Source organism: Mycolicibacterium holsaticum DSM 44478 = JCM 12374, from assembly GCF_019645835.1.
GTDB lineage: Bacteria > Actinomycetota > Actinomycetes > Mycobacteriales > Mycobacteriaceae > Mycobacterium > Mycobacterium holsaticum.
In genome coordinates this window covers 511,366-569,036 of record NZ_CP080998.1, presented here as the reverse complement: position 1 = coordinate 569,036, position 57,671 = coordinate 511,366, and the positions used below count along the sequence as shown (strand labels likewise).

Annotated in this window: 50 protein-coding genes, 1 tRNA gene and 1 pseudogene (2 of these 52 only partly in view); 25 read left to right on the top strand and 27 right to left on the bottom strand. The window is 67.9% G+C overall.

What is annotated here, in order from left to right:
* Positions 1–557, top strand: partial view of a YhgE/Pip family protein gene (locus tag K3U96_RS02765; RefSeq protein ID WP_069404817.1) — the 3' end only. The gene continues 1,450 nt to the left of window position 1, outside the view; 557 of the gene's 2,007 nt are visible here — the last part of the coding sequence; its start codon lies beyond the left edge, outside the window; its stop codon occupies positions 555–557.
* A gap of 58 nt (positions 558–615) precedes the next feature.
* Here the strand turns inward: K3U96_RS02765 and K3U96_RS02760 are convergent, their stop codons facing one another.
* Both K3U96_RS02760 and K3U96_RS02755 read right to left on the bottom strand, forming a co-directional pair.
* The gene (locus K3U96_RS02760) at positions 616–1,899 is read right to left on the bottom strand and encodes an acyltransferase family protein (protein WP_220691998.1); all 1,284 of its coding nucleotides are present in this window, start codon (positions 1,897–1,899) and stop codon (positions 616–618) included.
* 238 nt (positions 1,900–2,137) lie between these two features.
* Positions 2,138–3,163: a TerC family protein gene (locus K3U96_RS02755; protein ID WP_069404815.1), complete on the bottom strand. Its 1,026-nt coding sequence runs from the start codon at positions 3,161–3,163 to the stop codon at positions 2,138–2,140.
* Positions 3,164–3,476: 313 nt separating this feature from the next.
* Here K3U96_RS02755 and K3U96_RS02750 point away from each other — a divergent pair, with 313 nt between their 5' ends.
* The 9 genes and pseudogenes from K3U96_RS02750 (at position 3,477) to K3U96_RS02715 (ending at position 16,475) form a co-directional block, all read left to right on the top strand.
* Positions 3,477–7,418: a Pls/PosA family non-ribosomal peptide synthetase gene (locus K3U96_RS02750; protein WP_220691997.1), complete on the top strand. Its 3,942-nt coding sequence runs from the start codon at positions 3,477–3,479 to the stop codon at positions 7,416–7,418.
* Positions 7,415–8,746, top strand: coding sequence for a M1 family metallopeptidase (locus K3U96_RS02745; protein ID WP_220691996.1), 1,332 nt, complete (start codon positions 7,415–7,417; stop codon positions 8,744–8,746). Before K3U96_RS02750 ends, K3U96_RS02745 begins: the two co-directional genes overlap by 4 nt.
* Positions 8,701–9,984, top strand: a complete 1,284-nt coding sequence (locus K3U96_RS02740; protein ID WP_220693370.1) for a hypothetical protein — start codon at positions 8,701–8,703, stop codon at positions 9,982–9,984. The genes K3U96_RS02745 and K3U96_RS02740 overlap by 46 nt, the downstream gene beginning before the upstream one ends.
* Before the next feature lie 71 nt (positions 9,985–10,055).
* Entirely contained in the window at positions 10,056–11,033 is a 978-nt protein-coding gene (galE, locus tag K3U96_RS02735; RefSeq protein ID WP_220691995.1) for a UDP-glucose 4-epimerase GalE, read from the top strand.
* Entirely contained in the window at positions 11,023–12,807 is a 1,785-nt protein-coding gene (locus K3U96_RS02730) for a hypothetical protein (RefSeq protein WP_220693369.1), read from the top strand. Before galE ends, K3U96_RS02730 begins: the two co-directional genes overlap by 11 nt.
* A 24-nt stretch (positions 12,808–12,831) precedes the next feature.
* Entirely contained in the window at positions 12,832–15,045 is a 2,214-nt protein-coding gene (locus tag K3U96_RS02725) for a TPR repeat domain-containing protein (protein WP_220691994.1), read from the top strand.
* A pseudogene (locus K3U96_RS27195) lies at positions 15,042–15,269 on the top strand (hypothetical protein); the annotation flags it as partial. The gene K3U96_RS02725 and the pseudogene K3U96_RS27195, both read left to right, overlap by 4 nt.
* 90 nt (positions 15,270–15,359) lie before the next feature.
* A complete protein-coding gene (locus K3U96_RS02720; RefSeq protein ID WP_220691993.1) occupies positions 15,360–16,001 on the top strand; it encodes a hypothetical protein in 642 nt (213 codons plus the stop codon).
* A gap of 93 nt (positions 16,002–16,094) precedes the next feature.
* Positions 16,095–16,475 (top strand): carboxymuconolactone decarboxylase family protein, encoded by a 381-nt coding sequence (locus K3U96_RS02715; protein WP_220691992.1) that lies wholly within the window; start codon positions 16,095–16,097, stop codon positions 16,473–16,475.
* Here K3U96_RS02715 and K3U96_RS02710 read toward each other — a convergent pair.
* Together K3U96_RS02710 and K3U96_RS02705 are read right to left on the bottom strand one after the other, a co-directional pair.
* Positions 16,463–16,538: transfer RNA gene (locus K3U96_RS02710), tRNA-Thr, on the bottom strand. The genes K3U96_RS02715 and K3U96_RS02710 overlap by 13 nt on opposite strands.
* An 83-nt stretch (positions 16,539–16,621) precedes the next feature.
* Positions 16,622–17,842 carry a DNA polymerase III subunit delta' gene (locus tag K3U96_RS02705; protein WP_220691991.1) on the bottom strand — a complete coding sequence of 407 codons (1,221 nt, stop codon included), beginning with the start codon at positions 17,840–17,842 and terminating at the stop codon, positions 16,622–16,624.
* An 82-nt stretch (positions 17,843–17,924) separates the two neighbouring features.
* On the opposite strand from K3U96_RS02705, the gene K3U96_RS02700 reads away from it, so the two are divergent.
* Positions 17,925–19,520: an adenylate/guanylate cyclase domain-containing protein gene (locus K3U96_RS02700; RefSeq protein ID WP_069404807.1), complete on the top strand. Its 1,596-nt coding sequence runs from the start codon at positions 17,925–17,927 to the stop codon at positions 19,518–19,520.
* Between the two features lie 81 nt (positions 19,521–19,601).
* Here the strand turns inward: K3U96_RS02700 and topA are convergent, their stop codons facing one another.
* The 3 genes from topA to K3U96_RS02685 form a co-directional block, all read right to left on the bottom strand.
* Entirely contained in the window at positions 19,602–22,415 is a 2,814-nt protein-coding gene (gene topA / locus K3U96_RS02695) for a type I DNA topoisomerase (protein ID WP_220691990.1), read from the bottom strand.
* A 135-nt stretch (positions 22,416–22,550) separates the two neighbouring features.
* Complete coding sequence (locus K3U96_RS02690) at positions 22,551–23,141, bottom strand: hypothetical protein (protein ID WP_220691989.1); 591 nt, start codon at positions 23,139–23,141, stop codon at positions 22,551–22,553.
* A gap of 128 nt (positions 23,142–23,269) precedes the next feature.
* Positions 23,270–23,473 (bottom strand): cold-shock protein, encoded by a 204-nt coding sequence (locus K3U96_RS02685; RefSeq protein WP_006243848.1) that lies wholly within the window; start codon positions 23,471–23,473, stop codon positions 23,270–23,272.
* 277 nt (positions 23,474–23,750) lie between these two features.
* Between K3U96_RS02685 and K3U96_RS02680 the strand changes: the two genes are divergently transcribed.
* The 3 genes from K3U96_RS02680 to K3U96_RS02670 all read left to right on the top strand — a co-directional run bounded on the left by K3U96_RS02680 (position 23,751) and on the right by K3U96_RS02670 (position 29,554).
* On the top strand, positions 23,751–26,078 hold the full coding sequence (locus tag K3U96_RS02680) for a DNA 3'-5' helicase SftH (RefSeq protein ID WP_220691988.1): 2,328 nt from the start codon (positions 23,751–23,753) through the stop codon (positions 26,076–26,078).
* Between the two features lie 59 nt (positions 26,079–26,137).
* Complete coding sequence (locus K3U96_RS02675; protein ID WP_220691987.1) at positions 26,138–27,145, top strand: PAS domain-containing protein; 1,008 nt, start codon at positions 26,138–26,140, stop codon at positions 27,143–27,145.
* 192 nt (positions 27,146–27,337) lie between these two features.
* The gene (locus tag K3U96_RS02670) at positions 27,338–29,554 is read left to right on the top strand and encodes an MMPL family transporter (protein WP_220691986.1); all 2,217 of its coding nucleotides are present in this window, start codon (positions 27,338–27,340) and stop codon (positions 29,552–29,554) included.
* 42 nt (positions 29,555–29,596) lie between these two features.
* Here K3U96_RS02670 and K3U96_RS02665 read toward each other — a convergent pair whose 3' ends face one another.
* The 3 genes from K3U96_RS02665 to K3U96_RS02655 form a co-directional block, all read right to left on the bottom strand.
* Positions 29,597–31,018: a cytochrome P450 gene (locus tag K3U96_RS02665; RefSeq protein WP_220691985.1), complete on the bottom strand. Its 1,422-nt coding sequence runs from the start codon at positions 31,016–31,018 to the stop codon at positions 29,597–29,599.
* A gap of 201 nt (positions 31,019–31,219) precedes the next feature.
* Positions 31,220–32,869: a phytoene desaturase family protein gene (locus tag K3U96_RS02660; RefSeq protein ID WP_268928465.1), complete on the bottom strand. Its 1,650-nt coding sequence runs from the start codon at positions 32,867–32,869 to the stop codon at positions 31,220–31,222.
* Between the two features lie 100 nt (positions 32,870–32,969).
* A complete protein-coding gene (locus tag K3U96_RS02655) occupies positions 32,970–33,179 on the bottom strand; it encodes a hypothetical protein (RefSeq protein ID WP_220691983.1) in 210 nt (69 codons plus the stop codon).
* A 470-nt stretch (positions 33,180–33,649) separates the two neighbouring features.
* Between K3U96_RS02655 and K3U96_RS02650 the strand changes: the two genes are divergently transcribed.
* Both K3U96_RS02650 and K3U96_RS02645 read left to right on the top strand, forming a co-directional pair.
* On the top strand, positions 33,650–35,701 hold the full coding sequence (locus K3U96_RS02650) for a carbamoyltransferase C-terminal domain-containing protein (protein WP_230982347.1): 2,052 nt from the start codon (positions 33,650–33,652) through the stop codon (positions 35,699–35,701).
* Positions 35,702–35,783: 82 nt separating this feature from the next.
* Complete coding sequence (locus K3U96_RS02645) at positions 35,784–37,097, top strand: aryl-sulfate sulfotransferase (protein WP_220691981.1); 1,314 nt, start codon at positions 35,784–35,786, stop codon at positions 37,095–37,097.
* 42 nt (positions 37,098–37,139) lie between these two features.
* On the opposite strand, the gene K3U96_RS26825 is transcribed toward K3U96_RS02645, so the two are convergent.
* From K3U96_RS26825 to ssd, 7 genes are read right to left on the bottom strand one after another with little or no spacing between them, the layout of a single operon-like run.
* The gene (locus K3U96_RS26825) at positions 37,140–37,583 is read right to left on the bottom strand and encodes an Rv3654c family TadE-like protein (protein ID WP_308206792.1); all 444 of its coding nucleotides are present in this window, start codon (positions 37,581–37,583) and stop codon (positions 37,140–37,142) included.
* Positions 37,483–37,782 carry a TadE family type IV pilus minor pilin gene (locus K3U96_RS26820; protein ID WP_230982345.1) on the bottom strand — a complete coding sequence of 100 codons (300 nt, stop codon included), beginning with the start codon at positions 37,780–37,782 and terminating at the stop codon, positions 37,483–37,485. Before K3U96_RS26820 ends, K3U96_RS26825 begins: the two co-directional genes overlap by 101 nt.
* 23 nt (positions 37,783–37,805) lie before the next feature.
* Positions 37,806–38,009, bottom strand: a complete 204-nt coding sequence (locus K3U96_RS02635) for a DUF4244 domain-containing protein (protein ID WP_069405253.1) — start codon at positions 38,007–38,009, stop codon at positions 37,806–37,808.
* Between the two features lie 24 nt (positions 38,010–38,033).
* A complete protein-coding gene (locus tag K3U96_RS02630; protein WP_069405254.1) occupies positions 38,034–38,600 on the bottom strand; it encodes a type II secretion system F family protein in 567 nt (188 codons plus the stop codon).
* Entirely contained in the window at positions 38,597–39,385 is a 789-nt protein-coding gene (locus K3U96_RS02625; protein ID WP_220691979.1) for a type II secretion system F family protein, read from the bottom strand. The genes K3U96_RS02630 and K3U96_RS02625 overlap by 4 nt, the downstream gene beginning before the upstream one ends.
* Positions 39,382–40,557, bottom strand: a complete 1,176-nt coding sequence (locus tag K3U96_RS02620; protein ID WP_220691978.1) for a TadA family conjugal transfer-associated ATPase — start codon at positions 40,555–40,557, stop codon at positions 39,382–39,384. Before K3U96_RS02620 ends, K3U96_RS02625 begins: the two co-directional genes overlap by 4 nt.
* Complete coding sequence (gene ssd / locus K3U96_RS02615) at positions 40,554–41,636, bottom strand: septum site-determining protein Ssd (RefSeq protein WP_069405257.1); 1,083 nt, start codon at positions 41,634–41,636, stop codon at positions 40,554–40,556. The genes K3U96_RS02620 and ssd overlap by 4 nt, the downstream gene beginning before the upstream one ends.
* A gap of 485 nt (positions 41,637–42,121) precedes the next feature.
* Here ssd and K3U96_RS02610 point away from each other — a divergent pair, with 485 nt between their 5' ends.
* The gene (locus tag K3U96_RS02610; RefSeq protein WP_110917310.1) at positions 42,122–42,910 is read left to right on the top strand and encodes an HAD-IB family hydrolase; all 789 of its coding nucleotides are present in this window, start codon (positions 42,122–42,124) and stop codon (positions 42,908–42,910) included.
* 390 nt (positions 42,911–43,300) lie between these two features.
* Here K3U96_RS02610 and K3U96_RS02605 read toward each other — a convergent pair whose 3' ends face one another.
* Positions 43,301–44,116, bottom strand: a complete 816-nt coding sequence (locus tag K3U96_RS02605; RefSeq protein WP_230982344.1) for a Fic family protein — start codon at positions 44,114–44,116, stop codon at positions 43,301–43,303.
* Positions 44,117–44,230: 114 nt separating this feature from the next.
* Here K3U96_RS02605 and acs point away from each other — a divergent pair, with 114 nt between their 5' ends.
* Entirely contained in the window at positions 44,231–46,183 is a 1,953-nt protein-coding gene (acs, locus tag K3U96_RS02600) for an acetate--CoA ligase (RefSeq protein WP_220691977.1), read from the top strand.
* Positions 46,184–46,188: 5 nt separating this feature from the next.
* On the opposite strand, the gene K3U96_RS02595 is transcribed toward acs, so the two are convergent.
* Positions 46,189–46,860 carry a S1 family peptidase gene (locus K3U96_RS02595; protein ID WP_069405261.1) on the bottom strand — a complete coding sequence of 224 codons (672 nt, stop codon included), beginning with the start codon at positions 46,858–46,860 and terminating at the stop codon, positions 46,189–46,191.
* A gap of 185 nt (positions 46,861–47,045) precedes the next feature.
* Here K3U96_RS02595 and K3U96_RS02590 point away from each other — a divergent pair, with 185 nt between their 5' ends.
* Positions 47,046–47,564: a phage holin family protein gene (locus tag K3U96_RS02590; protein ID WP_220693368.1), complete on the top strand. Its 519-nt coding sequence runs from the start codon at positions 47,046–47,048 to the stop codon at positions 47,562–47,564.
* Complete coding sequence (locus K3U96_RS02585) at positions 47,564–48,526, top strand: alpha/beta fold hydrolase (protein ID WP_220691976.1); 963 nt, start codon at positions 47,564–47,566, stop codon at positions 48,524–48,526. The genes K3U96_RS02590 and K3U96_RS02585 overlap by 1 nt, the downstream gene beginning before the upstream one ends.
* Here the strand turns inward: K3U96_RS02585 and marP are convergent, their stop codons facing one another.
* The 4 genes from marP to nth are packed head-to-tail and all read right to left on the bottom strand — an operon-like array spanning position 48,527 to position 51,930.
* On the bottom strand, positions 48,527–49,714 hold the full coding sequence (marP, locus tag K3U96_RS02580; RefSeq protein WP_220691975.1) for an acid resistance serine protease MarP: 1,188 nt from the start codon (positions 49,712–49,714) through the stop codon (positions 48,527–48,529). It abuts the gene before it with no gap.
* Entirely contained in the window at positions 49,711–50,481 is a 771-nt protein-coding gene (locus tag K3U96_RS02575) for an NUDIX hydrolase (protein WP_220691974.1), read from the bottom strand. Before K3U96_RS02575 ends, marP begins: the two co-directional genes overlap by 4 nt.
* The gene (locus K3U96_RS02570) at positions 50,478–51,128 is read right to left on the bottom strand and encodes a TlpA family protein disulfide reductase (RefSeq protein WP_220691973.1); all 651 of its coding nucleotides are present in this window, start codon (positions 51,126–51,128) and stop codon (positions 50,478–50,480) included. Before K3U96_RS02570 ends, K3U96_RS02575 begins: the two co-directional genes overlap by 4 nt.
* A gap of 19 nt (positions 51,129–51,147) precedes the next feature.
* Entirely contained in the window at positions 51,148–51,930 is a 783-nt protein-coding gene (gene nth, locus K3U96_RS02565; RefSeq protein WP_220691972.1) for an endonuclease III, read from the bottom strand.
* A 144-nt stretch (positions 51,931–52,074) separates the two neighbouring features.
* Here nth and K3U96_RS02560 point away from each other — a divergent pair, with 144 nt between their 5' ends.
* Together K3U96_RS02560 and crp are read left to right on the top strand one after the other, a co-directional pair.
* Positions 52,075–52,368, top strand: coding sequence for a hypothetical protein (locus tag K3U96_RS02560; RefSeq protein WP_084223140.1), 294 nt, complete (start codon positions 52,075–52,077; stop codon positions 52,366–52,368).
* A 103-nt stretch (positions 52,369–52,471) separates the two neighbouring features.
* Entirely contained in the window at positions 52,472–53,146 is a 675-nt protein-coding gene (crp, locus tag K3U96_RS02555) for a cAMP-activated global transcriptional regulator CRP (RefSeq protein WP_069405269.1), read from the top strand.
* Between the two features lie 70 nt (positions 53,147–53,216).
* Here the strand turns inward: crp and K3U96_RS02550 are convergent, their stop codons facing one another.
* Genes K3U96_RS02550 through sp36 form a run of 3 tightly spaced genes read right to left on the bottom strand, consistent with a single transcriptional unit; the run spans position 53,217 to position 54,647 of the window.
* A complete protein-coding gene (locus tag K3U96_RS02550; protein WP_230982343.1) occupies positions 53,217–53,996 on the bottom strand; it encodes an MBL fold metallo-hydrolase in 780 nt (259 codons plus the stop codon).
* Between the two features lie 7 nt (positions 53,997–54,003).
* Positions 54,004–54,489 carry a RidA family protein gene (locus K3U96_RS02545; protein ID WP_069405271.1) on the bottom strand — a complete coding sequence of 162 codons (486 nt, stop codon included), beginning with the start codon at positions 54,487–54,489 and terminating at the stop codon, positions 54,004–54,006.
* A complete protein-coding gene (gene sp36 / locus K3U96_RS02540) occupies positions 54,486–54,647 on the bottom strand; it encodes a Sp36 family protein (RefSeq protein WP_109747120.1) in 162 nt (53 codons plus the stop codon). Before sp36 ends, K3U96_RS02545 begins: the two co-directional genes overlap by 4 nt.
* A gap of 71 nt (positions 54,648–54,718) precedes the next feature.
* Between sp36 and bagA the strand changes: the two genes are divergently transcribed.
* The gene (bagA, locus tag K3U96_RS02535; RefSeq protein WP_205871018.1) at positions 54,719–55,741 is read left to right on the top strand and encodes an ATPase BagA; all 1,023 of its coding nucleotides are present in this window, start codon (positions 54,719–54,721) and stop codon (positions 55,739–55,741) included.
* A gap of 28 nt (positions 55,742–55,769) precedes the next feature.
* A complete protein-coding gene (gene bagB, locus K3U96_RS02530; protein WP_069405273.1) occupies positions 55,770–56,900 on the top strand; it encodes an ATPase BagB in 1,131 nt (376 codons plus the stop codon).
* A 6-nt stretch (positions 56,901–56,906) separates the two neighbouring features.
* On the opposite strand, the gene K3U96_RS02525 is transcribed toward bagB, so the two are convergent.
* Positions 56,907–57,263 carry a WhiB family transcriptional regulator gene (locus K3U96_RS02525; protein WP_069405274.1) on the bottom strand — a complete coding sequence of 119 codons (357 nt, stop codon included), beginning with the start codon at positions 57,261–57,263 and terminating at the stop codon, positions 56,907–56,909.
* A 306-nt stretch (positions 57,264–57,569) separates the two neighbouring features.
* Here K3U96_RS02525 and ponA2 point away from each other — a divergent pair, with 306 nt between their 5' ends.
* Positions 57,570–57,671 carry the 5' end (the start) of a transglycosylase/D,D-transpeptidase PonA2 gene (ponA2, locus tag K3U96_RS02520; protein WP_220691970.1) on the top strand. Its footprint extends 2,358 nt past the window's final position, so 102 of the gene's 2,460 nt are visible here — the first part of the coding sequence; the start codon lies at positions 57,570–57,572; its stop codon lies off the right edge, out of view.

Below are 57,671 nucleotides of genomic sequence, written 5' to 3'. Positions count from 1 at the left end.
GGGCGTTGATCATCTGGATGCTGTTGACACCCTTGCAATCTCGGCCGATCGTCAACGGGCTCGGCGCGTTGCGCGTCGCGGTGGCATCCTTTTGGCCGGGCCTGCTCATCGCGGTGTGCCAGGTGTTGGTGATGTACGCGGTGGTGCATGTCGGGGTGGGTTTGAAGGCGGTGTACCCGGTGGCCACCGTCGCGTTCCTGATTCTGGTTGCGGGGGCGTTCCTGGCGCTCATCCAGGCGTTCAACGCGCTGTTCGGTGTCGCGGTCGGCCGGGTGGTCACGCTGGCGTTCCTGATGTTCCAGCTGGTGTCGGCCGGCGGTATCTATCCGGTGGAGACCACCCCGAAGCCGTTTCAGGTCATCCATCACATCGATCCGATGACCTACGCCGTCAACGGGTTACGCCAGTTGACCGTGGGCGGTATCGACTTCCGGCTTTGGGTGGCGGTCGCGGTGCTGGTCGGCATCACCGCGGCCTCGCTGACCGCCACCGCGTGGTCGGCACGACGCAACCGGCAGTACACGATGGAGCGGCTGCACCCACCCATAGAAGTGTGAGCGGTCTAGTTTCGGCCGAGTGGCCGGTTGATGCACGGTTGAGGCCGAAACGCGTGTATCAACTGGCCGCTCGCGCGGTTTTGGCTCTGGCGTAGGTCATCGCCGGCTTTTCCACGAGGTAGTAGGTCACACTCGCGGCGAGAATCGTCACGGCGAGCAGAACCGCGATGTTGTAGAGCATGCCCGGCAACGTGTCGCCGGCCATCCAGCCGAGCCGGCCGAGTAACAGCAACACCGGGAAATGCCACAGATACGCCGACAGCGAGATCTCGCCGACGTAGCGGATCGGGCGGATGTCGAGGGCGCGCGCCAGCTTGGACCGCTGGCCTCGGGCCAACGGCACGACGACGACGAGGATCATCAGCGCAGCGACCACGCCGACCACCGCGGTGACGAACGACACCGCGACCGCGAACATCAAGGCGCCCACCACCAGCACGGGAAGTATCGCGGCGGCGCTGAGCGTCCGGATGCGCCGGCCCGCGCGCTCGGAGAGCACGCCGTGCTCGATCGCGACGAACACGACGGCCGCGAACATGCCCATCGCGAAGTTGTCGGCGTTGGTCAGGATGCTGCGGGTGAACACCGCGGCGATGTTGGGACCCCAGTTGAGCAGGATGAAGTCGGAGGTGCCCCCGTAGCGGTTCACCAGGGGGGTCAGCGCGCGACCGAGCAACCCGATGCCCAGCAGAACGGCGGGCGCGACCACGGCCACCAGGTACGGGTTGCGCCTGCTGTGGCGGCGCATCCGAAAGATCAGCCAGCCCAGCGCCGGAAGCGTCAGGTAGAACGCGTACTCCAGGGTCAGCGACCACGACGGTCCGATCCCGGTCTGGATGTAGGCCGGGAAATAGGTCTGCACCAACGCCAGGTTGGCCAGCAACTCCAGCGGATCGGTGATCATGCCGATGCCCGTGCGCGCGTCATCGGGCATCAAGGCCGCGTTGTCGATATAGGACAGGCGCAGGACAAAATTGACGATCAAGAAAATCACGAGGTATGCCGGCATGATTCGCGCGAGACGGTGTACCGCGTAATCGCGGACGTCCGGCATGCGGGTCGACGCGCCGGCGGTTACCAGGTTTCGCACGTACGGCAAAAACAACAGAAAACCGCTGAGGACGAAAAAATACACCAGCGAGAAGCCGAACAAATTGGTCTTCCAGGTGTCGGCGGTGTTCTTCGTGTAGTACCCGGTGACATGGGTGATGGCGATGCTCAGGCACAGCAGTCCGCGGATGCCGTCGAGGCCGATTATCCGTGCCCGCTTGTGCTTTCGGTCCTCGGTTGGGCTTGAGGGTGTCCGTGGCGCCGCGCTGTCTTTCGCCGCCTCGGTCGTCATCGCGATCGACGGCCGGTGCCGGAAGTGGCGTCACGCACGAAAGGTCCCACTTTCTTCGAAGGTCATCCAGACAGCTAACCGTCGCCATGGTAAGACCAACGCCGCGAAATTCGCGAACCGCTATTTCACCGACGAGCGCCGCCGAACAACGGTCTTCCGCAAACCGAATTCGCAGTTATATTTCGTGCCCAGAATCAAGGCACCCAACAGGGTTTTTAGCTGAACTATCTAGTTGCAGCTAACCCTTGCGCGGATGCGGCTCGGGCTCGTCGGGGGCAACGTCGGACGTGCCCCGCTCCTTCGCGCCGCGCACCCCGGTCTTGTACAGGCTGGCCACCGTGGTGACGATCAACGTCACCACGATCACCCCGAGGCTGACCAGGGTGGGGATCTCCGGTACCGGAACATGCTCGCCGCCGTTGATGAACGGCACCTCGTTCTCGTGCAGCGCATGCAGCACCAACTTCACGCCGATGAACGCGAGGATGAACGCCAGCCCCTGCGACAGGTAGATGAGCCGTTTGAGCAGGTCCCCGAGCAGGAAGTAGAGCTGCCGCAGGCCCATCAGCGCGAACACGTTCGCGGTGAACACCAGGTAGGGCTCCTGGGTCAGACCGTAGATGGCCGGAATCGAGTCCAGCGCGAAGATGAGGTCGGTGGTGCCCAACGCGACGATGACGAGGAACATCGGCGTCATCACCCGCGTGCCGTTCTCGCGCACCCACAGCCGCAGGCCATCCCAGGTGTCGGTGAATTTCATGTGCTTGCGGGCGAAGCGCACCACCCGGTTCTCGGCGTCGTCGTCGTGCTCGGTGTCGCGTACCAGCCCCACCGCGGTGTAGAGCAGGAACGCACCGAAAATGTAGAAGACCCAGGAGAATTGGTTGATCGCGACGGCGCCGAGCGCGATGAAGATGCCGCGGAAGACCAGCGCCAGGATGATCCCGACGAGCAGGGCCTGCTGCTGGTAGATCCTGGGCACCTTGAAGCTGGCCATGATGATCAAGAAGATGAACAGGTTGTCCACGGACAGGCTGTATTCGGTGAGCCAGCCGGCGAAGAACTCCAGCCCGTACTGGCTGCCGTGGAAGAACCAGGTCCACAGCCCGAACGCCACCGCGAGCCCGATGTAGATCGACAGGTACGTCCCGGTCTCACGCTTGGTCGGTTCGTGCGGGCGCCGGCCGATGACGATCACGTCGAACAGCAGAACGGCGATCGTCACGCTCAGCGTGATGGCCCACTCGAGCCCGCTTACGTTCACCAGAACCTCCGGTCGTCAAAGCGCCGGAGGTCTCTTCCACCGCCACGAACCGTCGTGTCGGCCCGCGGCACCGGTCGTCCGATGACGGCCAACGTGATGACGATACCGCGGCGAAGGAATACTCCCCTCCGGCGACGAGTCTGCCAGTCCGTCGCCCGACGCGAAATCCCAACCCGGGGATACCCGTCGAACCTGCGGTTACACCGCAGGCCGGTGCGCCGACGCGGCCCCAGCCACCGTCGTTGTCGCAATTGTGATCAGCCACCGCGTGCGGCGCGGGGGCACGGCCGGGTCGGCTTAGTACTTTGTAGGCGTGACTGGGGATTTTGTTTCCGAGGTGCCCCCTCAGTACGCGTTGTCGTCGTACGCACCCGAACCGCGCACCCTCATCGACATCTTCTACGAGACCGGGCACCGTTATCCCGATGCGCCTGCGCTCGACGACGGCACGGTGCAGCTGACGTATGCGGAGCTGATCGCCGACATCGAGGAAACCGTCGAGTGGCTGGCCGCCCGCGGGATCGGGCGCGGAGACCGCATCGGCATCCGGATGCCGTCGGGCAGCTACGCGCTGTACGTGGCGATCCTCGCGACGCTGGCCACCGGCGCCGCCTACGTGCCGGTCGACGCCGACGACCCGCTCGAGCGCGCCGAGTTGGTGTTCACCGCGGCCGACGTGGTGGCGATCATCACCGAACAGGGACTGGTGCGCGGACCCGGCTCATCCCGGGGTTGGCGCGCCGTGCGCCCGCTGGCCCGAGACGACGCATGGGTCATCTTCACGTCGGGATCCACCGGCACGCCCAAGGGCGTTGCGGTGACGCACCGCAGCGCGGCGGCCTTCGTCGACGCCGAGGCGCAGCTCTTTTTGCAGGACAACCCGATCGGCCCGGGCGACCGGGTGCTGGCCGGACTGTCGGTGGGCTTCGACGCATCGTGTGAGGAGATGTGGCTGGCCTGGCGGCACGGCGCCTGCCTGGTGCCCGCGCCCCGCTCGTTGGTGCGCAGCGGCATGGACCTGGGGCCGTGGCTGGTGTCGCGCGACATCACTGTGGTCTCCACGGTGCCGACGCTGGCGGCGCTGTGGCCCGCCGAGGCGCTGGAAGCCGTGCGACTGCTGATCTTCGGCGGTGAAGCCTGCCCGCCGGAGTTGGCCGAGCGGCTCGCCGCGGGTCCCGACTCGGCTGGCCGCGAGGTCTGGAACACCTACGGCCCCACGGAAGCCACCGTCGTCGCATGCGCGGCCCGGCTGGACGGGCGCGGCCCGGTGAGCATCGGGTTGCCGCTGGCCGGATGGGACCTCGCGGTGGTCGACGCGAACGGTGCGCCGGTGCCCTACGGCGAGGTGGGCGAACTGGTGATCGGCGGGGTCGGCCTGGCCCGCTACCTGGACCCCGACAAGGACGCCGACAGGTATGCGCCGATGCCCAGGCTGACGTGGTCGCGGGCCTACCGCAGCGGTGATCTGGTGCGGTGGGAATCCGACGGGCTCTACTTCGTGGGCCGGGCCGACGACCAGGTCAAGGTCGGCGGTCGGCGCATCGAACTCGGCGAGGTCGACGCCGCGCTCGTCAACCTGCCCGGTGTCAGCGGCGCTGCGGCCGCGGTGCGGCAAACGTCAGCGGGCACACCGGTTCTGGTCGGCTACGTCGTCAGCGCCGATCCGTCGTTCGACCTGGCCGAGGCCCGCACGGCGCTGGCCCAGACGCTGCCCGCCGCACTGGTCCCTCGCCTGGTGCACATCGACGAATTGCCCACCCGCACCTCGGGCAAGGTGGACCGCGACGCGCTGCCGTGGCCGACGCCCGGCGACACCGGCGAGGAACCCACGGACCTGACCGGCACGGCGGCCTGGGTCGCCGGGCTGTGGCAGGAGGTACTGGCCGCGCCGGTCACCGGCCCCGAAGCCGACTTCTTCGCGCTCGGCGGCGGTTCGCTGGCCGCCGCGCAGCTGGTGTCGGCGCTGCGCCAACGCTATCCGCAGGTGACGGTCGGCGACCTGTACGACCGTCCCCGGCTGGGCTCACTCGCCGGGTTCCTCGACGAGCTCGAGGCGCCGCCGGTGAACGAACCGCGGGCGGTCAAACCGATGCCGCGCCTGACCCAGGCCGCCCAGCTGGCGCTCTCGTTGCCGCTGGCGACGCTGACCGGGCTGCAGTGGGTGGTGTGGTTGGCCATCGCGAACAACATCGCGTACAACGTGGCGGCCACGGCGGTGCCGTGGGTCCGGCCCGTCGACTGGTGGTGGGTAGCAGCGGGTTTCGTGCTGTTCGTCACCCCGCTGGGGCGGATGGGCATCGCGGCGCTGGGCGCCCGGATGCTACTGGCGGGGCTGCAACCCGGCACGTACCGCCGGGGCGGCCCCGTGCACCTGCGGGTGTGGCTGGCCGAGCGGCTGGCCCAGGCCAGCGGCGCCGAAAACCTCGCCGGCGCACCGTGGTTGGTGTATTACGCGCGCGCACTGGGCAACCGGGTCGGCAACGGGGTCGATCTGCATTCCACCCCACCGGTGACCGGGATGCTCAAACTCGGCCACCGCAGTTCGGTCGAACCCGAGGTGGACCTGTCCGGGCACTGGATCGACGGGGATAGCTTCCACGTCGGTCCGATCACGATCGGCAACGACGCCAGCATCGGTGCGCGCACCACGCTGCTGCCCGGGTCCGTCGTCGGCAAAAACGCCGATGTGGCGCCCGGTTCCGGGGTGCTCGGCAAGGTCAAGAACGGCCAGTACTGGAAGGGTTCGCCTGCGGCGAAGTCCGGCAAGGCCCGCCATCCGTGGCCCGACCACCGGCCGCCGCGCGCGCCCGCCTGGGTCGCGGTCTACGGCGTGACCTCAGTGCTGTTGGGCGGGCTGCCGCTGCTGGCGCTCGGCACCGCGCTGGCGGTGATCGGTTGGGCCATCCGCGATACCGCGTCGGTGACCGCGGCGATCGCACCCACGCTGCGGTGGGCTCCGGTGGCGACGCTGGTCGCGTTGCTCAGCTATGCGCTGCTGACCCTGATCGGTGTGCGGGTGCTGTCGGTGGGGTTGCGCGACGGCTATCACCCCGTACGCAGCCGCGTCGGCTGGCAGATCTGGGCCATCGAGCGGCTCATGGACGCCGCGCGCACCTACCTTTTCCCGATCTACGCCAGCCTGCTGACACCGTGGTGGCTACGTGCGCTCGGCGCGAAAGTCGGTCGGGGCACCGAGATTTCCACGGTGCTGTTGACGCCGACGTTCACGGTGATCGAGGACGGCGCGTTCCTGGCCGACGACACCATGGTGGCCTCCTACGAACTGGGCGGCGGCTGGCTGCACGTGGCCAAGGCGACGATCGGCAAGCGCGCGTTTCTCGGCAACTCCGGGATCGCCCAACCGGGACGCAAGGTGCCCGACGACGGCCTGGTCGCGGTGTTGTCCGCAGCACCGCACAAGGCCAAGGCCGGCTCGTCGTGGCTGGGCAGCCCGCCGGTTCGGCTGCGCCGCAAGCCCACCGCCGCCGACACGCAGCGCACGTTCGATCCGCCGCTGCGGCTGAAGACGTTGCGCGCGATGGTCGAAGCCTGCCGGATCGTGCCGGTGGTCGTGACGTTCGCGATCGGTGTCGGGGTGCTGTTCGGGCTGCAGTGGCTGGCGACCGAATTCGGTTGGCTGTGGGCGGCGCTGGGCAGCGGCGTGCTGTTGCTGGCGGCCGGCGCGCTGGCGGGCGCGGTCGCCGTCGTCGCGAAATGGGCTGTGGTCGGACGGATCCGCACCGGCGAGCATCCGCTGTGGTCGTCGTTCGTGTGGCGCAACGAAGTCTCCGACACCTTCGTGGAGACCGTCGCCGCGCCGTGGTTTGCCCGCTCGGCCAGCGGGACGCCGGTGATGAACTGGTGGCTGCGGGCGCTGGGCGCGACGATCGGGCGCGGCGTGTGGTGTGAAACGTACTGGTTACCGGAGGCCGACCTGGTGACAATCGACCGCGGTGCGACCGTAAACCGGGGCTGCGTGGTGCAGACCCACCTGTTCCAGGACCGGATCATGGCGATGGACACCGTTGTGCTCGAGGAAGGTTCGACGCTGGGACCGCACTGCGTCGCGCTGCCCGCATCGCGCATCGGGGCGGGCGCCACCGTCGGACCGGCCTCGCTGGTCATGCGCGGCGACCAGGTGCCAGCCGCGACACGGTGGCTGGGCAATCCGATCGCACCGTGGAATGGGTTGGGTAAGAAGCGCGCCAACAAATCGAGGGGTAAGTCCAAGAAACCAGAAGACGCTGCAGCGTGACGGGCGGCGAGAACTCGACGCGGATCATCGATCCCTATCTGCCCGACAACGGTAATTCCGGCTACCGGGTCTCGCGCTACGAACTCGACCTGGAATACAAGGTCGCGACAAACCGGCTGTCGGGGACCGCCACCATCACCGCGGTGACGCTGGCGGCGCTGCGCACGTTGACCCTCGACCTCTCCGATGCGCTGTCGGTGACGAAAGTGGCCGTCAACGGCGCGCGTGCGGGCAGGTTCAAGACCTCGGCGAACAAGCTGCACATCACGCTGGCGGAGGGCCTGCCCGCCGGTGCGGCGATGACGATCGTCGTACGCTACGGCGGCAGCCCGCGACCGATCCGAACCCATTGGGGCGACGTGGGATTCGAGGAGCTCACCGACGGTGCGCTGGTGGCGGGTCAGCCCAACGGGGCCCCATCGTGGTTTCCGTGCGACGACCAGCCCAGCGCCAAGGCCAGCATCCACATCCGAATCCGCACGGAACGTTCCTACTACGCGATCGCCAACGGCAGGCTGATCTCCCGGCGCGCGCACGCCGGGATGACCACGTGGACCTACGAACAGCCGGAGCCGACGTCGACGTATCTGGCGACGTTGCAGATCGGCAGGTACGACCGGCATCGGGTGGCCAGAAACGGCGTGTCGATCCACGCGGTGCTGCCCGACCGGCTGAGCGAGAACTTCGCATCCGACTTCGCCCGGCAACCGCAGATGATGACGCTGTTCGTCGAACTGTTCGGCCCCTATCCACTCGCCGACGGGTACACGGTCGTGATCACCGATGACGACCTCGAGATACCGCTTGAGGCACAAGGTATTTCGATCTTCGGCGCCAATCATTGCGCGGGCCGCGGCCGGGGGGAACGGCTGATCGCCCACGAGCTGGCCCATCAGTGGTTCGGCAACTCGGTCACCGTCAGGCGCTGGCAAGACATCTGGCTGCACGAGGGTTTCGCCTGCTACGCCGAGTGGCTGTGGTCGGAGAACTCCGGCGGCCGCAGCGCCGAGGAGTGGGCGCGGCACTACCATCAGCGGCTTGCCGACGCGCCCCAGGACCTGCTGCTGGCCGATCCAGGAGTCCAGGACCTGTTCGACGACCGCGTGTACAAACGCGGCGCGCTCACCCTGCACGTGTTGCGGGGCCGCATCGGTGACGACAATTTCTTTGCACTGCTTCGGGATTGGACTCAGCGCTACCGGCACAGCACGGTGGTCACCGACGACTTCACCGGGCTGGCCTCGCACTACGCCGACCAGTCGCTGCGCGCGCTGTTCGAGGCCTGGCTGTACGCGCGGGCACTGCCCGCGCTGGAACCGCCGCCGTGACCGACGCCGGCACGCCCTCCGGCCCGGTCACGCGGGGCAGCGTGGCGCGGGTGGGTGCGGCCACCGCGGCGTCGGCGCTATGTGGGTACGCGGTGCTGTACCTGGCCGCCCGCGATCTGGAGCCGACGGGGTTCGCGGTGTTCGGCGTCTTCTGGGGGGCGTTCGGTTTGGTCACCGGCGCGGCGTTCGGTCTGCTGCAGGAGGCCACCAGGGAGGTGCGCTCGGCCGGTTACGTCGAGGTCGCCGAAGGCCCGCGCACCCATCCGGCGAAGGTGGCCGCCATGGTCGGCGTGGTCGCCGCCGGGCTGATCATCGCCACCTCGCCGCTGTGGTCGGCGCAGGTGTTCGTGGCGTCGCGCTGGCTCAGCGCCGCGCTGCTGGCCGTCGGGCTGGCCGGGTTCTGCCTGCACGCCACGTTGCTGGGCATGATGGCCGGGCTGAACCGGTGGACGCCCTACGGGGCGCTGATGGTGACCGACGCCGGGCTGCGGGTGATCGTGGCCGCGGTGACGTTCGTCGTCGGGTGGGGCTTGGTCGGCTACCTGTGGGCCACCGTGGCCGGTGCGGTGGCGTGGCTGATCATGCTGATCGTTTCACCGTCGACCCGCGAGGCCGCCGGGCTGCTGACACCGGGCGGCACCGCGACGTTTCTGCGCGGTGCGGCACATTCGATCGCCGCGGCCGGGGCCAGCGCGGTGCTGGTGATGGGCTTCCCCGTGCTGCTCAAGGCCACCACCGGCGAGCTGGGCGCGGCCGGCGGTGTGGTGATCCTGGCGGTGACGCTGACTCGGGCCCCGCTCCTGGTCCCGCTGACCGCGATGCAGGGCAACCTGATCGCGCACTTCGTCGACCAGCGCACCGAACGGTTGCGGGCGCTGGCGGCCCCGGCGGCGGTGGTGACCGGTGTCGGGTTGGCCGGGGTGCTGGCCGCCGGCGTGTTCGGGCCGTGGTTGTTGCGCACCGCGTTCGGCCCCGAATACCTGGCCGGCGGCGCGCTGCTGGCCTGGCTGACCGGGGCGGCGGTGGCGATCGCGTTGTTGACGTTGACCGGCGCGGCGGCGGTCGCGGCGGCCCTGCACCGGGCCTATTCGCTGGGCTGGGTGTCGGCGACGGTCGCATCAACGCTGTTGCTGCTGCTTCCGCTACCCCTGGAGACCCGCACGGTGATCGCGCTGCTGTGCGGTCCGCTGGTGGGCATCGCCGTGCACATGGCCGCGCTGGCCAAGAGCCCCCGGTGACGACGCGGGCCGGCGGCGGGCGCACCTATGCTGCCGAAGGTGCCACTTCAAACGACGGCGAGGGAGAGCAGATGACTTGGCTGGTGACCGGCGGGGCCGGGTACATCGGCTCGCACGTAGTGCGTGCGCTGCGCGACGCCGACCTGCCGGTGGTGGTGCTCGACGATCTGTCGACCGGGCTGGAAGCGTTCGTCCCGCCGGGCGTGCCGTTGGTGCGCGGCACCTTGCTCGACACCGAACTCATCACCCAGACGCTGCGCGAGCACCGGGTCACCGGCGTCATCCATATCGCGGGGTTCAAATACGCGGGCGTTTCGGTACGCGAACCGTTGCACACCTACGAGCAGAACGTCACGGCGATGGTCAACCTGCTCAAGGCGATGACGTCGGTGGGCACCGACAAGTTGGTGTTCTCGTCCAGCGCCGCGACCTACGGCACCCCTGACGTCGACACGGTCACCGAGCAGACGCCGACCACGCCTGAATCCCCGTACGGGGTAAGCAAACTGGTCGGCGAATGGATCTTGCGTGACGTCGCACACGCCACCGAGCTGCGGCACACCAGCCTGCGTTACTTCAACGTGGTGGGATCCGGTGCGCCGGAGTTGTTCGACGTCAGCCCGCACAACCTGTTCCCCGTCGTGTTCGACATGCTCTACCGCGGGGAGACACCGCGGATCAACGGGAACGACTACCCCACCCCGGACGGCACCTGCGTGCGTGACTATGTCCACGTATCGGATCTGGCGGCAGCGCATGTCGCCGCGGCCCAGCGGTTGGACGCCGGTGCACCGGTCGAGGCCGTGTACAACCTCGGCAGCGGAAACGGCACCTCGGTGCGCGAGATCATGACCGCGATCCGGGAGGTGACCGGCGTGGACTTCGAACCGACCGTCGGGCCGCGCCGGCCCGGTGATCCGGCCCGCATCGTCGCGTCCAAGGACCTGGCCGGCCGCGACCTCGACTGGCAGATGCGGCACTCGCTGGAGGAGATGGTGCGGTCGGCGTGGGTCGCCCGTCGGCAGGCGGGAGAGGCCTATCCCGGATAGGTTTCTGCTTCCCAACCGGGTGGCCGGCGCCGCGGTGGCACTGATCGCGGTGCAGCTGGTCATCCGGGCGGTGCTGGCGTTCAGCGGATATTTCTATTGGGACGACCTGATTCTGATCGGCCGGGCCGGTACGTACGACCTGCTGTCCGCGCACTACCTGTTCGACGACCACGACGGCCACGTCATGCCCGCGGCGTTCCTGCTGGCCGGTGGCATCACCAGGGTGGCCCCGTTGAGCTGGATCGGACCGGCGATCAGCCTGGTGGTGCTGCAGTTGCTGGCGTCGCTGGCACTGCTGCGCACCCTGCGCGTCATCCTCGGCTGGCGGCCGGTGTTGTTGGCGCCGTTGACGTTCGCGCTGTTCACTCCGCTGGCTGTACCCGGGTTCGCGTGGTGGGCTGCGGCGCTGAACTCGCTGCCGATGCTGGCGGCGCTGGCCTGGGTGTGCGGGGACGCGATACTGCTGGTGCGCACCGGCAATCGGCGCTATGCGGTGACGGGCACGCTGGTGTACATCGGCGGTCTGCTGTTCTTCGAGAAAGCGGCCGTCATCCCGTTCGTCGCGTTCACGATCGTCGCGCTGTTGGCCCACGTCACCGCCGCGGGATCGGTTGCGGTGGTGTGGCGGCGCGGGATTCGACTGTGGGTGCCGTGTCTGGTGGTGACGGCCGCGTGGATCGTCGTGTACCTCATCGTGGTGGACCAGAAGCGCTGGAGCGGCGACGTGGCGATGACATGGGATCTGCTGAGCCGCTCGGTGACACACGGTATCGTCCCGGGACTGGTTGGCGGACCGTGGGTTTGGCAACGCTGGGCGCCGGCGTCACCGTGGGGCACGCCGCCGGTGACGGTGATGGTGTTGGGCTGGCTGACGCTGGCCGCGGTGGTGGCGGTCAGTTTCATCCGCAAACAGCGCATCGGCGTGGTGTGGCTGGTGGCCGTCGGCTACGCCGCGGCGTGTCAGATACCCATCTATCTGATGCGGTCGTCGCGGTTCACCGCGCTGGAGTTGGCGCAGACGCTGCGGTATCTGCCCGACCTCGTGGTGGTGCTGACGTTGCTGGCCGCCGTCGGCCTGTGCGCACCGAACCGGCCGGGCAGCAGATGGCTCGACGCCTCGCGCACCCGCACAGTGGTGGTGTGCTCGCTGGCCGCGGCGTTCGTGGCCAGCAGCCTGTACTCCACCTCGACGTTTGTCACGAGTTGGCGCGACAACCCGGCGCAGCCGTATCTGCGCAACGCGGTGGCGGGGTTGGCCGAGGCCGCACGGACGTCGAGCGCGCCGATGCTCGACCAGGAGGTCGACCCGATGGTGCTGCAGCGGGTCGTCGGACCGGAGAACCGCGCCAGCCACATGTTCGCGCTACTGCGGAACCGGCCCGAGTTCGCGTCGGCCACCACCGAGCTGCGCATGCTGGACAGCACGGGCCGACTGGTGGACGGGACGGTCACGTGGGTGCGCACCATCACCGAGGGACCGGCGCCCAACTGCGGGTACCTGGTGCAACCGGACGCGCCCGTTCGGATGCCGCTGGACGGTCCGCTGCTGCCCGCGGACTGGACGGCGGAGATCAACTACCTGGCCAACAGCGACGGGTCGATGACGATGGCGCTTTCGGAGGGTGACGAGGTCAAGGTGCCGGTGAAACCGGGCTTGAACAGGGTGTACGTCCGGCTTGCCGGCGCGGGCGACGCGATCGACGTGCAGGCGAACACCGCCGCGTTGTCGGTGTGCATCGCCGCGGGGCCGGTCGGATTCGTGGCACCGAGGTAGCCGGCAGGCTGGGATACTTGTCCGGTGAGTGTGATCGACGCATTCCTGTCGACGTGGTCCGATGCGCGCTCGACCTACGGTGAGGGCACTCCGCAGACCGGCAACGGGTACGACAACAGCAGCGCACTTCGCGGACTGCACACCCACCTCGAGTCGGCCGCCCCGGGCTCGCGGTGGACCGGGGCCGCGGCCACCCGGTACGACGCGGCCAACACCGAGCATCAGCGGGTGATCGCGACGCTCGCCGACCTCGACCGCCGGTTGGCCACCGAGGTCGACAACTCGGCGCGGTCGGTGGATATCGGCCGTCGCAACCTCGACGCACTGCGCACGTGGGTCCTTGACGCCGCCGACAGCGCGCCGCCGGGCAAGGCCGGTGAGCAGATGCGCGTGGTGATCGCGCAGAAAGGTCTGGCGCAACTACAGCAGATCGTGCAGCAGAGCAGCGCCGAGTCCAACGCCATCGCAGGGCGTATCCGCTTGCTGGAAGACGAGTTCCGCGTACTCGGCAACCAGAAGTTCGGGGATAAGCAATCCGCAGGCGGCGATGTCCTCGACGACAAGGCCGCCGAGGACACCAAGAAGCGTGCCGAGCAGGACGTGCGCGAAGCGCTCGAAGAGGGTGGCCAGGACGCCGCAGCGCGCGTTGACCAGGCACTTGATTCCGTTACCCCCGAGCAGCTTTCGGGCGCCGCGCCACTGTCGGCCGAGCAGAGCGCATACCTGAGCCAGATGCAGCATCAGATGAAGGACATGAGCGTGGCTGACCTCAAAGCCGCCGAGGACCGATTGGGCGAGCGCGGGAACATCGTGGGCGACTCGTGGCAGCTGATGGCCAACGACGACATCGATTTCCCCGAGGCCGAGACCGGTGAGGTGGCGCCCGACGACCAGAAGTTCGAGAACCTTCCCCGCAGTGTGCAGGACGCGATCAAGTCGCCCGGACTCCTCTACGACCAGCAGATGAAGGACGTCGCGGCGATCGTCAAGGACGGTGATCCGCGGTTCCAGACCGGTACCGAGCTGGATCGCGAGATGATGCGCAAGGCCGACCGGATGATGGACGCACCGCTTTGGGAAAAAAGCACCGGTCAGCCCGGCGACGGGTCGCGTCCGCAGTATGACGTTGTGCTGCAGGATATTTTCGAATCAGCAGGGCGTGATCACCAGATCGTGCACGACCACATCACCGGAACCCACGGCGATGACGGCCGGGACTTCATGATGGACGTGTCCAGCCACGAGTGGAACGACGACGGAAGGGCCGCCGGCTCACTGTTCGAGTGGACCGCGAACTCGACGGGTCCGCAGGGGCAGATCGCCGCCGAGACCGCCAACGTCTACGCCGAGTTCCTGGGAAGCGAGAGCGACAAGCTGCTGGCGATCGACGGCAACCGCCAGATCGGCGACATGAACCCAGAACTGGTCAAGGCGTTCTCCAACGGTCTGATGCCGTACCAGGAAGAGTTAGTGACAGACCAGCCGACTGTCGACACGCCGTTTCGTCGGATCGACGAACTTCACGGTTCGATGGACAACGCCAAAGGGCTTTTCGCCGTTATCGATTCGCAGCCGGATGCGGCGCGAGAGTGGAACAGGGCGGCCTACCAGAATGCAGTCGATATGCAACAGTCGTTCGCCCAGTATGCGAAGGAGCATCCCGATATGCCGAAGGGAGATGTTCGCATCGACGATCTGGAGTCTTCGGCCCGCCTGCTGGGCGTTATCGACGGTGGCATGAGCCAGGAAACGTTGTCGAACATCCGCAACGGCGAGATGAACGCCCAACAGGCGGCGGAGAACGCGAAGTCCGCATACGAGTTCAAGAAGGACATCATCCGGAGTGTGGTCTCATACGCTCCAGGTGGTGATCTGGCCACCAACGCAATCGCCGATACGTTCGTCGGCCCTCCGCCGGAGGCGAGCAGCATCAAGTTCGACAAGGACGGCGCAATCACAGATGTGGGTCTCACCTCGAGCGAGCAGTCGATCGCGTATCAGTACACGCAGGCTCAGTACACCGTTGCGTCGCAGTTCGTCGATGCCGGCAATCCGCATATCGAAGAGCGCTTCTTCGATAGCAACGGCAGGTTGCTTCCCCCGAGCCAGATCAGCGCTGAGGATTGGAGTATCTATGACTCGCAGTTGACGGCATCGATGGCTGAATACGAGCACATCAACTCCCTGATGCAGAAGTTCAACACCACCCTCGGACGCGTGGGCGGGTACCAAGAGTGAGACCGGTAACTGCAGAGCTGCGGTCGCGGATCCGGGCAGTAATCGGCATCTCATTGTTGGTTGTGGGGCTGGTTCTCGGCTGTGACTCGCGCAGCGAACCCGAGTTGCCTTCGAGCACGGACATCTCCGCTGTTGCCGAACGGGTCACCGGCCCCGACGGCCAAGCCTTCCTACGTGAGATCACCAACCAGGCATGGCGCGACGACGGTCAGCGCGCGGGTGAGCTCTTCGCATGGATCCCCCGGGACGCGACGTCCGACGATCGGGACACGGCGACCCGCGCCGGCCATACGGCACAAGCAATCGCGTCGTTCTTGGCCGATGACAGCGAGACGGTCACGAACACACCAGCTAATCCCGCCCTCTGGCAGGCATTTTCGGAAAGTTTGGTGCCCTACCTCGGCGCGATGGTTGGTGACGAGCGTGACGTTGTGGGCTTTGCCCCGTTGGACGGCCTGAATTCGGGGATGCCGCGCAGCGCAGCCATGTTCGGCACCGTCACCAAGAAGTCCGAAGGCGACCCGCTCTTCATCGACGCCGCTTCGAAGCGGGCGCACGGATACGAGACCTCGTTCGCGAAAGCAGCGATGGCCAACCCGTTGCTAGCAGACCGCGGTGAAGCACTGGAAACCCTCTTGCGGGCTGCCCGGTTGCGGGCCCTCATCGCCGCAGGCGCGCACCTGGCCGATCCGGAGTCACCGAGGAGAAATCTCCCGCTCTCCGCACAAACCGACGTCATGTATCAGGTTGCCTCGCTGACCGCCCAACCCGATGACCCACACATCGACCCGAAGTTCTTCCGCGACGGGCGTCTTCTTTCTCCGAGCGAAATCGACGATGACAATTGGAGCATCTACGACGCCCAACTGACCGTGTACCTGACACCGTGGCCGCGGATCCGCGACGCGGTCGACCAGTTCGGTGGCACCTACGCGAGCATCGCTATTGGCCAGTGAGGCTGGCCACCGGCTGTTCGATCACGTAGATCGAGGTGACGGACGAAACGTCACGAGGAGTACGGTGCCGCGATGCCGTGCCACGCTGTCCCCATGACAGATGTGCGCGACCAAGGTCTTCAGGTATTTCGTGAGTTGCTTCCCGGCGTGCTGCCCGACGGGGACGTCGAGCTGCCCGACGGGCTCGGCGGCGAGATGCTCGGCCTGGCCATGGACAACGTGTTCGGCCGGCTGTGGACCCGCGAAGGGCTGAGCCGTCGCGACCGCAGCCTGATTACGCTCGGCATCCTCATCGCGCAGCGCGCCGACGACGAATTGCGGATTCACGTCCAGATCGCCCGCAACAACGGCCTCAGCGACGACGAGATTGCCGAGGTCATCTACCACTGCACCGGCTACACCGGATTCCCGGCGGCCAACTCGGCGATGCGGGTCGCCCAGGAGGTGTTGCACGGAGACGATGGAGCCACCTAGGAGAATCGAACTCCTGACCTGCTCATTACGAGTGAGCCGCTCTGCCGACTGAGCTAAGGTGGCGTGCTCGCGATGAGCGCCTGCGCGAAGAGCAGACCGCACTGCGGGCGGCACGAGTCTACGGCAGGCCCTGCCGCGGACCCAACTCAGTCGCGTAGCGCCTGCCCCACAGTGGCGACCATCGCGTCGACGGCGAACTTCGGCTTGACGTTGACGGCCAACGCCTCACGGCACTCCAGCACCGCTTCGATGCAGCGCAGCAGCCTCTCCGGTGACGCGTGTGCGGCCATCGCGCCGACCCGCTCGGCCATGTCGGGGTGGTTGGCCTGGACATCGCCGGCCTCCGCGGCCACCAGCAGCGCGTCGCGAAAGTATGTGGCCAGATCGATCAGCGCGCGATCCAGCGCGTCGCGCGACGCCCGGGTCTGTCGTGACTTCTGGCGCTTCTCAAGGTCTTTGATCGCCCCCGCGGTACCGCGCAGCGCCCCTGCGGTGCCTTTGCCCGAGCCACCGGCGCCCAGCGCCGTGCGCAATTCCTCGGTCTCGGACTCGTTGCGGTCGACCGTCAACGCCAGGGCCTCGGCCTCGGCCGCGGCCACCAACTCCTCGGCGGCCGCATAGGCCCGCGTCGGCGTCGCGGCGTCGCGGGCCAAGCCCAGCGCCCGCTGCCTGCGCTGGCGGGCTTCCTCGTCGGTGGCCAGCCGGCGCGCCCTGCCGACATGGCCCCCGCTGACCGACGCCGCCCAACGAGCGTCCGCCTGGGGCAGCCCGTCGGATTCGATCAACACGCTGGCGATGGCCTCCACCGGCGGCGTCACCAGCGCCACATGCCTGCACCGCGAACGCAGCGTGATCGCGATGTCCTCGGGGTCCACCGACGGCGCGCACAGCAGGAACACCGTCGACGGCGGGGGCTCCTCGACCACCTTGAGCAGTGCGTTCGCCGCGCCTTCCGTGAGCCGGTCGGCGTCTTCGATCAGCACGATCTGCCACCGCCCGGTCGAGGGCCGCCGCGAGGCGATCTGCACGATGGCCCGCATCTCGTCGACCCCGATGGACAGCCCCTCGGGGATGATCCGCCGCACATCAGCATGGGTGCCGGCCATCGTCGTCGCGCACGCGCGGCAGTCCCCGCAGCCGGGCACACCGTCGGAGGTGCACTGCAGCGCCGCGGCGAAGCACAGCGCAGCCACCGAACGGCCGGATCCGGGCGGCCCGGTGATCAGCCACGCATGCGTCATCGTGTGTGGCGCGGATGCCCCTGAGCCCGCGCTGTGAGGTGAATCACCGCGCGCGGCCTGCGCGGCACCCACGAGCCCGGCTTCCACGGCGTCCTGGCCAACCAGACGCGAAAACACACCCGTCATCGCCGATAACAGTAGTGCTGCGAACCGACACGTGCGTCTCACAGCACCCATCGGCGTCCCCGATGCCCGATACGGTTGACGCGTGGCCACAGAAGCGATCCAGATCGGGCGAATCAGCGCATTCGTCCGGTGGGTGGCGCGCACCCCGTGGCCGGTGTTCACGCTGGGCATGTTGCAGGCCGACATCATCGGGGCGCTGCTGGTCGTGAGCTTTCTGCGGTTCGGCCTGCCGCCCGAGGACCGCATCCAGCTGCAGGACCTGCCGGTGTTCAACCTGGCGATGTTCCTGGGCTTCCTGTTCGTCTCGTTCACCGCGGCGTCCTACCTGAGCCTGCGGCTGCTCATCCCGGTCATGCGCTGGCAGCGCCGCGACACCCTGCTCGGCGACCGCGATCCCGCCGAAACCGAGTTGGCCCGCACCAGGGCGCTGAAGATGCCGTACTACCGATCGCTGATCAACGTGATGAACTGGTTCCTCGGTTCGATCGTGTTCATCGTCGCCAGCTGGCCGGTGGCCGCCAGGTCGGCGCCGGTCATCGCGGTCGCCAGCGGTCTGGGCGCCACCGCGACGGCGATCATCGGCTACCTGCAGTCCGAGCGGATCCTGCGGCCGGTGGCGGTGGCCGCGTTGCGCGGCGGGGTTCCGGAGAACTTCCGCGCGCCGGGCGTGATCCGGCGCCAGGTGATGACCTGGGCGCTGTCCACCGCGGTCCCGATCCTGGCGATCGTGCTGGCGTTGGTGGCCAGCAAGTTCGAGGTCCTCACCGCACCCGCCAGCCGGCTCAACACGCCGATCCTGATCCTGGCCATCACCGCGCTGGTCGTCGGGCTGGCCGGCACCGTGCTGGTGGCGATGTCGATCGCCGACCCGCTGCGGCAATTGCGTTGGGCGCTGGGCGAAGTGCAGCGCGGCAACTACAACGCGCACATGCAGATCTACGACGCCAGCGAGCTGGGCCTGCTGCAAGCCGGGTTCAACGACATGGTGCGCGACCTGGCCGAGCGGCAGCGGCTGCGCGATCTGTTCGGCCGCTACGTCGGCGAGGACGTTGCCCGCCGCGCGCTGGAGCGCGGCACCGAACTGGGCGGCCAGGAGCGCGACGTCGCGGTGCTGTTCGTCGACCTCGTCGGCTCGACGCAGCTGGCCGCGACCATCCCCGCCGCCGACGTCGTCAACCTGCTCAACGACTTCTTCCGCGTCGTCGTCGACACGGTGAACCGCCACGGCGGATTCGTCAACAAGTTCCAGGGCGACGCCGCGCTGGCGATCTTCGGTGCGCCGATCGAGCATCCGGACGCGTGCGGGGCGGCGCTGGCGGCGTCGCGGGAGTTGCACGACGAGCTGATCGAGGTGCTGGGCCAGACCGAGTTCGGGATCGGGGTGTCCGCGGGACGCGCCATCGCCGGACACATCGGCGCCAAGGCCCGCTTCGAGTACACCGTGATCGGCGACCCGGTCAACGAGGCCGCCCGGCTGACCGAGCTGGCCAAGCTGGAGGAAGGCCACGTGCTGGCGTCGGCGGTCGCGGTCAGCGGTGCACTCGACGCGGAGGCGCTGTGCTGGGACGTCGGCGAGGTGGTGGAACTACGCGGCCGCGCCGCTCCGACGCAGTTGGCCCGCCCGCTGAACCGGGCGTCGACGGGCCCCGTCGACGCCGACACCGACGTGCGCACCTAGCCGAGTCGCCGGCGATCGACGTTTTGGCGATTTTCACTCGCACTTTCCCGCCCAAATGTCCCTTTGCGCGCAGAAAGTGGGCTAGGCCTTCTTGGCGGCCTTCTTCGCGGGTGTCTTCTTGGCCGCCTTCTTCGCCGGGGCCTTCTTCGTCCGCTTGACCGGGCCACGGGCGCGACGGTCGGCCAGCAGTTCGGCTGCCCGTTCGTCGGTGATCGACAGCACGTCGTCGCCCTTGCGCAGGCTCGCGTTGGTCTCCCCGTCGGTGACGTAAGGCCCGAAGCGGCCGTCCTTGATCACCATCGGTTTCCCGCTCGCCGGGTCGTTGCCCAACTCGCGCAGCGGCGGCGCCGAAGCCCGTTGCCCGCCACGACGTTTCGGCTCGGCGTAGATCTTGAGAGCCTCTTCGAGCGTGATGTCGAACATCTGCTCTTCGGTCTCCAGCGAGCGAGAGTCCGTGCCACGCTTCAGATACGGTCCGTAGCGGCCGTTCTGCGCGGTGATCTCCTCACCGGTGTTCGGGTCCACGCCCACGACGCGCGGCAGTGACAACAACCGCAGCGCGTCCTGCAGCGTCACCGTCTCGAGGTCCATCGACCGCAGCAGCGAACCGGTCCGCGGCTTGGGGCCGGTGGGCTTCTTGCTCTTCTTGGCCGGTGTGCCCGCCGAACCGTCGTCTCCGCCCTCGGCTTCCGGCGGCGCGGGCAGCACCTCGGTGACGTACGGGCCGTACCGGCCGTCCTTGGCGACGATCTCGTGCCCGGTCACTGGGTCGACGCCCAGCGATCGACCCTCTTGCGGTGTGCTGAAAAGCTTTTCGGCAAGCTCCAGAGTCAGCTCGTCAGGGGTCAGTTCGTCCTTGAGGTTGGCCCGCTGCGGGGTCGGCTCACCGTCTTCGCCGGTGATCATCCGCTCCAGGTAGGCACCGTTCTTACCCACCCGCACATAGATCGGCCGACCCTGGTCGTCGTCGAACAGCCTGATGGAGTTGACTTCTCGAGCGTCGATCTCCTCCAGGTTCACCCCGACGAGCTTCTTGAGCCCGCCCGAGCGCGCGATCGAGTCCTCGACGCCGTGGTCGCCGCCGAAGTAGAAGTTGTTGAGCCAGTTGGTCCGTTGCTCGTTACCGGCGGCGATCTCGTCGAGTTCGTCTTCCATCGCGGCCGTGAAGCCGTAGTCGACCAAGCGACTGAAGTGCTGCTCGAGCAGCCCGATGACGGCGAACGCCACCCATGAGGGCACCAGCGCGCTGCCCTTCTTGTGCACGTAGCCACGGTCCTGGATGGTCTTGATGATCGAGCTGTACGTGGAGGGCCTGCCGATGCCGAGCTCCTCGAGCGCCTTGATCAGCGACGCCTCGGTGTAGCGGGCCGGCGGGCTGGTGTTGTGGCCGTCGGCCGTCAGCTCCTTGGCGTCCACGCGCTGGCCCTGCTCGAGCTGGGGCAGCCGGCTCTCGGCGTCGTCGGCCTCGCCACCGGCCTGGTCGTCGATGCTCTCGACGTAGGCCTTCAGGAAGCCCGGGAACGTGATGGTGCGGCCGCTGGCGTTGAACACGACCTGCTGGCCGTCACCGGAGGCACCGGAAATGCGCAGGCTCAGCGTGGTGCCGCGCGCGTCGGCCATCTGCGAGGCCACCGTGCGCTGCCAGATCAGCTCGTAGAGCCGGAACTCGTCGGTGTCGAGCTGGCTGTGCAGCTGGCCGGGCGTGGAGAACACGTCACCGGCGGGCCGGATGGCCTCGTGGGCTTCCTGGGCGTTTTTCACCTTGCGGGTGTACTGCCGCGGCGACGGGTGCAGGTACTCCTCGCCGTAGAGCTGGCGGGCCTGGTTGCGGGCCGCGGTGACGGCCGACTGCGACAGCGTGGTCGAGTCGGTGCGCATGTAGGTGATGTAGCCGTTCTCGTACAGCCGCTGGGCGATGCTCATCGTGCGCTCGGAGGAGAACCGCAGCTTGCGCCCGGCCTCCTGCTGCAGCGTCGACGTCATGAACGGCGCGTACGGCCGCCGGGTGTAAGGCTTCTGCTCGACGGAGGACACCGTCAGCTGCGCGCCGCGCAGGCCGGTCGCCAACGCGGTCGCCGCGGCCTGGTCGAGCACCAGCACCTCGTCGGGCTTGCGCAGCTGGCCCAGCGAGTCGAAGTCGCGCCCGGCGGCCACCCGGCGCCCGTCGACGGAGTTCAGCTTCGCGGTGAAGGTGGGCGGGCTGGCCTGCGGATTGGACACGCTGGCATCCAACTCGGCGGTGACGTCCCAGTAGCCGGCGCTGCGGAACGCCATCCGCTCACGTTCCCGCTGCACGATGATGCGCGTGGCCACCGACTGCACCCGGCCGGCCGAGAGCTTCGGCGCGACCTTTTTCCACAGCACGGGGCTGACCTCGTAGCCGTACAGCCGGTCCAGGATGCGCCGGGTCTCCTGCGCGTCGACCAGGTCGTTATCCAGGTCGCGGGGGTCTTCGGCTGCGGCGCGGATGGCCGGCTCGGTGATCTCGTGAAAGACCATCCGCTTGACCGGCACGCGGGGTTTGAGCGTCTCGAGCAGGTGCCAGGCAATCGCCTCGCCCTCGCGGTCGCCGTCCGTGGCAAGGTAAAGCTCGTCGACCCCTTTGAGCAGGTCTTTCAGCTCGTTGACCGTGCTCTTCTTCTCGGGGCTGATGATGTAGAGCGGTTCGAAGTTCTGCTCGACGTTCACCCCGAGGCGCGCCCACGGCTCGGATTTGTACTTCGCCGGCACGTCGGCGGCGTTTCTCGGCAGGTCGCGGATATGGCCGCGGGAGGACTCCACGATGTAGTCCGACCCCAGATAACCAGCGATTTTGCGTGCCTTGGTAGGCGACTCGACTATGACGAGCCGCCGGACGCTTCCATTGCCGCCGCTGCCGCGGTCCCCGTCAACCACCTGTGTCTACGCTCCACTTCTCTGTTGCCCACCAGCGGCGCAATCCATGCATCGACGGATACCCGCCGTGAAAGGCAACTGACAATTTGGCACCCCGCGCGTGCCGACGCAAACTGGCCTCCCTGTCCATCCCCGTCAAACGCGTGGCCACTGGTGGAACGCCTCCACATTGCCCGGTGGTTCCCCCACGTTCTCTACCAGGCGCAATAGCCGCCTGCGTCCGCTGATCCGCAGCGCTGGACGGGTCCCTCGGGTGCCGATCAGGGTCGGGGCGATGCCGACCCGCATCATCGCCGACGCCAGCGGCGCGTGCGTGTCCGGCGCGTGCGGATCCAGCCCGAGCAGGTACCGGTCGGCTTCCGGGGTGCCCGCGGCCAACGTCCAGGCCCGCAGCTCGCGGGGTCCGGGCAGCCAGTGCGGGGGCACGGTCTTGACCGCGCCGCGGGTCCAGGCCAAGGCCATCGGCACCAGCCGCGGGTCCAGCGCGGTACGGACCAGGGGGGTGTGCTCGTCGGTGCGGGTGATCTCGGGCTGCAGGCCCGCCTCGACCACCATCTCGGCGAGCCCCTCCGCCCGCCACATCGCGCCGACGACCACAGAAAGGCGCGCAGCCTGGTCTTTCCCCGTCCCGACCAGCATCACCTGGCCGGGCGCGGCGAGCAGCCCCGTCAGGTCGGCGACCGCAGGCGGCACCGACTCTGCCGAGAAGAAAGACAGCTGGCTCACATGCCGACAGTAAGCCAGTTTCGGGCCGCAGCCGTGTCGGCCGGGCCGCAGCGGCACGCAAAAGAGAACACCCCGCGTCGTCCGGTTCCGGATTCGCGCGGGGTGTTGCCTGGTTTGTGTGGGTCTTTCTAGACGGCCCGGACACCCGTGGCCTGCGGCCCCTTGGGGCTTTGGCCGACCTCGAACTCGACCTTCTGGTTCTCCTCCAGGGTGCGGAAGCCGCTGCCCTGAATTTCCGTGTAGTGGACGAAAACGTCAGCGGAGCCGTCCTCCGGCGCAATGAAGCCGAAGCCCTTCTCTGCGTTGAACCACTTCACAGTTCCCTGTGGCATTTCCTGTTGTTCCTTCTCTTCTTCTCCGGGTGCGGTCCACCGTGGTTCGGTACACCGGGCCCGTTCCGACCGCCATACCTTCGTGGAGTGCTCGGAACTCGACCCGACCTACAACCCTCGCAGGAACCGCGATCGCAACGTCGATCCTGCGAGTGCAAATACACGAACACAGAAGCTGCGACCGCCGATAGTCAACCACGTTCGGCGCTGCTGCGACAGTTCTCGGCACAAGCAAGTGGGCACAATTCACCTAGAAGAGTCTCAGGAGGGGCAAATAATGGCCGATTTCGGCCGGGAGCTACTCGCCGGCGTGGTCGAGGACGTGGCCGCCGACGGGCAGAACCCGTTGCGTCACGTCGCGGATCTACCCGCCCGCCGGGGCCGGCCGCAGACGTGGCCGCCGTGGGCCGACCCAGATGTGGTGCGGGCGTTCCATGATCGCGGTATCGAGGTGCCGTGGTCGCACCAGCGCCTGGCCGCCGACCTCGCCCATGACGGACGTCACGTCGTGCTGAGCACCGGAACGGCGTCGGGTAAGTCGTTGGCCTACCAGCTGCCGATACTGACGGCTCTGCGCGCTGATTCACGGGCGCGTGCGCTGTACCTGTCGCCGACCAAGGCGCTGGGCCACGACCAATTGCGCGCCGCCGTCGCGCTCACCGAAGCGGTGCCGGTGCGCGACGTCGCGCCGACTTCCTACGACGGCGACAGCCCCTCCGACGTCCGGCGCTTCGCGCGGGAGCGTTCGCGATGGATCTTCTCCAACCCCGACATGATCCACCTGTCGCTGCTGCGCAACCACGCCCGCTGGGCGGTGTTCCTGCGTAACCTGCGCTACCTCGTCGTCGACGAATGCCATTACTACCGGGGAATTTTCGGATCCAACGTGGCGCTGGTGCTGCGCCGGCTGCTGCGGCTGTGTGCGCGTTACTCTGCCACGAGCTCGATGCCCACCGTGATCTTCGCCAGCGCGACGACCTCCGAGCCCGCGGCGACCGCCTCGGAGCTGATCGGGCAGACGGTGGCCGAGGTGGTCGAGGACGGCTCACCCCAGGGCGCGCGCACCGTCGCGTTGTGGGAGCCACCGCTGCTCTCCGATCTCGTCGGCGAAAACGGCGCGCCCGTACGGCGTTCGGCCGGTGCGGAGGCCGCGCAGGTGATGGCCAACCTGGTCGCCGAGGGCGCGCGCATGCTGACGTTCGTGCGGTCGCGCCGCGGCGCCGAGCTCACCGCGCTCGGTGCGCGGGCCCGGCTGGAGGAACTGGCGCCCGATCTGGCCGACCGGGTGGCGTCGTATCGGGCCGGCTATCTGGCCGAGGACCGAAGGGCCCTGGAGCGTGCGCTGGCCGACGGTGAGCTGCGCGGGCTGGCCACGACGAACGCCTTGGAGCTGGGCGTTGACATCGCCGGCCTGGACGCCGTGGTGCTGGCCGGGTTCCCCGGCACCGTGACGTCGTTCTGGCAGCAGGCCGGCCGTTCAGGACGCCGCGGGCAGGGCGCGCTGATCGTGCTGATCGCCCGCGACGACCCGCTGGACACCTACCTGGTGCACCACCCGGCCGCGCTGTTGGACAAACCCATCGAGCGCGTCGTCATCGACCCCACCAACCCGTACGTGCTTGGCCCGCAACTGCTTTGCGCGGCGACCGAACTTCCCCTCACCGACGCGGAGGTGCGGATGTGGAACGCGGAGGCGGTGGCCGAGTCGCTGGTCGACGACGGGTTGTTGCGCCGACGCGCCAACGGCTACTTCCCCACTCCCGGCGTCGATCCGCATCCGGCGGTGGATATCCGGGGTTCTTCGGGCGGCCAGATCGCCATTCTGGAGGCGGGCACGGGCCGGATGCTCGGCTCCACGGGCGTGGGTCAGGCGTACGCGTCGGTCCATCCCGGCGCCGTGTATCTGCACCAGGGTGAGAGCTACGTCGTCGACACGCTCGACCTCGAGAGCGGGGTGGCGTTCGTGCACGCCGAGGATCCCGGGTATACGACGTTCGCCCGTGAGCTGACCGATATCGTTGTCACCGGTGAGGGTGAGCGAAAGACCTACGGAGAAGTCACGGTCGGGCTGGTGCCGGTCGCGGTGACCAACACCGTGATCGGCTATCTGCGCCGCCGGTTGACCGGCGAGGTGATCGACTTCGTCGAACTGGACATGCCGACCCGCACCCTGGACACCACCGCGGTGATGTGCACCATCACACCCGAGGCCCTGCAGCACAACGGATTAGACCCGCTGCGGGTGCCGGGAGCCCTGCACGCCGCCGAACACGCGGCCATCGGCCTGCTGCCGTTGATCGCCAGCTGTGACCGCGGCGATATCGGTGGCGTGTCGACCGCCGTGGGCCCCGTCCAAGGCCTACCAACGATTTTCGTCTACGACGGTTACCCGGGCGGTGCCGGTTTCGCCGGTCGCGGTTTCCGACACATCGACACCTGGTGGGGGGCGACAGCGGCCGCCATCGAAGCCTGCGAGTGCCCGTCGGGTTGCCCGTCGTGTGTTCAATCACCGAAGTGCGGCAACGGAAATGACCCGTTGGACAAGGACGGCGCGGTGCCCGTGTTGCGGTTGGTCCTGGCCGCACTCGCCGGAGCACCACGATGAGCCCGCGCACAGGTCGGTCGGGCGGTTCGGGCCCACGCGGCCCCGGTAAACTGCCCTCCATGACCCACGACTGGCTGCTCGTGGAGATTCTAGGCAGCGAGCCTGCGGTGGTCGCGCAGGGTCGTCGCACCCACAACCTGATTCCCATCGGCACGTTCTTGCGACGAAACCCGCATCTCATGGCGATCCAGACGGCCATCGGCGAGACCGTGCGCGCCGGCGGCGGCCTGAGCAGCATCACCCCGAAGAACGACCGGGTGATCAGCACCGAGGTCGTGAAGATGACCGACGGGCGCGTCCACGGCGTGCAGGTGTGGGTGGGCCCGCCCGATATGGAGCCGCCCGAACGACCGGTCGTCGGCCCGTTGGTGTGGGATCTGGCCGGCGGCGTGGCCACCGGCTCGACCGAGTCGCTGGTCAACAGCGGGTGGAATCCCGAGATGGAACCGACGCAGAACCGCACGTTCGCCGACGACTTACCCAAGCGCGACCTGAACCCGAGCGAAGCCGAACTGCTGTCGATGGTGATCAGGCGCGAGCCCGGCGCGACGTTCTGTAGCACCTGGGACGTGACAGATTATCGCGGTGAGCTGATCACCGTCGGGTTCGTGGTGCGTGCGGTGCTCGAAACCGACGACGATGACACCGACCGATTGCTGTTCCGCGCGATGAACTGGCGTGGCGAGCGCGACGAGACGGCCCCGCCGCAGGACTATCTGGCCCAACGAATCCTCAACGGCCTCGCCCAGCCCGGTGTTCACCGCGCGCTGGTCGACCTGACGGACTGGACGCTGCTCAAGTGGCTCGACGATCCGGCACCGTTCTTCGACTGGCGGACCAGCATGGCCGGCGAACACCGGGTGCACCCCGCCGATCATCTGCGAATGCAACAGATGGCCAAGCAATTCGCCTCCGGTACCGCATCGGGTGTGCTGCGGATGGCGGCGGCCGACGGTGGGTGGACGCCGGTGCACGTCACCGTCAACCGCATCGAACTCGACGAGGGCGTCTACGCGGGCCTGACGATGCTGCGCCAGCCCAGCGCCGACGAGCTCACCGCAGACTGATTTCCCGCCGCGTTTCGTTCACGCCGCGCGGGCAGAACACGTTTGACCGGGCCAACACTCGGTAGTACCTCGCGGAAAGCGGGCAAATTGCAGTAGCGCACTACTGCGCCCGTGGCGCCGCAGCGGAGTGACGATTCCTGTCGCGACGCGTCGCGGCGTTCGCTGTGTCGCCTGGGAAACGAGATGGTGGTCATGCTGGAACGGATTGCGCGATTCGCTGTGGCCCGGCCGAAGACGGTTCTCGCCGCGACTCTGGTGCTCATGTGTGCGGCATTTGTCTATGGATCGGACATCGGCGAGCGCCTCTCAGGCGGCGGCTTCTACAACCCCGAGTCCGAATCGCAGCGCGCTGCGGCCTTGGCCGAGCAGCGTTTCCACGCGGGCAAACCCAACCTGGTTGTACTCGCGACCACTACCGACGGCAGGTCGGTCGACGACGCCGGCGCGGTGGCCGCCGGCCAAGCCTTCACTCGCGAGCTCGCCCTCACGCCAGGCATCACCACCGTCAGCTCGTACTGGGGGCCAGGGGAACCCGACTTGCTTGTCAGCGCCGACAAAGCCCGGGCGCTGATCTTGGCGCACATCGCAGGCGACGAGCGAGAGTTCCCGGCGGCGGCCAGACGCCTCATCGCGACCTACCGCGGCAGTGAGCGCGGTCCGCTGAAACTCGAATTAGGCGGTGAAGCAGCCGGTTACGTCGACGCGACCGATCAGCTCAGCCACGACCTGAAAACCAGCGAAGCGATCGCGCTGCCGGTGATTCTGGTGCTGATGACGCTGGTTTTCGGCAGTCTCGTAGCCGCCGGCGTGCCGATCATCATCGGCGTGCTGTCCATCGTGGGCTCACTCGGCCTTCTCGCGATACTGTCCGATGTCACGCCGGTGTCCAACTACGCCCTCAATGTGACGACGATCGTCGGGCTGGCTCTCGCGATCGATTACAGCCTGTTCGTGCTGACCAGGTTCCGGGAAGAGAGGACCCGGGCGCAGACCCTCGATGACGCGATCATCGCGTCCGTGCGGACCGCCGGGCGCACCGTCGTGTTCTCCGCGACGACGGTGGCGCTGTCGGTGCTGGCGTTGCTCGTCTTCCCGTTGATGTTCTTGCGCTCGATCGCCTACGCGTGTCTCGGCGTGATACTGCTCGCGACGGTGTGCGCGGTCCTTGTAATGCCCGCAATATTGCGCATCCTCGGCCCCCGCATCGACTCGCTCAACGTCGGCCGGGCGCTCCGGAGGTTCACTGGGCGTCGCCGACCGGCCGAAGTCCGGGCCGAGGAGGACGGGTTCTGGTTCCGCACTTCGCGGCTGGTGATGCGGAGGCCGGTGGCGATGGGCGGCGCGGTGTTGATCCTGGCGATCGTGCTCGCGGCGCCGTTCAGTGCTATCCGGCTGTCTTTCCCCGACGACCGGGCGCTGCCGGCGACGCTGGAGAGCAGACATGTCGGCGGGGTGCTGCGGGCCGAGTTTCCGGCGCAGCTCACCGCCTCGATGGACGTGGTCATCGACGGTGCGGTCGGTGCGGATCAACTCGACACCTACGCGGCAGAACTGTCACGGCTTCCTCACGTTGTCGCTGTCACGCTGGCGACCACGGACTACGTCGACGGGCACCGCGTCGGGGTGTTACCCGTGGCAAGCATGACCGGCGCCTACCTCTCGGTTCTTCCAGATGTCGATCCTGGCAGCGACGCGGCGCACCGCCTGCTCGACGAGGTACGTGCCACGGCGGCCCCCGCCACCGTGTATGTCGGCGGATTGACCGCAGAGAACTTCGATACCAAAGATGCTCTGTTCGAGAAGATTCCGTTGGCTGCGGCCTTGATAGCAGTCGCGATGTTCATTCTGCTCTTCACGTTCACCCGAAGTGTGGTACTTCCGGTGAAGGCCGTGGTACTCAACGTTGTCAGCCTTTCGGCGACTCTGGGGGCGATGGTGTTCGTGTTCCAAGAAGGTCACCTCCAGTGGCTTGTAGGTGATTTCACCGTCACCGGAACACTTCCCACCACGACGCCGATTCTCGTCATCTGCCTGGTGTTCGGGTTGTCCATGGACTACGAGGTCTTCCTGCTGTCCCGAATAACCGAGGAGTATCGCGCGCACGACGACACCAACCTTGCGGTGATGTCCGGGCTGCAACGCGTTGGGCCCATCGTCACCGCGGCGGCATTGATCATGTCGATCGTGTTCATCGCGATGGCCACCTCCGAGGTGTCGTTCATCAAGTCGCTGGGCGTGGGGTTGACGTTGGCGATCTTGTTCGACGCCACGCTCATCCGTGCGGTGCTCATGCCCGCGGCGATGACGTTGATGGGCCGGGCCAATTGGTGGGCACCCCGCTGGGCGAGGCGTTCGGCGCGTCCGCCATTGACAGAGCACGGTCGTGAGCGCCAACTGACCTCGCCGTGAACAAGCGGCCGTGAACGAGCGGCCGGTCGCGGGGAATGCCCATCAGCGGCGGTTGGCGACCAGGCGCACCCCGTTCTTGGGCCGGCGCGTTATTGTCGCCTCGAGCTCGACGGCCTCACCACATGCCTGTGCGCAAGGTGCATCGAAGGTGAAGCGTTGACCCATGATCGCCGCGATCAGGACCATTTCCATCAACGCAAAACTCTGCCCGATGCAGATGCGTCGACCACCGCCGAACGGCAGGTACGCCGAGCGGGGGCGGTCCTTGGCGCCCCGCAGGAACCGCTGCGGGTCGAAGGCCTCCGGATCCGGCCACCAGCGCGCGTCATGGTGAATGTGGTGGATCGGGATGAGGACGGTGGTGCCGCGCGTAATGCGGTGCCCCCCGACGATGTCGTCTTCGACGGCCCGGCGCGCGATGACCCATATCGCGGAGAAGTAGCGCTGCGACTCCTGCACGCATGCCGTGGTCCACGGCAACCTACCCAGGTCGTCGACGCCCGGCCGGTGCCTACCCAGCACATCGTCGATTTCGGCGAGCATCCGGTCTCGCGCCGAGGTGTGTAGGGCCATCAGATACCAGAACCAGGACATGGCATTTGCCGTCGTTTCGTGACCGGCGATCATGAACGTCAGGACGTCGTCGCGGATCCGCGAGCGTGGCCACGTCCCGCCGTCGGCGCGCAGCAGCACGTCGAGCAAATCGGCGGAGTCGCTCGGGTGCATCAGTCGTTCATCGATCACCGCGTTGACCGCACGGTCGAGGGTGAGCGTGATGTCCTGCATATCGCGCAACGGCGGCGGCAGGTGTACGCCGGAGAAGGCCAACCAGTGCAGGGTTTTGTAGATCGGCCGGGGCATGAGGCCGCACAGCCCGAGTCGCTGCAGCCGCTCCGCTTTCCGATGCCCGCGGGTCGCCAGGTCGTCCATGACGTGGACCAACGAGCCGAAGTCGTGGCTGAACAGGGAGTTGGCCACCAGCCGCAGGGTCGCCTCGACCATGGTCTGGTGCATGTCGAACTCGACACCGGTGGGCAGCGCGTCGGTGACGCTGGTGACCGGGTCGATCATCAGGTCGACGATGCCGTTGAGGTGGCGCCGGGTGAACGTCGGGTTCAGCACCGCGCGGTGGGCGGCCCAGGCATCGCCCTCGTCGGTGAACAGGTTGATGCCGGCGCCGGCCCGCAGTGGCTCGTATTCGTTTGACTTGACGTATCTGAGGCGGGCTTCGTGCAACACGTGATCGACATAGTCAGGGTGGCCGAGCACGGCAAACCGCCGTCCGGCACAGCGAAATCGGGTGAAGTCGCTGCCTCGTGTCCGGCCCAGAAAGCCGTCGCCGGCGTGAAATCCGACGGTGAGGGCTTCCCGTGTCATCGTCCACGTGCTCAGCCGTTTGGCCGGTGCCGGCCGGGGGCACAAACCGGTCACACGGATATGATCGATGCACTTTGCGCTACCCATCGTGATACCTCCGTCGACGTCATGGCGGAACGATGGCGGCCACGTCGAGCGTCGAGTTCCGTGATGAAATCGTCGCTTCCGTTGGCTTAGGTGAGGCCAGTAACGCGCTACTGCTATTTCGCGCGGGTTCGGCGCAGTACTACTGAGTCGCTGCCGTTCCCGTCCACGCTCGTCCCATTGCATGGCCGCCGCGTCATGTCGTCATGCCACATCGCCACGCTCTTTTGAGCGGGTCGCCGGTGCTCCCGGAAGGGCGCGAAGGCGAGGAGTAGTCGTCACTGTCGGTGAGGGCCGGACGATCCGGCGCAGGCTTCGCAGCGTGTCGGGTTGCTTGTGACGGTGAGTGCGCCAGGTCGAGGGGATGGTACGGCCAAGGTCGGCGACAACTTGCTCGGCGCATTCCATGGCGCTGTCCGCGGCCAATTCCGTACCGACGCCGCGGCCGCCGGCCCCGTCGCCTGCGAGGTATAGACCGGTGATCGGTGTGACAACGGTGGGGCGCATAGCACCGACCTGCTCGGGCGTCTGAGCGGTGGAGATGGCCGGGCCGTACTCTTTGCCTATCCAGTGCGCCATCCAGCTCGTGGTGGTGCAATCGATGAACAACACGTGCTCGTCGAGCCCAGGCGCGATCTTGCGCATCGTATTGAGCATCGCTTCTTTCCATTCCGTTGGCGAACTGGACAATTCGACATCAGTCGTCGGAGCCAGCGTGCACATGGTGAGCAACTGGTGTCCGGGCGGGGCCAGTGACGGGTCGAAGTTCGTTGGGACGGGGCAGTAGAACGGAATCACGTCGGGAACTCGCCCATGAACCAACTGATCAAAGACTTCGCGAATTGTGTCGCCACGGGACGTGAACACGTTGGCATTGTCACCGAATGCGCCCAACACGCAACCCGCATCGACCAATGGCTTGTTCAGTGCGATCTTGAGTTGCACCGCGATCTGCGAGCCGCGGATCTCACGTGCACGCTGCACGTAAGCATCGGGCAACTGGGCTGGATCGCACAGCCGTAGGACGGTTGTCCGCATGCTTGACGTCGAGATGACGGTGTCCGCATGGATCTTCGTTCCGTTGTAGGTTTCGACACCTCGAACCGCGCCGTCAGCAATCAGGATGCGTCTTACGCCGGCGCCGGTACGGATTTCGGCGCCCCGGGCTTCGGCGAGCCGACAGTAGGCAGTCGGGATTGCTTTGGCTCCCCCCGCAGGGTAACTGAGCCAGTTGTCACGGAACATCCGCTGAAAACAATAGATCCCTTCACCTGCCGACGTTTCCCACGGCGGCAGGACGAAGTAGAGACCGAGTATGCAACACAGGGCTTCACGCACGCGTGGGCTGGCGGTGTACTGAGCGACGAATTCGTCCACCGTGCGGTGGTTCCAGGAGGCGACCTCGTCGTCGTCCATGGTCATGACCGCGGTCAGCAACTTGGCGGCCTGACTCAGCTGGGCGAGATTCAAATGCATGTAATGGGCCAGCCGCAGGGCCATCGCGGGCATTCGGCATATCTCGTTCGGAAGTGGGATCTTTTCCAGCCCAACATTTCCCGATCGGTCAGGACAGCAGAACTCGGCGATGTTCTTGGTGCGCCGGAACTCGATCGCGCGCGGACTACCAGTTCGGCGTAGCACCTCCCCCAACGGTCCGCGTGGTCCGCGGGAGAACATGTGGGTGCCGAAATCGATTTGGAATCCCTGCTTCTGGTATCCCGCACACGATCCGCCAAGGTACCTGTTTTTCTCCAGCAGGGTCACCGGGATACCGGCATGAGCAAGCAGCAGCGTCAATGCCGAACCTCCGATGCCCGCGCCGATAACGACTACTCGAGACCGCTGCTCACACACGGTCGTTGGCCGACTGTCTGCTCGCCACAACGGCGGCCGTCAGGTCGAGGTCGGCGTGGATTTCGCGGTCGCGGTCGATCATCTCCGGTTCCTCACGACATCAACGACAACGGTGTCGCCGTAGGCGCTCGTCGGGTGAAAGACACAGCACGTTGCCGGTGGCCAGCATCCGGGCGACCCTCGGTGCCACGGTGCGCTCACGGTCGAATTCGGCCCGGCGTTGCTCGACCCACCTACTGAAGTGCATGTTCATCGAGGCCTGCGCATCGAGTTCAGGCGGCGCCGCCGGCGCGACTTGATCAATGGTCATGGCAGCTTCCTCACCGCGATTTTCGGGGAACCTCCGCAACCGGAATCCTCACGCGCATCCGGTGCGGCGAATGCAGTAGCGCGCCACTGCAATCTCGCGGGCCCCGACGCGGTGGTACTGAGCGGGTCGAGGCGGGCGGCAGTTCAGTAGTGGAGCCGACAGCGGCGACCAGTTGCAGTACCCGGCTACTGACGCAGGAGCGTACGGCCGCTTCTAACCTGCCTTTCAACGGCGAACCCAACCGCGTGCTGCTGACTAGTGGAAGAGGTCGAACGATGCTGGGACTTCCGCAAACCCAGACCAGGTATCAAGACCCGGCGTCACCTCGCAGTCAACTGTCCGTTCACCGTGCGGACGGCCCGCGCGCCGATTCGGCGCGACCGAGCGTGCGAATTGGTCCCCGCCACCCGAAACTGGGTGCGGCAAGTTTTCACGTCGTCCACAGAATCGCGATCTGGGTCATGGGGTGGATGGGATTTCACGGGCTGGACTCGGCCTTCGCCGGCCAGCGCATCGCGTCGATCCGGGAGAAGTTGGACCGGGGCGCGACCGTCTATCTCGCGGGCCTTGCCGCGCCAGGAACCCACAACACCGGCGTCGCGCTCATCGAGGTGACGATGGCGAATGGTCCGCGCATCATCGTCAACAATGAAGAGGAACGCTTTTCGGGAACCAAGCACACCACCGAATATCCACGTCGATCACTCGATGCGATGGTCGCCACGCTACGCAGCATGGGCCTCGATGTCGGCGACATCGACGCGTTCGTCACATCCTGGGATTACCCGGCGCTGTTGGCTACGCTGACGCGTGCAGTCGTCGAGGAAGCGCCGGCCGGTTTCAGGCTGCTCCGTCTTCCCGATTTCGCCGGTCTGCACCGGAGACGCTTTTGCCAGATGTGGCGCACGCCAGAGATTCTCGGCAAGCAGTTGGGATCGAGGTATCCGGTCCCGCTGATCTGCATGCCGCACCATGACAACCACGCCTGGTTTTCGTTTGCGGCCTCGCCGTTCGCCGACGATGAGGAACCGGTGGCGATCGCGGTACTCGACGGCACCGGGGACCGGGGATCGGTGTCCCTGTACGTCGCCGAGCGCGGCGCGATGCGTCGGTTGTATTGCAACGACAGCGTGTTCGACTCACTCGGGGCCTTTTACAGCACGATCTCCTCGACCCAGGGCGGCTGGACCGTCCTGTCCAGCGAGGGCCGCTACATGGGCGCCGCGGCGTGGGGTGATATGGATCGCGCGACCAACCCATACTATCCGCGCCTGAGGGAGGTGCTGCAGTTCGGCGCCGGCGGCGAGGTCAGGCTCAACCGCTCCATGGCCAACTGGTATTGCCGACCGTTTGACCGGCCCTACGGCCCCCGGCTCATCGAGATTCTCGGCGATCCGCTCACCGCAGAACAACTCTGGAACCCCGACGCCATGTTGCGCGTCGAAGATATCGACCAGCGGCCTGACACCGAAGACCGCCTCGACAAGGCGGCGGCGACGCAACTGGTGTTCGAGGATGCCTTGATCCATATCGTCGATCACCTGCTGCGGGTCACCGGCGCCAACCGCCTGGTGCTGACAGGCGGCGTGGCGCTCAACGCCCTGGGCAACATGCGGCTGCTCGAACACTTCGACGAGGCGTGGTTCACCAAGGCGCAACGGCACAACGCGTGCTTACATCTGTGGGTGCCGCCGACTCCCGGCGACGCCGGTGTCACCATCGGCGCTGCCTGGCAGATGGCGCATAAAGCCGGTGCGCCGCGCGGCGCCGCGTTGACGCATGCGTTTTACTGCGGCACCTCGCCCGCAACAGATGACGTCGCGGCGGCACTCGAGGATGTCGCCTCGTGCCGGGTTGGCGACATCTCGACGCCGGACGGCCGTGACGCGGTGGCCGATCTGATGGCTTTCATGGTGGCGCAGAACGCCGTCATCGCGCTGTATCAGGGGCCTGCCGAGACCGGGCCACGCGCCTTGGGCCATCGTTCGATCTTCGCCAACCCCTGCGATCCGCAGGCGCGTGAGCACCTGAACGAACGCGTCAAATACCGCGAGGCGATCCGCCCGCTGGCGCCGATGGCGACGCTGCACGCCGCGCGTGAATATTTCGAGCTGCATCCGGGCGCATCCGACGCCGACTACCGCGCCTATGACTACATGGTTCTCACGGCGCGCGCGAAGCCGCGCGCACGCTACAAGGTTCCTGCGGTGATTCACGCCGACGGCACCGGCCGAATCCAGATCGTGCGCCAAAAGGACGATCCCCTCACCTACGCCTATCTGAAGGCGCTCGGCCGTCGCATCGGGGTGGAGATGTCTGTCAATACGTCTTTCAACATCGCCGGCCCCATCGTGCAGACCCCGGCGCAGGCGATCGACACGCTACGCCGCGCCAAGGGTCTGGACGCGGTGCTGCTGGTGGCCGACGACGGCGTCACCTACGCGGCATGGCAAGACCAGCCCGAGCGCAGCCGATTCACCGGGTTGCTGTCGGCGTGGGAAAGCCAGCGCGCACGGGTTTGAACGCCGGCACGTCCGCCAGGGTTTTGCTCACGCCGATCGGGACCGTTTCGCGGTTGCGCGCGGTCGGCAACGCTGACCCGATATGGCATTCGTTCGGCTAGCGGGAGTCACCTACCTCGATCCCGAACTCGTCTTTGGCTCCTATGTCCTGTTCACCGGGGCCGATTCGGTCACCCGACTGATCGACCTCACCGGCAGCGTCGTCCACGATTGGCCGTATGCCGGAGTTCCCCCGCGGATCCTCGACCCTGTGCTCAACCGCGGGCGCGTCGGCGATGTCGGAGTGCAGCTGTCCGACAGCGGCGACGCCCGCGGCGGCATCTACGCCAACGGCACGGTGGGCCAACTCGACTGGGATGGCGAGGTCGTGTGGGAGTGGGGCAGGCAGGCTCCCGGCGGCGCGGCCCGACAGAACCACGACTGGGAGTTGCTGCCCAACGGCAACCGGCTGATCCTCGTGACAGCGCCGAGGGCGGTGCCCGGCCTGGGCGACGACGTCGTCGGCGATCAAGGTTTGTACGAAGTCGCCCCGGACGGTGAGATCGTGTGGAGCTGGCTTGCCGGTGACCACCTCGACGAGTTCGGCTTCTCCGCAGACGGCTGGGCCGCGCTGCGCGCGACGGTGGCCCGTGATCCCGAGGACCCGTGGGGCTACCTGGAGATGAACAGCGCCAAATCCCTTGGCCCCAACCGCTGGAGTAGCGCGCAGGCCGACAGCGTCTTTCATCCCGACAACATCCTGGTCAGCTTCCGCAAGGCCAACGTCGTCGCGCTCATCGACAAGTCGACGGGAGCCCTCGCCTGGAAACTGGGGCCTTACTTCGACGATCCGGCGGGCGCGCAGCACCAGCGCATCAACGCGCACAAGGTGCCGCGTCCGCTCGATCAGATTTGCGGCCAGCACAACCCGCACCTGATCGCGCCCGGCCTGCCCGGCGCGGGCAACATCCTGGTGTTCGACAACCAGGGCGGCGCGGGCTACCCGCCCGCCGGCATCGGAATCTACGCCGGGTCCCGGGTTCTCGAAATCGATCCCGCCACCGAGGAGATCGTCTGGCAGTACACGGCCGAGGACTCCGGGCTGCCTTCGTGGACCTTCTTCAGTTCGTTCGTCAGCAGCGCCCAGCGGCTTCCCAACGGCAACACGCTGATCACCGAAGGTATGCAGGGGCGGATTTTTCAGGTGACCGCCGGCGGCGACGTCGTGTGGGAGTACCACAGCCCGTATGCGGGATACGGCGTGGCCGGCGAACCCGAGGTCAAACAACCGAGGGTGCCCGGAGTCGACCGGCTCACCTTGACGTCGCTGGTGTACCGGGCACAGGCCGTTCCGTTCGACTGGACCCCGCCCGGCACGGCGCGCACGCCGCTGCGGGTCGTCGACCTGCGCCGCTGACCGGCCGTCGGAGGACTTCCTGTCGGCACTTCAGTCGCCCTGTCAACCGGTGGCGTCGACCGGGCCGGCCCGCGCGACCGCACGCGCCGGGCCGACCGCCAGCCGCCCAACCGCGACCTGAACCTGCACGGCGACCACGACGTCGAGGTTCTCGACCGCGCAGCGCGCAACGCTCGCGTCCATCGCGTCCGCGATCTGGGATGCCTGCGCACACGCCACCGCCGTGCCATCGGCAAGGGACACCGCGGCCGCCAGCGCGGCCAGATCGGCAGCCGCCTGCGCGCGGTGACGGCCGATCACCGCCGCACCGACATATACCGCGCCGACGGTGACCGCCAACACCACCGCCATCGCCGCGACGCCGGCCACGGTCGCCGAACCCTCCTCACCGCACGCCGGGCTCCACGGCGGCCACCGCCCGCGCGGCGACCGTGAGGCCCGGCAGCAGCGCCGAGCGCGCGCTGACCGTCGCGACCACCAGCGCACCGTCGCGCCGCACCCCCACCACCGCACCCTCGGGTGCGACGCCGCGCGCGACGGCCGCACCGTCATCACCGCGCGCCGCGAGCCGGGCGGCCTCGCGCGCCGCGTCGACGCATCGGATGTGCATCGACACCGCGGCGAGCCCGGCCACGCACAGGACCAGGACGACGACGAGACCCGCGAGCGCGAACGCCGCCTCCACCGTCGCACCGCCGAACTCGTCACCTAGGCATTGGTGTTCAGCGCGCGGTTGATGATGTTGGTCAGCGCGCTGACGATCGAGTCGCCGGTGACCACCGTGTACAAGATGGCGCCGAACGCCGCGGCGGCCACCGTACCGATCGCGTACTCGACGGTCGACATTCCGTCCTCGTCGACCAACAGCAGTGCAAACCGTGCTTGGGCTGCCCGAATCTTGTCCGCCAGCATGGTGTTTCCTTTCCCTATCTCGAATCACAGGACTCCCGAACGCAACACGTCACCGGCCAGCCCGACGACCACCGGGACAATGCCCAGGCACAGAAATGCCGGCAGGTAACACACCCCCAGCGGTCCGGCGATCAACACCGACGCCCGCTCGGCCGCCGCGCGAGCCGCGGCCGCGGCGTCATCGCGGGTTCGGGCGGCCAGATCCGTGCTGCCTTCGGCCAGCGCGGCACCCGATGACGCCGAACGCCGCGCCAGCCGCAGCAGCGCATCGGTGTGCTGGTCCGGGTGCCCGATGGGATCCGACCAGGCCACCGCCGGATCTGCGCCCAGCGCCAACAGGTCCGCGGCCCGGGTCAGCAGCCGGGCCAGGTGCGGCGGGGCGAGCGGCGCCGACGCCGCAGCCGCCGTCGACACCGCCATCCCCGAACGTAGGCAGGCGGCGAACACCTCGAACGTGGACGCCGCGGCCAGCGGATCAGTTCGGCCGCGCTCCCGTTGGACCCGAGCGGATTTCGGCGCAGCCGGCAGCCGGCGTGAAGCGCCCGGGCCAATCAGCACAGCCGCCGCCAGCAGCAACGCCACCGCGGTCATTTGAGGACCCCGTCGGTGATCCGGTCCGACCACGCCACACCGGTACACGCGAGCGCGACCCCGACCGCCAACACCCACTGACCCGCCCCGCCGGAGCACAGAAAGCCCATCGGCTCGGCACCGATCGACTGGCCGAGGCCGATGCCGAGCACCGGCAGGCCCGCCAGCACTGCCGCCGTCGTGCGCGCACCCGCCATGGCCGCGGTGACCTGGGCCGAAAAGCGTTCCCGCTCAACGATGTCTCGCTGCGCGGCCTGCATCAGCGTCGCGATCGCGAGGCCATGCGTCTGCGCCAGCTGCCAACACAGCGCGAGGCGTTCCCAGTGCGCGGACAGCGCCGACTGCCCAGCGACGCTGCGCAAACCTGCGGCGACGTCGGCGCCCATCCCGGCTCGGGCAGCGACCGTGCGCAGCGACGCCGCAACGTCACCGTCGACCTCTTTGGCGGCGGTGCCGAAAGCGGCGGCCGGATGCGCACCGACGCGCAGCTCACCGACGAGGACGTCCAATGCGCTTTGCAGCGCAACGGCTTCTGTTGCGCCGCGCCGGTTCCGGAACCGGCGGCGCCGACGGACTTCCACGGTGGCGGCGACGGCGGCGGCGGCCACCACGATGCCGGGCGGCGCGATGACCGCCAACCCCAACGCGATCACCGCCGGGCACGACAGCGCCACGGCACGCAGCCACGCCGGGGAGATGGGCGCGTGGGGGCGCAGCCGGATGCGACGGGTCGGTGCGGGTGCGACCAACAGCGCGAGCGCGAGCGCAAGTGCCGCGCCGCTCATGCCCGTCGCCGCTCGTCGATCAGGCTCCGCAGATGCGCTGCGCCGGGGCCGGATCCGGTGTCGGCGTGCCAGGCCGCCACGGCGTGCACCTTGTCGTCGGGCCCGCGTTGGAGCACCGCGATCTCGGTCAGCCTTCGGCGCCCCGCGCGGTCGCGGCTGACGTGCACGAGGACCTGAACCGCGGCGGCAAGTTGGCTGTGCAGCGCGGCGCGGTCGAGCCCGCCGACGGCGGCCAGGGCCTCCAGCCGCGCCGGAACCTCCGCGGGACTGTTGGCGTGGACGGTGCCGGCGCCGCCGTCGTGACCGGTGTTGAGCGCCGCGAGCAGGTCGACCACTTCGGCGCCGCGGACCTCGCCGACCACGATGCGGTCGGGTCGCATCCGTAACGCCTGCTTCACCAACTGACGCACCGTCACCTCGCCGACACCTTCGACATTCGGGCAGCGGGCCACCAGCTTGACCAGATGCGGATGGGCGGGGGCGAGTTCGGCGGCGTCCTCCACACAGACGATCCGTTCATCGGCAGGCACCGAACCCAGCACCCCCGCCAACAACGTCGTCTTTCCGGCGCCGGTGCCACCCGAGATCAACATCGCCAGGCGCGCGTGGATGATGTCGTCGAGCAGCGCCGCGGCTGCGGGTTCGATGGCACCCGCCTTCGCGAGCGCCGCGAGGTTCTGGGTGGCAGGCCGTAGTACGCGCAGCGAAAGGTGGGTGCCGCCGACCGCGACCGGCGGCAACACCGCGTGCAATCGCACGGTGAACTCCCCGGTGCCCAAACCGCTGAGCTGACCGTCCACCCACGGTTGGGCCTCGTCGAGTCGTCGGCCCGCCGCCAACGCCAGCCGTTGGGCCAGCCGGCGCACCGCCGGCTCGTCGGTGAATCTAACTGTGCTGCGGCGCAACCCGGCGCCGTCGTCCACCCACACGGCGTCGGGCGCGGTCACCAAGACATCGGTGGTGCCCTCGGCGCACAGCAGCGGCTCCAACACACCGGCACCGGTGAGTTCGGTCTGCACGGCCCGCAACCCGCGCAGCACCTCGCTGTCGCCGAGCAGGCCACCTGATTCGGCGCGGATCGCGTCGGCGACGACGTTCGGGCGCAACGGCACCGACGACACGGCCTCGGCGGCCAGCCGCTCACGGACCCGGTCGATCAGCGACGCGCTCATGCCGCCTCCACCACCGGATGCCCGCGCAACACGGTGAGCACCCGCCTGGCCGCCACGGCCAGCGGGGACTGCCGTCGCAGCCGCAGGCCATCCCGTTCCAGGACACGCGCCACCGCCGGCTGCGGACGCATCGCGGCCAACACCGGCAACGCGACGATCTCGGCGACCTGACGCGGCCGCAGACCACCCGGCGCCGGTCCGCGTACCACCAGGCCCGCGTTGGGGTTGACCGTGGTGACCCACCGCGCCAGCGCGGCCGACGCAGCACATGAGCGCACGTCGGCGGGAACCACGACGACGACCAGATCGGCGCAGGCGAGCGCGGTTTCGGCGGCCGTCGTCGACCGTCTCGGCACATCGCAGACCACCGTCACCCCGCCGCGGCTGCCCGCGTCGATCACCGAACCCAACGGGGCCGGGTCGATGTCGCCGCCGGCGCGGGCGCACGACAGCACCGTCACGCCGTGGCGGTGTGGCAGCGCGGCGCGCAGCGCGGTGTAGGTGAGCCTGCCGCCCTGCAGCATCAGGTCCGGCCAGCGCAGCCCGGGGTCGGCTTCGCTGCCCAACACCAAGTCGATGCCGCCGCCCCACGGGTCCGTGTCGATGAGCATGGCTGCTGAGGCTTGAGTGACCTGTGATGCTGTGCGGGCGAGTGCGGCAGCGAACACCGAAGCACCCGCGCCGCCCCGCCCGGCAAGCACCGCGACCACCGCTCCGCGCGCCGCATCCTCGCGGACCGCGTCGGCGGCATCGGCCAACTCGGCCATCAACTCGGCGTCCTGCCCGGGCAGCGCGACGACCCGTTGCGCGCCGATCGCGATCGCGGCTTCCCATTCGGCGGCGACCGGTTCACGCCGGCCCACCAGCACGACGCGGGCGCGCCGGGGCAGCGCCCGCTGGGCGCAGCGGTGCGCACCAGCGACGTCGAGCAGCACGGCCGCCGCGCCTGTCCACACCTTGCGGCTCGACGGCTCGGATGCATGCACCACCTGCAGGCCGACGGCCGCGCAGACCCGGTCGACGTCAGCGCGTAGTGCGGGGTCGTCGATCAGCGCGAGGATGCCGTGGGCGGTGGCCATGAACCCACCTTGCGGGCAAACCCGGCACCGCGCGATGAGCACACTTGGATCTGTGGATGATTCGGCGGATGTGGATAACCGAGGATCCGACGCTCCGCGAAAACCGCGTTCCGCAACGTTGTGAGGCCACCGAACTTATCCGCTATGCGAATAGCCCCGGAAAAGAGACGACCCCCGCCAGGGGGGGAGGAGGCGGAGGTCGTCGTGTATCAGCCCCGGGGGGTCGGGCTGATGCACACCCGACACAAGGCCGGGTAAGGCTCACTATACACACGCCAGTGCGGGCCGACGCAAGGGTTGCTTGCTGAAGAAAGCACAGAAAGTGAGGAAAGACTGCAGTCACCGACACGTGTCGTGAACTGCCAATTTGTACAGAGGCCAGGTTTGTGTCACGCAGCGGGACCTATGCTGGCGCCGTGACCGAATCGCAATCGCCGACCGCAGCGTCGGGGGGTCCGCAGCCGGCGCCGCCGGCCGGTGAGCCGATCAAAACCGCGGCGTTCTTCGACCTCGACAAAACGGTGATCGCGAAATCGAGCACATTGGCGTTCAGCAAACCCTTCTTCGCGCAAGGGCTAATTAATCGACGGGCAGTTTTGAAGTCTGCCTATGCCCAATTTCTGTTTCTGATGTCCGGTGCCGACCACGATCAGATGGACCGGATGCGCACCTACCTCACCAACATGTGCGCGGGCTGGGACGTCGAACAGGTTAAGTCCATTGTGGGCGAGACGCTGCACGAGATCGTCAACCCGTTGGTGTTCGCAGAGGCCGCCGACCTGATCGCCGATCACAAGTTGTGCGGCCGCGACGTCGTCATAGTGTCGGCCTCCGGTGAAGAAATCGTCGCGCCCATCGCTCGCGCGCTCGGCGCCACCCACGCGATGGCGACGCGGATGGTCGTCGAAGACGGCCGCTATACCGGCGAAATCGCGTTCTATTGCTACGGCGAGGGCAAAGTCGAGGCAATTCGCCAGCTTGCCGCCCGGGAGGGTTACGCGCTCGCGCACTGCTATGCCTACACCGACTCGATCACCGATCTGCCGATGCTCGAAACCGTCGGTCACCCCAGCGTGGTAAACCCGGATCGCGCACTGCGCAAAGAAGCTGTCGCGCGCGGTTGGCCGGTGCTGACCTTCTCCCGGCCGGTGTCTCTGCGCGACCGTATCTCCGCGCCGTCGGGCGCCGCGGTGGCCACCACCGCCGCGGTCGGGGTGAGCGCGTTGGCGGCCGGCGCGCTGACCTATTCGTTGCTTCGGCGTTTCGCGTTCTGATCCGCGTTTTCGTGCCGCGGCGCGCGGCAGCGCCGCTGCGGGTAACGATCCGGGACCGGTGCGGGAATCAGCCCTTGATGTGACCGCGGTCACGGGGTACAAAGGAGGCACGGAAGCTTGGGGAGGCCAAGGCCGAGCCGGAAGAGAAGGCTCGGACTCCCGAACCAAGCTCCTAGCGCGGATCCCGGCACCCACGCGGAGCACACGCCGCGAAATAGGCAGAAGTGTTGCGGGCCTGCGTATTTGCGAAGAGCGGACGGCGGGAATTTCCCTGACGACCCTTTGGGTGGGGTTGCAGCCGCAGCGCATCGACAAAACGCCGAGGCCACCCACGCAGCCGACCGAGCACGCTTGGTAACCGGTGTCCGTGCTAGCGGGCGGCGAGCCGAATCACTTCGGAGCGCCGCCCGCTTCATTTTGTCCCCGGCTCGCGCGTGGGCCCTGGGACGGCTGCGAACCCATGGCTTGCGCGATCGACAACGCTTCGCGCGCACCGGCGTGCAGCGCCCGGCAACTCAGCAGCAACCACGACGTCAAACCGTCGCGCGTACCCGACGAGAAGCCGCGCGCCGCGGCGGTGTAGTCCCCGGACTGCCGCATCAGATAGACCTCCGGCACCCCCAGGCCGTGCGGGTCGAGCCCGCTGGACATCGTCACCAGCCGCGACACCGCCCTGGCCACCACACCGTCGGCGCTGCCGAACGGTGCGAGCGTGAGCAGTTCACCGTGCGCGACGGCGGCCAGGACCGGCGCGGGCACGGCCCGCCCGGCGTCGCCCGTGACGATGTCGGCCAGCAGCGTGAGCCGGTGCCCGACGTCGGGGTCGGTGCGCGGGCGGCCCAGGTGGTCGTCGTCGACGAGGTCCGCGGCCGCCAGCGCATGCAGCCGGGCGATGGCCTGCAACGGGGCGCGCCGCCACACCCCCACCAGCGCGGTCTCGCCGCCCTCGAGCGCCTCCGACACCCGCAGCGCGCCCGCGAGCACCGGGTCGAGCTCGTCGCCGCCGGCCAACTGCAACGAGCCGCCGTCCAAAACCGACGACGCCCGCGCGCCGCGCAGCGCGGACTCCGCGGCAGTCGCCGGCCAGCCGCGCAAGTTGAAGCGGTGCCGGTGCGCACGGCCCAGCGCGTCGCGCGCTTCCTCGCAGGCTTGCGCAACTCCGGGCAGTTCGACCAGCGGGGCCAACGGGTTGGCTGAAGCGGTCACGGCAGCCCACGCTAGTCCTACCGGCGCGCTCACCAGCCAGCGCGTCGCGCACGCTCACCGACACCTTGTGACATGTCGGCGTGCTCGATGGGTTCGGTGACTACGCTCACAGGTATGTCCGAGACGCAAACCGAAGCCCCCGCTGTCTATCCGCCCGCCAAGGAATTCGTCGCACAGGCCAACGCGACCGAGGAGCTGTACCGCGAGGCCGAGCAGGATCGACTGGCGTTCTGGGGCCGGCAGGCCGAGCGGTTGGCCTGGGACACCCCGTTCACCGAGGTGCTGGACTGGTCGGACGCCCCGTTCGCGAAGTGGTTCGTCGGCGGCAAGCTCAACGTCGCCTACAACTGCGTCGACCGCCACGTCGAGGCCGGCCACGGCGACCGGGTGGCGATCTTCTGGGAGGGCGAACCGGAGGGCGACAGCCGCGCCATCACCTATGCCGAGTTGCAGGAGCAGGTGTGCAAGGCGGCCAACGCGCTGACCGATCTGGGCCTGGCCACCGGCGACCGGGTGGCGATCTACATGCCGATGATCCCCGAGGCCCTCGTCGCGATGTTGGCGTGCGCCCGGCTCGGTGTGCTGCATTCGGTCGTGTTCGCCGGCTTCTCGGCGTCGGCGCTGGCCGCCCGCATCGGGGACGCCGAAGCCAAGGTGGTGATCACCTCGGACGGGCAGTACCGGCGCGGCCAGGCGGTGTCGCTGAAGGAGGGCGCCGATCAGGCGGTGGCCGATCAGCCGTCGGTTCAGCATGTGCTGGTGGTGCGCCGCTGCGGGCTGGACGTGCCGTGGACCGAGGGCCGCGACGTGTGGTGGCACGACGTCGTCGACGGCGCCTCATCCGAGCACACCCCGGAGGCGTTCGACTCCGAGCACCCGCTGTTCCTGCTCTACACGTCGGGCACCACCGGCAAACCCAAGGGCATCATCCACACCACCGGCGGCTTTCTCACCCAGGCGGCCTACACCCACTACTACGTGTTCGATTCCAAACCCGACACCGACGTGTACTGGTGCACCGCCGACATCGGCTGGGTCACCGGGCACAGCTATATCGTGTTCGGGCCGTTGGCCAACGGCGCCACCCAGGTGGTCTACGAAGGCACCCCGAATTCACCCAACGAGCATCGCCACTTCCAGATCATCGAAAAGTACGGTGTCACCGTCTATTACACCGCCCCCACGTTGATACGCACGTTCATGAAGTGGGGTCGGGAGATCCCCGACGCCCACGATCTGTCCAGCCTGCGGCTGCTGGGCTCGGTCGGCGAGCCGATCAACCCCGAGGCGTGGCGGTGGTACCGCAAGGTGATCGGTGCCGACCGGACCCCGGTGGTCGACACCTGGTGGCAGACCGAGACCGGGGGCATCATGATCGCCCCGCTGCCCGGGGTGACGGCGGCCAAGCCCGGCGCGGCGATGGCGCCGCTGCCGGGGATCTGCGCACAGATCGTCGACGAGGACGGCCAACGCATCCCGCCCAGCCCGCCCGACAGCGAACCGGTCACCGGGTACCTGGTGCTCGACCAGCCATGGCCGGCGATGCTGCGCGGCATCTGGAAGGACCCGGAGCGGTTCAAGGACACCTACTGGAAGCGGTTCGAAAGCCAGGGCTGGTACTTCGCCGGTGACGGCGCACGCTACGACGCGGACGGTGACTTCTGGGTGCTGGGCCGCATCGACGACGTGATGAACGTGTCCGGACACCGCATTTCGACCGCGGAGGTGGAGTCCGCGCTCGTCGGTCACCAAAACGTCGCCGAGGCGGCGGTGGTCGGGGCCAGCGATGCCCAGACCGGGCAGGCGATCTGCGCGTTCGTCATCCTGGAGGCGCACGCGAAATCCAGCAGCGACGAGATGGTCGACGTGCTGCGTGAGCAGGTCGCCAAGGAAATCGGAAAGATCGCGCGGCCCCGCGAAATCCACGTCGTACCCGAGCTGCCCAAGACCCGCAGCGGCAAGATCATGCGCCGGCTGCTGCGCGACGTCGCCGAGGGACGCGAACTCGGCGACACCTCAACCCTGGTGGACCCCAGCGTGTTCGAGAACATCCGGACCAGCAAGTAACCGCGTCACGAAGCCCCGATCGGGACGAAACCCGTTCCCGGCCGGTTCTTCGCGGTGATGTCGGCCAGCTGGGTGTTGAACGACATCGTCACCGCGGGCGTGTGCAGCGGGATGTACTTGATGATGCAGGTGGGCAGCGTCTCGGAGAACGCACCGTGGATCATGCCGACAAGCCGGTTGTTGACGGTGACGGGTGCACCGGAGTCACCCGGCTGACCGCACACCTGGTTGACGATGGTGCCCGGTTCGGTGCCCGGACCCCACGTCACCCCGCACGAGTAGCCGGTGGTGCGGCCCAGCTTGCAGGCGACGTCGCCGACGACCGGGTCCGGACCCAGCCCGTCGATCTGAAACCCGTTGACGTTGTTGACCGGTCGCACCTTGGCCGGGTCGAACTGGATCACCGCGTAGTCCAGTTTGTCGTTGCCCGCGACCATGGCGCCCACCACACCCGCGTCCGGGGCTCCTTCGGCGGCCACCTGCGCACCTGGCCCGCCGCAGTGGGCCGAGGTGAAGCCGACCAGGTCGCCCCGGTTGTCATGGCCGATCGCGGTCAGCGTGCACAACGTCTCGCCGTTGACGACCAGCCCCGACCCGCCGCCCAGGGCCACCGGGTCGGCGGCGTTGGCGACCGGCGCCAACCCGCCCAGAGCCGCCAGCCCGGCAAGGGCGGTCATTGTGGTTGCGAGACGACGCAGGCAGCGGCCGCTGGTCCTCAAAGGTTTCTCCCCAATCGCGTGCCCGACCTGCCTTGCTGGAATCCCGCCAGTCTATCGTCGGTCGGCCCGCGGTTAGGCACACGCCACATGGCAACACCTGACATGGCAACATGAACCGCGACCGATAGCCGAGCCGGGAGGAACTGTCCGTGAGCGATCGCAGCAGGAATGGCGCGCCGACCACCGTGACGTCGATACCACTGGTCGATCCGCACGCCGCCAAGGCCGACCCGTCCATCGGTGACCTGGTCAGGGATGCGACCACGCAGGTCTCGACCCTGGTACGCGCGGAAGTGGAGTTGGCCAAGGCCGAGATCACTCGTGACGTCAAGAAGGGGCTCACCGGCAGCGTCTACTTCGTCCTGGCGCTGGTGGTGTTGTTCTACTCCACGTTCTTCTTCTTCTTTTTCGTCGCCGAACTGCTCGACACCTGGATCTGGCGCTGGGCGGCGTTCCTGATCGTGTTCGGCATCATGGTCGTGGTCACCGCGGTGTTCGCGCTGCTGGGTTACCTCAAGGTGCGTCGCATCCGTGGCCCGCAGCAGACCATCGAATCGGTGAAGGAGATCCCCGAGGCGCTGACCCCCGGCCACGACAAGGCCAAGACGATCGCCGCCGGTGACGGCAAGCCGGCGTCGACCACCGATCCATCAGGCTGGTAATGCCCTCCGGGCAGCCGCCCGATGCGTCGGTGGTGCGCATCGACGGTCCATGGCGTCATCTTGATGTGCACGCCAACGGAATTCGATTCCATGTGGTCGAGGCCGACTCCCCGGACGCGTCGACGACACCCGCTACCGAACGCTCGCTGGTCATCCTGCTGCACGGCTTCGGCTCGTTCTGGTGGTCGTGGCGCCACCAGTTGCGCGGGCTGACCGGTGCCCGGGTGGTCGCCGTCGATCTGCGCGGCTACGGCGGCAGCGACAAGCCGCCCCGCGGCTACGACGGCTGGACGCTGGCCGGCGACACCGCCGGGTTGGTGCGGGCGCTCGGCCACAACGAGGCGACGCTGGTCGGCCACGCCGACGGCGGGCTGGTGTGCTGGGCGACCGCGGTACTGCACCCGCGGGCGGTCCGGGCGATCGCCGTGGTCAGCTCACCGCATCCGGTGGCCCTTCGGGCCTCCGTGCTCAGGCGGCGGGACCAGCGGGTGGCGCTGCTGCCGTGGCTGCTGCGCTATCAGGTGCCGATGTGGCCCGAGCGCGCGTTGACCCGCCGCAACGCCGAGGAGCTCGGACACCTGGTGCGCAGCCGAGCCGGCGCGAAATGGCTTGCCTCAGAGGACTTCAGCGAGACCATCGGGCACATGCGGCAGGCTATCCGGATTCCGTCGGCGGCACATTCGGCGCTGGAGTACCAGCGCTGGGCGGTGCGCAGCCAGCTGCGCGGTGAAGGGCGACGGTTCATGCGGTCGATGCGACGCCCAATCAACGTTCCCGTCCTGCACCTGCGGGGTGACGCCGACCCCTATGTGCTGGCCGACTCCGTGTACCGCACACAGCAGTACGCCCCGCACGGCCGATACGTATCTCTTTCCGGCGCAGGGCATTTCGGGCACGAGGAGGCGCCAGAGGCGGTCAACGAGCAACTGTCGCGCTTCCTGTCGCAGGTGTACGGCGCGTGACTAGCTGATGCAGGTGCCGGTGGGCACGCGTTGGGTGTTGCCGATCTTGGTGAGTTGACGCGACACCTCGTCGGCGGTCAGCACGAACCCGGTGTCCGCGTCGTCCACAGCGGCGCCGAATACCACACCCAGCACGTCGCCGTCGCGGTCGATCATCGGACCGCCTGAATTACCTTGGCGCACAGTGCCTCTAATGGTGTACACCTCACGCTCTACGGTGTTGGTGCGGTAGATGTCGGGTCCGCTGAGCTCGATGATCTCCCGGACCCGGGCGGGGGTCGCGACGAAATCCCCGCCGCCGGGATAGCCCATCACGACGGCGTCGGTTCCGGTCGACGCGGGTGTCTCGGCGAACTGCAGCGGTTGCGACGGCAGGTTGGGCACGTCGAGGATCGAGATGTCGGCCTCGGGGTCGTAGGACACCACGTAGGCGTCGTAGGTCTGGCCGTCGGCCTCGATGGTGACGCTGTCGGAGCCGGCCACCACGTGCGCGTTCGACATCACCCGGTCGGGTCCCACCACAAACCCGCTGCCTTCCAACACCTTCTGGCAGCCGGGTGCCACCCCGCGGATCTTCACCACGCTGGGCCGCGAGGTTGCCACGACCGGGTCGACGGCCAGGGCGGCGTCGGGGGCGTCGACGGCCACGATCGGGGTGCGCCCGAACGGCTGCAGCACGTCGGGCAGGCCGGAGGTGTCCAACAGCGCCGACAACCGGGTCGGCACCGAGCGCAGCCAGTCCGGCGCGACGTCGTTGACCTCCTTGAGCACCTGCGAGCCGCGCACCGCGGCGGCCAGGTTCGGCTGATCCGAGGACTGCAGCGGGTAGGTCAGCATCCACGCGGCGACCAACACGGCGACGATCTGCAACCCGACCCCGATGAGGGAGTCGATGGCCCGCAGCCCACCGTTGCGGATGGCGCCGCGCACCGCGCGGCCCAGCACCACGCCGGCGATCTCGCCGACGACCACCAGGGCCAGGATCAAGAACAACGTCACGAACAGCTTGGTGCGGGGTCCGTCGATGTTGGCGACCAGGTGCGGGGCCAGCAGCACACCGGCCACCGCGCCGAGCACCACGCCGAGGAATGACAGCAGCGAACCCAGCGCGCCCGAGCGCCATCCCGAGATGCCGGCGATGAAGGCGACGGCGAGGACAACAAGGTCGAGCCACTGCGACGAAGTCATGGTTGTGTTTCACCGTAACCGGCGTCGTGCCCAACGAGCGCCATTGCCTCGTCGAGTTCGCGTACGTCGTCGGTGTTCCACGGCCGCGCCCAGCCCGCGACGTCGAGCATCGCCGAGATCACCTGGCCGGTGAACCCCCACACCAGCATCTCGTTGAGCAGGAACGCCGGGCCGGCGTATCGACGGGTGTTCTCCTTGCGATACACCATGATTCGGTTCTCGGGGTTGACGAACGCGCGCAGCGGTACCCGCGCCACGACGGCGGTCTCGGCTTGGTCGACGACGGTGACCGGGCCCGGGTCCGGGGAGTAGGCCAGCACCGGTACGACGTGGAAGCCCGACGGCGGGATGAACAACCGTTCCAGCGTGGCCAGCGGATGCAGCCGCCCGGTGTCGATCCCGGTCTCCTCGTTGGCTTCGCGCAGCGCGGTGTGCACCGGGGTCAGGTCACCGGGGTCGGCCGCTCCGCCGGGAAACGCGGCCTGACCGGCGTGGTGGCGCAATGTGGCGGCGCGGACGGTGACCAACAGGTCGACGTCCCGGGGTGGCTCGTCGGCATGCGCTTGCGGCGGGCCGGAGAACAGCACCAACACGGCGGCGTCCCGGCCCGCGCCGGGGGTCGTGTCCACCCCCATCGCGGCCAGGATCTCGGGCGGCACCCGGCGGCGATAGGCCCGTTTGACCTGGTCGGTGTTGTCGAGCAGCGGCTTGAGCCAGGACGGCGCGGCACCAGGGGCCAGCGGACTCTCCTCGCTGACCCAGCTCACCCGGTGGCTCCTATCGACGGGTTGACCGCTGCGGCGATCTCGTCGGCGTTGTCAAACGAGCGCGGCAGAACGTCAGCAACGCTACCGTCCGCGCGAAGCACCACGGTTGCGGGCATGACGTTTGGTACCCGCAACGCCGCGGCGATCAACCGGCGGCCGTCCTGCAGCGTGGGTAACCGCACGCCCAGTTCGGCCAGCCGCAGCAGCGCCGCGGTCTCGTTCTCGTCCTGGTGCACCGTGAGCACGGTGACCTCCGGCCCGACCCGGCGCTGGTACTCGGCCATCGCGGGCAACTCCGCCGCGCACGGTGCGCACCAGTAGGCCCACAGGTTGAGCACCACCGTCCGGCCGGCCAGTGCCGTGGCGACGTCGACCATGGCGCCGTCGCCCACGCATTCCAGGGTGATGCCGCGCAGCGCCTCGGGCCCGGCGCCGGTGCCCGGTGACGGGCACGGCGCAAGGTCCGCGCGTGCTCGGGGGACCGCCAGGGCGGCCGCGGTGTCGGCGTCGCGGCGGTCACGCGCGGTTCCCGGCCCGCCCGACCCGGTGCCGGCGTCGTCGCCGCCGGCCAGTTCGAACCACAGCGCCACACCGAGGGCGAGCAGGATGACCATCACGGCCACCGTCCATCGGGTCGAGCTGCGCATGCTTCTCACACGGGCCGGGCTACAGCCCGGCCAGCGCCAGCAGATGCTCGGTTTCGGGGCCCTTGACCAGCGGCGCGGCGATCAGCGGGTCGGTCGGCCCGAGGCCGAACGAGGGGCAGTCGTTGGCGAGCACGCACACCCCGCAGGCAGGTTTGCGCGCGTGACACACCCGGCGGCCGTGAAAGATCACCCGGTGGCTCAGGTCGGTCCACTCCTTGCGCGGGATCAGCTCGCCGACCGCGTGCTCGACCTTGACCGGGTCTTCCTCGGCGGTCCACCGCCACCGCCGCACCAGCCTGCCGAAATGGGTGTCGACGGTGATACCGGGTATGCCGAACGCGTTGCCGAGGATGACATTGGCCGTCTTGCGGCCCACGCCGGGCAGCGTGACGAGGTCGGCCATGGTGGCGGGCACCTGACCGTCGAACCGCTCCACCAGTTCCTGACCCAACCGGATCAGCGAGCCGGCCTTGTTGCGGAAGAAGCCGGTGGGCCGGATGAGCTCCTCGAGTTCGGCGCGGTCGGCCTGCGCGTAATCCAGCGCGGTGCGGTACCGCTTGAACAACGCCGGGGTGGTCAGGTTGACGCGTTTGTCGGTGCTTTGGGCCGACAGAATCGTCGCGACCGCGAGCTCCAGCGGGTTGGTGAAGTCCAGTTCGCAGTACACATGTGGAAATGCCTGCGCGAGCGTCCGATTCATTCGCCGCGCCCGGCGCACGAGGCCGATGCGGGTTTCGTCGTCCCATTTGCGGGCGCGTTTGGCCGCGGCCGGCTTGCCCGTCGATGTGTCGCGCACCGTCACGACAGCCAGCCTACTGAGGCCGTCCGACACCGCCGGGAAACGGTACGGCGGACCGGTGACAAACCGTGATCCCGATGAGACCTTGGCCGTGTTTACTTCAGCCTTGTGTCCTGGTTGCTGGTCGGATTGATTCCGGGGTTGCTGATGTTGGCGACATTCGGGCTCGACCGTCTAGAAGCGGGTCTGCGCCGCGACACGGTGTCGGCCACCGACGTGGCCGCCTTCCTCGCCCACGCCCGCGCCACCGACGTCGACACGCTGGCCCGGGACGGGATGGGCACCGCGCTGGAGCGGGTGGGACAACGCCAGCACACCCCCGAGCCGACGCGCAACGGCCTGACCGGCAACGGCGCGGCATCCGATTTGCCGACGCGCTATTACGGACACCCCGAGCCCAATCCTGGATTTCAGCCGACTCGACATGCCAATCGTGTGTAGCGTGGGCTGGTCGCGAATAGGGGTACCTCTAGACTGATTTCGCTAACCAAGCTAGAGGTCGGCTTGCGCATGTCATATCACCCAACAGCTTAAGAGGGGCAACGTGGACGAGATCCTGGCGAGGGCCGGAATCTTCCAGGGGGTCGAACCCAGCGCCGTATCCGCGCTGACCAAGCAACTGCAGCCCGTCGACTTCCCCCGCGGACACACCGTGTTCGCCGAGGGAGAGCCAGGCGACCGGCTGTACATCATCGTGTCCGGGAAGATCAAGATCGGCCGGCGGTCGCCGGACGGCCGGGAGAACCTGCTCACCATCATGGGCCCGTCGGACATGTTCGGTGAGCTGTCGATCTTCGACCCCGGCCCACGGACGTCGAGCGCCACCACGATCACCGAGGTACGCGCGGTGACCATGGACCGCGACGCGCTGCGGGCGTGGATCTCGGATCGTCCGGAGATCGCCGAGCAGCTGCTGCGGGTGCTGGCCCGCCGCCTGCGCCGCACCAACAACAACCTGGCCGACCTGATCTTCACCGACGTGCCCGGCCGCGTGGCCAAGCAGCTGCTGCAGCTGGCCCAGCGGTTCGGCACCCAGGAGGGCGGGGCGCTGCGGGTGACGCACGACCTGACGCAGGAGGAGATCGCTCAGCTCGTCGGCGCGTCACGCGAGACGGTCAACAAGGCGCTCGCCGACTTCGCCCACCGCGGCTGGATTCGGTTGGAAGGCAAGAGCGTATTGATCTCCGACTCCGAACGCCTGGCCCGCCGCGCCCGCTAGTTCTTTCCGCCCAGATCGACGAAATGGTGGAATTTACTCGCACTTTTGCGCCCGTTTGTCCTTTCGGGCGTCAGGAACGCAGGTAGTCCACCTGGGCTTGCACGGACCATTCGGCGACGTCCCAAAGCTTTTCGTCGACGTCGGTGTAGACGTGCTCGACGATCTGGCGGACGGTGGCGTCCTCACCGAGCTCCCGTAGCGCGCCGCGCACCTGATCGAGCCGCTCCTCGCGGTGCGCCAAATACATGTCGCTGACCGCTGCCAGGTCCGCGAGTTCGGGGCCGTGGCCGGGCAGCACCGTGCGCTGGCCGAGGCCGCGCAGCCGCTGCAACGAGTCGAGATACTCCTGCAGGCTGCCGTTCTCCTTGTCGATCACCGTGGTGCCGCGGCCCAGCACCGTGTCGGCGGTCAGCACCGCGTCGTCGAGCACGAACGACACCGAGTCCGCGGTGTGGCCCGGGGTGGCCATCACCGTGATCCGAAGCCCCGCGGCATCGATGACCTCCCCGTCGCTCAGCGGTCCGCCCAGCCCGCGCAGAAACCCGCTGCCCGTCGAGCGCACCACCGCACCGGTGCGCTCGACGATCTTGTCGATGGCGCCGGTGTGGTCCTCGTGGCGGTGGCTGATCAGGATCAGCGGGATCTTGCCGAGCTCGGCGAGCCGCGCGACGTGGTCGTCGTCGTCATCGGGGCCGGGGTCCACGAGCACCATCTCGTCGCTGCCCGCACCGCGCAGCACCCAGGTGTTGGTGCCGTCCAGCGTCATCATCCCGGGGTTGTCGCACAGCAGCACCGACGCGGTGTCGGTCACCGGCCGAAGCCGCCCGTATGCGGGGTGCTCGAGGGTCACCGGGCGCTCACCGCACCTCGACGACGATCTCGACCTCGACGGGCGCGTCCAGCGGCAGCGCCGACACCCCGACTGCCGAACGGGCATGGGCACCCGCGTCGCCGAAGACCTCACCGAGCAGCTCGGAGGCGCCGTTGACGACGCCGGGCTGGCCGTAGAACTGCGGGGCCGACGCGACGAACCCGACCACCTTGACCACCCGGGCGACCGAGTCGACGCCGACCAGCGAATGCACCGCGGCCAACGCGTTGAGCGCGCACACCCGGGCCAGCGCCTTGCCCTGCTCGGGGCTCACCTCGGCGCCCACCTTGCCGGTCTGCAGCAGCGCACCGTCCTGCATCGGCAGTTGACCGGCGGTGTAGACCAGGTTGCCGGTGCGCACCGCGGGCACATAGGCCGCCAGCGGAGGCACCAGCGCGGGCAGTTCGATGCCCAGCTCGGCCAGCCTGGCGGCCGGTGTCTGATGCCGCCGGCCCTCCGGCTCCGGTGTCATTTCGGTCGTTTGAGGTACGCCACGTGCTGCTCACCGGTCGGCCCTGGCAGCACCGACACCAGTTCCCAACCGTCCTCGCCCCACTGGTCGAGGATTTGTTTGGTTGCGTGGGTGAGCAACGGAACGGTGGAGTACTCCCAGCGGGTCGGTTCGGTCATGTGCCGAGCTTATCCGGCGGTCAAATCGGGCCGCGGGCTCCATGAGCCCGCAAACCACTGGCTAGCATGCACTGGTGGCTTCCACTACCAATGGCGGGAAATCCGTCGGCTGGCCGTCTCGCCTGACCAAGGCGCGCCTGCACTTCGTCACCGGCAAGGGCGGCACCGGCAAGTCGACGATCGCCGCGTCCCTGGCACTGGCCCTGGCGGCCGGCGGCCGCAAGGTGCTGCTGGTGGAAGTCGAAGGGCGCCAAGGGATTGCGCAGCTGTTCGACGTGCCGCCGCTGCCCTATGAAGAGGTCAAGATCGCGACGGCCGACGGCGGCGGTCAGGTCAACGCGCTGGCGATCGACACCGAGGCGGCGTTCCTCGAATACCTCGACATGTTCTACAACCTCGGGCTGGCCGGGCGCGCGATGCGCAGGATCGGTGCGGTCGAGTTCGCGACGACGATCGCCCCGGGGCTGCGCGACGTGCTGCTCACCGGCAAGATCCGCGAGATCGTGACGCGCGCCGAGAAGGGTAAGCAACCGGTGTACGACGCCGTCGTCGTCGATTCGCCGCCGACCGGGCGCATCGCCCGGTTCCTCGACGTCACCAAGGCGGTGTCCGACCTGGCCAAGGGCGGACCGGTGCACGGGCAGGCCGAAAGCGTCGTCAAGGTTCTGCACTCCGATCTCACCGCGATTCACCTCGTCACGTTGCTGGAGGCGCTGCCGATCCAGGAGACGCTGGAAGCCATCGACGAGCTCAGGGAGATGGACCTGCCGATCGGCAGCGTCATCGTCAACCGCAACATCCCGCCCTACCTGTCAGCGGAGGACCTGGCCAAGGCCGCCGAGGGCGACATCGACGCCGACGAGGTGCGGTCCACTCTGGCCGGTGCCGGTATCACGTTGTCCGACAGCGACTTCGCCGGCCTGCTCACCGAAACGATCCAGCACGCCACCCGGCTCAAGGCCCGCGCCGAGAGCTCCGAGCAACTCGACGCACTGGACCTGGCCCGCCTTGAGTTGCCGCAGATCGCCGACGGCGTGGATCTGGGGAGCCTCTACGAACTGGCCGAAGCGCTCGCACAGCAGGGCGTCCGGTAGCCACCCCGGACCGTTTGAGGAGATGTAGATGAGCACCAGCCCGCCGGCCCTCGACATGCGCGCGATCATCGAGGACACCTCCAACCGCGTCGTGGTGTGCTGCGGCGCAGGTGGTGTCGGCAAGACCACCACCGCGGCCGCGCTGGCGCTGCGCGCCGCCGAATACGGCCGCACGGTGGTGGTCTTGACGATCGACCCGGCCCGGCGCCTGGCCCAGGCCCTGGGCATCGCCGACCTCGGCAACACCCCGCAGCGCGTCCCGCTGGCCCCCGAAGTGCGCGGCGAGTTGCACGCGATGATGCTCGATATGCGCCGCACGTTCGACGAAATGGTGATCCAGTACTCCGGACCCGATCGGGCTGACGCGATTCTGGACAACCAGTTCTATCAGACCGTCGCGACATCGCTGGCGGGCACGCAGGAATACATGGCGATGGAGAAGCTGGGACAGCTTCTCGGACAAGACAAATGGGATCTGGTCGTGGTGGACACCCCGCCGTCGCGTAATGCCCTGGACTTCCTGGACGCGCCAAAACGGTTGGGCAGCTTCATGGATAGCCGGCTGTGGCGCCTGCTGTTGGCGCCGGGCCGCGGGTTCGGACGTCTCGTGACCGGCGCCGTGGGCTTGGCGATGAAGGCGCTGTCCACCGTGTTGGGTTCCCAAATGCTTGCTGACGCAGCCGGTTTCGTTCAGTCGCTGGACGCCACGTTCGGTGGTTTCCGGGAGAAGGCCGACCGCACCTACGAGCTGCTCAAGCGTCGCGGCACCCAGTTCGTCGTGGTGTCGGCGGCCGAGCCCGACGCGCTACGCGAGGCGTCGTTCTTCGTCGACCGGCTGTCCGAAGAACACATGCCGCTGGCCGGGCTGATCCTCAACCGCACCCATCCCACGCTGTGCGATCTGCATGCGGAGAAGGCACAGGAAACCGCCGAGGAGCTCGAGAAGACCGACCCGGACTCGTTGACCGCGGCCGTGCTGAAGATCCACGCCGATCGCGCGTTGACGGCAAAGCGTGAGGTTCGGCTGCTGTCCCGGTTCACCGGGGCCAATCCGCACGTGTCGATCGTCGGCGTGCCGTCGCTGCCGTTCGACGTGTCGGATCTGGAGGCGTTGCGGGCGATCGCCGATCAGATCACCGGCGAAACATCAGCTGCGTAGAGCGGTCTAGACCGCGCTGCGGTGTTTGCGCTGGGCGGCGAAGAAATCGGCCCAGGAAACCACCTCGGGGTGCTGTTTGAGCAAGGCGCGCCGCTGGCGTTCGGTCATCCCACCCCACACGCCGAACTCGACACGGTTGTCGAGTGCGTCCGCGCCACATTCCAGGATCACCGGGCAGTGCCGACAGATGACCGCGGCCTTGCGCTGCGCGGCCCCGCGTACGAACAGCTCATCGGGATCTGCCTGGCGGCATCGAGCCTGGGATACCCAGGCGATACGGGCTTCGGCTTCGGCGCCGTGGACAACAGTGTGGGTGGAAGAAGCCATGCTTGTCCTGCGAGCCGCGGGCCTAGTTGCTGACACCCGAAGATTCCCTTCTTTCCCTGCCGCCCCGCCGAGGCTGTGGCGGCCATGTCGTCCGGTGTAGAAGGCTATTGCGATCTACGCCACAGTGCGGGGGTCCGATGTGACCTGCATCGCACTGTCTGCTCAACTTAGGTGGTCAGAGGGTTTCGCGCAATGGGTAGTCCGGCACTTTTTTGGGACGACCGTGCCGTCAGCGCCCAAAATTGACGGTCACGCGGATATGTGTGCTGCTTGGACGTTTTTTCGGCGGCCGATCGACGCTGCCCCGTTTTGCGGCCGAATCTGCGTCGTTACTCTGTAGCCATGCCAGAGAGCCCGCCACCGCGGCCGCCCACGACGGTCACGGTCATCAAGCTCGCCTGGTGCGCTCTTCTGGCCAGTGTGCTGGCGGCGGCGCTGATGTTC

Coding starts and splice junctions, on each gene's coding strand:
- sp36 (WP_109747120.1), bottom strand. CDS start 54,647: ATGACCGAACCGACCCGCTGGGAGTACTCCACCGTTCCGTTGCTCACC.
- K3U96_RS02685 (WP_006243848.1), bottom strand. CDS start 23,473: ATGCCACAGGGAACTGTGAAGTGGTTCAACGCAGAGAAGGGCTTCGGC.
- K3U96_RS02560 (WP_084223140.1), top strand. CDS start 52,075: ATGTTGGCGACATTCGGGCTCGACCGTCTAGAAGCGGGTCTGCGCCGC.
- K3U96_RS02675 (WP_220691987.1), top strand. CDS start 26,138: ATGACCCACGACTGGCTGCTCGTGGAGATTCTAGGCAGCGAGCCTGCG.
- galE (WP_220691995.1), top strand. CDS start 10,056: ATGACTTGGCTGGTGACCGGCGGGGCCGGGTACATCGGCTCGCACGTA.
- K3U96_RS02650 (WP_230982347.1), top strand. CDS start 33,650: ATGGGATTTCACGGGCTGGACTCGGCCTTCGCCGGCCAGCGCATCGCG.
- K3U96_RS02635 (WP_069405253.1), bottom strand. CDS start 38,009: ATGCTGGCGGACAAGATTCGGGCAGCCCAAGCACGGTTTGCACTGCTG.
- K3U96_RS02645 (WP_220691981.1), top strand. CDS start 35,784: ATGGCATTCGTTCGGCTAGCGGGAGTCACCTACCTCGATCCCGAACTC.
- bagB (WP_069405273.1), top strand. CDS start 55,770: ATGAGCACCAGCCCGCCGGCCCTCGACATGCGCGCGATCATCGAGGAC.
- ssd (WP_069405257.1), bottom strand. CDS start 41,636: ATGGCCACCGCCCACGGCATCCTCGCGCTGATCGACGACCCCGCACTA.
- K3U96_RS02680 (WP_220691988.1), top strand. CDS start 23,751: ATGGCCGATTTCGGCCGGGAGCTACTCGCCGGCGTGGTCGAGGACGTG.
- acs (WP_220691977.1), top strand. CDS start 44,231: ATGTCCGAGACGCAAACCGAAGCCCCCGCTGTCTATCCGCCCGCCAAG.
- K3U96_RS02620 (WP_220691978.1), bottom strand. CDS start 40,557: ATGAGCGCGTCGCTGATCGACCGGGTCCGTGAGCGGCTGGCCGCCGAG.
- K3U96_RS02670 (WP_220691986.1), top strand. CDS start 27,338: ATGCTGGAACGGATTGCGCGATTCGCTGTGGCCCGGCCGAAGACGGTT.
- marP (WP_220691975.1), bottom strand. CDS start 49,714: ATGACTTCGTCGCAGTGGCTCGACCTTGTTGTCCTCGCCGTCGCCTTC.
- K3U96_RS02630 (WP_069405254.1), bottom strand. CDS start 38,600: ATGACCGCGGTGGCGTTGCTGCTGGCGGCGGCTGTGCTGATTGGCCCG.
- K3U96_RS02625 (WP_220691979.1), bottom strand. CDS start 39,385: ATGAGCGGCGCGGCACTTGCGCTCGCGCTCGCGCTGTTGGTCGCACCC.
- K3U96_RS02570 (WP_220691973.1), bottom strand. CDS start 51,128: ATGCGCAGCTCGACCCGATGGACGGTGGCCGTGATGGTCATCCTGCTC.
- K3U96_RS02760 (WP_220691998.1), bottom strand. CDS start 1,899: ATGACGACCGAGGCGGCGAAAGACAGCGCGGCGCCACGGACACCCTCA.
- K3U96_RS02585 (WP_220691976.1), top strand. CDS start 47,564: ATGCCCTCCGGGCAGCCGCCCGATGCGTCGGTGGTGCGCATCGACGGT.
- K3U96_RS02715 (WP_220691992.1), top strand. CDS start 16,095: ATGACAGATGTGCGCGACCAAGGTCTTCAGGTATTTCGTGAGTTGCTT.
- K3U96_RS02655 (WP_220691983.1), bottom strand. CDS start 33,179: ATGACCATTGATCAAGTCGCGCCGGCGGCGCCGCCTGAACTCGATGCG.
- K3U96_RS02705 (WP_220691991.1), bottom strand. CDS start 17,842: ATGACGGGTGTGTTTTCGCGTCTGGTTGGCCAGGACGCCGTGGAAGCC.
- K3U96_RS02545 (WP_069405271.1), bottom strand. CDS start 54,489: ATGACACCGGAGCCGGAGGGCCGGCGGCATCAGACACCGGCCGCCAGG.
- K3U96_RS02595 (WP_069405261.1), bottom strand. CDS start 46,860: ATGACCGCCCTTGCCGGGCTGGCGGCTCTGGGCGGGTTGGCGCCGGTC.
- K3U96_RS02665 (WP_220691985.1), bottom strand. CDS start 31,018: ATGGGTAGCGCAAAGTGCATCGATCATATCCGTGTGACCGGTTTGTGC.